Consider the following 57,671-nt stretch of genomic DNA (forward strand, 5'->3'; position numbering starts at 1 on the left):
TAGAGCAAAGGACTGAAAATCCTTGTGTCCCTGGTTCGATTCCTGGAGGCACCACTATAATTTTCTCAATCTAATTGTGAATTTTATTTTGTTACTTAAATAAGCATTCAACGGTGCCTTAGCTCAGTTGGTAGAGCAAAGGACTGAAAATCCTTGTGTCCCTGGTTCGATTCCTGGAGGCACCACCGAAAAAACCCGAACATTTGTTCGGGTTTTTTGTTTTTACAACATAAAAAACTCATTGTTTTAGCAATGATTTTTTAAGTTTTATTTTAATCTGAATTGCATTTCTACGGGTAAATGATCTGAGGCTTGCTCAAAATCATTCAATACTTTTCCACTTACATATTCAATAGAGTTTTCTGTATAAAAAATATAATCTATTCGCTCGAAAGGGTTTTTACTATTAAATGTGTTTGAAGGATTTACAGCGTTAAAAGCAGCGTTTCCTATTCCGCTCATTTTAAATATTTTTTGAACTGCTGCATTCTCATCTCTCGCGCTTGAATTAAAATCACCCAATAATATTGTTGGGTATTTATCCTTATATTGATTAAAAAGTTCTAAAACATACTCAAACTGACGCACTCGTGTTGACTTATCAAAAGCCTCTAAATGAATATTTATTAACACCACTTCTTTTCCTTCTAGAACAACTTTTACAACTTGCGCCAATCTTTCTAGATACAAAGCATCTCTATAAAAAGGATTGTCTGGTACACGTTCTAAAACAATGCGCTCGTACTCTTTTAATTTATATTTACTGATAATTGATTGACCCGAGATTACTTTTCCGAAATGCATGCTTGGTGGCCAATACGGAAAAGGCACATAGCGCTCATCCCAATTTACACCTCTTGCCGCATAATTATATCCTAAATTCATAAACGCTTCTTCCTGATCTACGTTATAAGATCTTGAAGCCTTATAATCAATTTCCTGAAAAGCAATAATATCCGGATTTACTTTTTTAAGTTCACTTTCTACCTTTTGCTGATTTTTCTGAAACAACTCTTTTGGTTTTGCTACCGGTAAATTATTTGTCATTCCACTTAAATAACCAACATTATAAGTTACAATACTATATGTTGAATCATTTTTTACAACAACGGGGTTTTCTTTTTCTATTAATTTAGTATACTCTTTTTCATCAATTGATGGTGATGATGCCCAGAAAAAAAAGAGCACAAAGCCTACAAACATTAATAAAAGCAGCTTCAATAAAAATCTGACTGTATTTTTCATAAAAATTAAAGAAATGTTAAAGTTACTTTCAAATTTAAACTTTTTTAAAGAAGCATAGTCATAGATGTATAAATAATTAAAAAACTTAAATTTTTTAAATATGAAAAAATTAGTAACAGTATTGGTTTTAGCAATTGGGTTTACATTAACAACTCAAGCTCAAAAAGGAAAAAGAAATAATTTAGCGCAATTAACTGTGCAACAACAAACTGAGTTAGCAGTTAAGAAAATGACATTAAAGTTGGATTTAACAGCTTCTCAGCAGCGAGATATTGCTCCTTTATTAACTGAAAAGATTGCAAAACGTAAAGAAATGCATCAGAAAAGAAAGGCAATGAAGGAAAGTGGTAAAAAAAGAGCTAAACTATCTGCCGATGAACGTTTTGAAAAACAAAACAAAATGCTTGATTCCAAAATTGCTTTTAAAGCTGAAATGAAACGTATTTTAAACAAACAACAATACGAACGTTTCGAAAAAATGAGCGCAAAGAAAAAGCATAAAGCTAAAAAGAAAATGAAGCACAGAAAAGGTTTAAAAAAAGAACATAGTGATAACCAAGAAAAATAGTATTGATTGATAGTAGGTTAGTTTTGATTAAAAGCTCAGTTTTGGAAACAAAACTGAGCTTTTTTTATGAATTTTTGTGAGGTTTGCGTTAGGGATTGAAGTGACATCCTTTTTTGAGGCACGAAAAAAAGATACAACGTAAAGCCCGACCTTTAGGTAACGCCCAACGACTACTCCTTAAACCAACTTGAATATTTTACGTAATTATTAGCAATTCTATCAATTTCTCCTGAAATTAATTCTTTAGAAACATCTTTAATTTTTTTGGCTGGCACACCGGCATAAACGCTTCCGCTTTTTACAATCGTATTTTTAGAAACCACTGCTCCGGCTGCTATTATCGAGTTCGACTCCACAATGCAATCATCCATAATTATACTTCCCATACCTATTAAAACATTGTCGTGAATGGTACAACCGTGCACGATTGCATTATGCCCAACAGAAACATTATTACCAATTGTTGTAGGCGATTTTTGATAGGTTGCGTGGATTATTGCGCCATCTTGAATATTTACTTTATTACCCATTTTTATATAGTGTACATCGCCTCTTATTACGGCGTTAAACCAAACACTGCACTCTTTTCCCATTTGCACATCGCCTACAATCGTGGCGTTTTCTGCTATGTAACAATCTTCAGGTATTTGAGGAGATTTACCATTTACTGCTTTTATAATTTTCATTCTTTTTTATTTAAAATATGATAATAAATTTGCTTTTTTTGATGCGGATACCATTACTTCTTTTCCATTAGATAAAAGTACGCTTCCGCCCTTACCTTTTTTATATTTTACAATTTCGTTTACGTTTACCAAATACGATTTATGCACACGTGCAAAACCACTTTCCTTTAAAAGATCATCAAAGTGTTTTAAGGTTTTACTAACTACTTTTTTGGTGTTTTCGAAATAGATTTCGGTATAATTATCGTCTGCCTTGCAAAACAAAATATCTGTAACTGAAATAACTTCAAAACCATCTTGTTGCGGAATCGTTATCTTATTTAAATTAGCAATGCTTTTAGTCGTTAAAACCGTATTTTCTAACGTTTGTTCTTTTGTTTTAATTTCTTCAACTAAGTTTACCGCTTTAATCAATTCATCTATCGAAATAGGTTTTAATAAATAATACGTTGCTTGATTATTTAATGCTTCTATTGCATAATGATCGTAGGCAGTTACAAAAATTGTTTCGAAGGTTTGATTTTCTATTTTTTCTAATAAGTCAAATCCGTTTCCGTAAGGCATTTCTACATCTAAAAACACCAAATCTAATTCGTGTTCTTCTATTAATGTTTGTCCGTCTTTTATATTATCCGCTTCTCCTAATAACTGAATATTTGGGCAATATTTTGTTATATAATTCCGCAAAATATCTCTACCAATAGCTTCATCTTCAATAATGACTGCTTTTAACTTCATCTTTAATTTTTCTTTAAAATCAGTTCGACTTTTGTTCCGCTACCATCTTCAAAAACATTCGAAACTGTAACATCAATTTTATCTTTGTACATACTATTTAAAATAGCAATTCTGTTTTCGATAGTACTTATTCCTTTCGATTTTTGCTTTAGCTGATGTTTTGTTTTCATTTCCATCGATCTCTTTCTACCAACTCCGTCATCTTGCACTGTTATTAAAATCGTATTCGCTGTTTGCTGACGCATAGAAATCTTTAAATCCCCCTTTTCTTTTTTATAACGGAGTCCGTGCCAAATAGCGTTTTCGATATAAGGTTGCAATAACATTGGCGGAATAGAAAAGTTTTCTTTTTTGATTTTTTCATCAACAAACATTTTATAATCAAACTTTTCTTTAAATCGATTATGCTCTAATTTCACATACAATTCTAACAGTTCTATTTCTTTTGCTAACGGAATAAAATCTTCATCAGAATTTTCTAAAACCGAACGCATTAATACTGAAAATTCAGATAAATAACGATTCGCACTTCTCTCATCATTTACAGCTATAAAATTATTAACCGAGTTTAGTGCGTTGAATATAAAGTGCGGATTCATTTGAGATCGCATCGATTTTAATGCCAATAAATTATTCGCTAATTTTTGTTGCTTATTGGTTCGAAACATAAAATACGCCAACAAACTCATTAAAAAGAAACCTCCAATTAATGAATAAATAATCAGTTTTTGCTGTTTATTACTTTCTTGTATTAATTGCTGATCTTTATATGCCAAGCTAATTTTACTATCGCTTAATTGCTTGTCTTTTTCTAGACTTCGGATTCGGTTTTGATTGTTTGCAATTTTTTTTCCGAACCTTTTTACTTGTTGAATTTCTTGTTCTTTTTTTGAATATAAAGTATCCACCAACTTCACATAATCTTGATAACTCTCTAACGCTTTTGTATAATCTCCTACAGTTGCATACACTTCTGATAGTTTACGCGTTGCATCTTTTTCGATAATTAAATCTTCTTTACTATTGGCGTCTTTTATACTTTTCTTTAAAAAAGGAATAGCTTCGTTATAAGATTCTTTTTGAATATAAGCGTTTCCTATTTTGTAATTTATTTTTTGAGAGGTAATAGAATCTACCAACGATTCTTTTTCTTCTGTTTCTATAACAATATCATCTGCGGCTACTAAACTTTGCTTTCGTAATTGAATTTCATCATCATACCTTCGGGATTCATTATAAAAATCAGCTACTTTTTGCTGTTCTTTTAAAGCTCTTTTTTTATTTTCTTTGGATGCTAATTTTAAAGAGTTCTGAAAATAACCATCTGCTTTCTTTGTTTTACCCTGAGCGGCAAAAACTTCTGCCAACTTAGAGTTTAAATCTGTTATTTTAGGTGTTACATAATCGTTTTTTGCAATTTTTAAAGCTTTGGTATAATTAGTAGTAGCTTTAGCATAATTTTTCTTTGCCATAAACACATCACCCAAACCTTCATAGCCTTTTAACTTTTCGTAATTGGTTAATTCGTCTTGTAAACTTTCTTGATAATTCTTTTCACTATCATCAAATTTATTAACTAAAAACTGTGTTTTAGCTAATAACAACCGAACACTTGCTTTGTTATTTTCTTTTAAAGACACGCTATAATTCTCAACTGCTAAATCATATTGTTTCCAGTAAAAATAAACATCACCTAACTCTTTATAAGTAGTTGCTTTTCGGCTTTTAGAAGATGAATTTAAAAGCATTTTCTCTACAGCTGTTAAACTTTTATCTATATCTTTTTTCTTGTAAAAATTTACAGAATCTAAATATTTCGGATATAGGTCTACTATTTTTCGACTATAAGGATTTCTTTTTGATTTTTTCTTCTCATTAAAATCTTCAACCAACACCTTAACATCTTCATTATCTATAATTGTATAATAAACAGTTTCGAAACCAACATGTGACACTTCTAATTCACTTCCCTTTTTAGCTTCTACAAGATACCTGCCTTTTGTATTTGAAAACTTAAAAACACGTCCGTTTATCGTAACTCTCGCATCTTTAATTTGCGCTCTCGTATTTTTATCTACCACCTGAACTTCTACTATAAACTCCTGTTCGCTTTCTTTAATTTCTTGAGAAAAAACAGAAGATAACGTAAATAAAAATCCTATAAATACTATTTTAAAAAATCTATTCATCTTTTATATATTACTGTAAACATACACACAAAAACTGAGTTCAAAAAATGAGGCTCCTTAAATAACAGCATAGAAAAACACTAAATAATTGCTTTTACTCATTTTAAAAACCACTTCACTCATTCATTTTACAAACATACTCATTCGCTGTTTTTTAAGAAGGAAGTTGCTTGTAGATTTGACAGTGTAAAACGACAAGCTACTATTTTTTATACCTGTTGTTTTGAAATTAAATAAACAATTTAAAACATAAAATCATGAAAAATTACATCTTAAAAACAATCTGCTTTTTTACTTTTTTTATATCAATAGCAAGTTATGCTGTTAATCCTAAGAAAAACATCAAAAAACAAACAACCAAAGTTGCTTTACTACTAGATACAAGTAGTAGTATGGACGGACTAATAAACCAAGCAAAAGCACAATTATGGGAAATTATAAACGAATTATCGCATGCTAAATGCGAAGGAATAACTCCTATATTAGAAATCGCTTTGTATGAATATGGCAACAGCAAACTTTCTTCTAGCGAAGGTTATATTCGACAGGTTTTACAATTCACAAGTGATTTAGATGATATATCTGAGCATTTATTTTCTTTAACTACCAATGGTGGTAGCGAGTTTTGCGGACAAGTAATTCAGACTTCTTTAAATGAATTAGAATGGGGAAACAATAAACGTGATTTAAAAATGATTTTTATCGCAGGAAACGAACCTTTTACACAAGGAAAATTAAATTATAAAGATGCCATTACCAGCGCTAAAGAGAATGACATTACGGTGAATACTATTTTTTGCGGTGATTACAACCAAGGTGTTTCTGGCATGTGGCAAGACGGAGCAGTTTACGGTGGTGGAGATTATATGACTATTAATCATACAAAGAATATTGTACACATTGTAACACCATACGATAACGATATTATTATTTTAAATAAGCGATTAAATAAAACGTACATCCATTATGGTAGTGCTGGGTATTCTAAATACACAAATCAGGCTAAACAAGATGCTAATGCCGAAACTTTAGATGAAGTTGTTGTTGTAAAACGTGCCGTTAGTAAAAGTTCTAAATTATATAATAATGCCGAATGGGATTTGGTTGATGCTTCTGAAGAAAAAGAAATGGATTATAGTAAATTAAAGAAAAAGCAATTGCCAAAAAACCTACAAGAAAAATCAGCTAAAGAAATAAAAAATTATGTTGATAGTAAACGTAAAGAACGTAATGATATTCAACAAGAAATTCAGTTATTAGATAAAAAAAGAAAACAATATGTTGCTAAAAAACAACGAGAAAAGAACACTAAAAACGAATTGGAAAGTGTAATGATTAAAGCAATAAAAAAACAAGCTAAAAAGAAAAAATACTCTTGGTAAACGCCAACAAAATAAAAAAGCATCATTCTTAGCAAAGCGCTAAAAATGATGCTTTTTTTATTATAATAACACAAAGATTTATTTCACTAATAAGTCTTGCCCAATACTAATTTCATTCGTATTTAGTTCATTAATTTTTTTCAACTCACTTACCGATAAATCATATCTTCTTGATATCGAATACAAAGTATCACCTTTTTTTACTTTATGATAACCGTTTTCTATTCTCGTTTTGGTTATAGTAGTATTCTTAAGCTTAATTCTGTCGTATTTTGTTAAATTATATTTTTTAATAATCGATATTAATTTTTGTGGATACCGTTTATCTGTCGCATAACCTGCTTTTCTTAATCCGTAAGCCCAACCTTTATAATTAGTGTGCCCTAATTTAAATAAACTTGCATAACGACTTCTTGTGATTAAAAACTGCGAATGATCTTCGTATGATGTTTGCGGGTATTTATATTTTCTAAAACACTCTCCTTTTTCATCATCATCATGAGTTACACTTTTTCCTTGCCAACCTTTATGGCATTTTATACCAAAATGATTATTAGATCTAATTGCCAAAGCACTTCTTCCACTACCCGATTCTAAAACTCCCTGCGCTAAGGTAATACTGGCAGGAATATTGTGCTCATACATTTTCTTTACTGCAATTGGTGCAAATTTTTCAATGTATGCAACTGTGTGATTAGAGCTTGTTTTTAAAGGTTTATTTACTTGCTCTAGCTGAGGTATTACAGGATATACTTCTTCTCTTTCTTGCAACACCACTTTTTTTCGGTTTTTAGTAACCATATTTTTGTTAGAACCACAACTCACTAAAAAAAGAGTACTTATTGCTATGTATAAAACTGATTTTATTTTCATTAAATTTTTATTAATGCTTGATTTTTATTTTTCAACTTCTGATTAAATCCTGTAATTCCCTGTAAACCTCCTGTATGAATTGCTACAATTTTACTATTTTCTGGAAACTCATTTTTTTTAATCATTTCTATAATTCCGAACAGCATTTTACTCGTGTAAATAGGATCTAACTGAACTTTTGTTAGCTCATTAAACTCGTTTATAAAACGAATTAAATCTGTATTATATTTTCCATAACCTCCAAAATGATATTCGGTTTGTAAACTCCAATTAACTTTATTTATTGTTAATTGTTCAATTTCTTTTTGTAGGAAATCACCTTTTAATGCAGGAAAACCAATTACTTCTTGATGCTTTTTTGCTGCATTTATCAATCCAGAAATTGTTCCTCCAGTTCCAATTGCAGCACAAATATAATCGAAATTCTTATCTTCTTCTGTTAAGATCTCTTCACATCCTTTAATTGCCAGCTCATTTGTTCCGCCTTCAGGAATTAAATAAAAATCACCAAACTCATTTTTTAAGTCATTTACAAATTCTTCGGATGTTTTATTTCGATATGCTTCTCTCGAAACAAACTTAAAATGCATTCCGTTTTTATAGGCTTCTTTTAAGGTTGAATTTCCTGCCAACGTTTTTTCGAGGTTCTTACCCAATTCATCTCCGCGAATTATCCCGATAGTTTTAAAACCTGATAAATTCCCGGCTATTGCCGTTGCTACAATATGATTAGAAAAAGCGCCTCCAAAAGTTAACAACACTTTTTTATGTTGATTTTTTGCAGCCTCAATATTATATTTCAATTTACGAAACTTATTTCCTGAAACAAATGGATGTATTTTATCTTCTCGTTTTATAAACAACGCCACTTTTTTCTCTTCTAAAATAGGAAGAAAAATTTGTTGATTTTCAGTTTTAAAAACCTGATTAAATAAAAGATTATTAATATCGTTCAATACAGAAATTTTAATGGTGTAAAAATAAGAGAAAGGTTTATTAATAAACAACTAATTTAAAGTTGATTTCACAACAGAAAAACACATTATAGTTAATAATATCTCTAAACTCTTTTCAAAAATTAGTTGCTTTAGCTGTATACAAAATAAGTTATTTTGAGCTCTATAATAATTTTAAATAGTAACAGCGGTTTTGTTTAAAAAACAAAACCGCTGTTACTATTAGAATAAAAAATGAATAAACTGCTAAAAATCAGAAATCTGTTCTTCTATTTTTTCCCAATCAGTCATTAATTTTTCTAAACTTGCTTTTTTTGCTTTATATTTCTCAAAGAAATTAGGACGAGCAGAAACTTCATCATAATTATTTGCTAATTCTAAATCTATTTTTTCAATATCTTTTTCTAAATCAGCAATATCTCTTTCTGTTTTAGAAAGTTTATTCTTCAATTTTTTTAACTCTTTTTCTTGCTCTCTAGATAACTCTTGTGCTTCTTTTTTGGCTGTTGGTTTTTCAACTTTAACAACTGTTCTTTTTTCAGCTTCTCTAAGGTTTTCCATTTTATGCTGATCTAAGAAATAATCAATATCTCCTAAATACTCTTTAATAACCTTGTCTTTAAATCCGTAAACAGTTGATGTTAATCCTTGTAAGAAATCTCTATCATGAGAAACTACAATTAAAGTTCCGTCAAAGTTTTTTAAAGCTGTTTTTAATACTGTTTTAGAGGCGATATCTAAGTGGTTTGTTGGCTCATCCATTATTAACACGTTAAAAGGTGATAATAATAATTTACATAAAGCTAAACGGTTACGTTCTCCACCCGATAATACTTTTGCTTTTTTGTCTACAGCATCTCCACCGAATAAAAACGACCCTAACATATCTCTAACACGCATTCGGTTTGTATCCGAAGCAGCATCTTCCATGATTTCTAAAACTGTTTTCTCCGGCGGTAATTCTTCTGATTGATTTTGTGCGAAATATCCTATTTCTACATTATGTCCTAGTTTTAGATTTCCTATAAACGGAATTTCACCAACCATCATTTTTGCTAAAGTAGATTTCCCTTGTCCGTTTTGACCAACAAAAGCAATTTTACTGTTACGCTCAATCATTAAATCTACATCCTCTAAAACATGCTTATCTCCGTAACTTTTACTTAAACCATCAGCTTCAACAATAATTTTACCTGGTTCTTTAGAAATATTAAAACGAACATTCATTGCCGCATTATCATCTCCATCAACCTCAATAAGTTCTACTTTATCTAGCTGCTTCATTAACGATTGCGCCATCGAAGCTTTACTTGCTTTCGCTTTAAACTTATTGATTAAGTGTTGTTTTTGCTTAATTTCTTTCTCTTGATTTTTCTGCGCTTGTAATTGTTTTTCTTTAATTTCGGCTCTTAAAACCAAAAATTCAGAATAGGGTTTTTTATAGTCATAAATCTGCCCTAAAGAAATTTCAATCGTACGATTGGTTACATTATCTAAAAACATCTTATCATGCGAAACCAATACAATAGCGCCAGAATATGATTTTAAAAAGTTCTCTAACCAAATAATTGATTCGATATCTAAATGATTTGTTGGCTCATCTAAAAGCAGAATATCATTATCTTGCAATAACAATTTTGCCAATTCTATACGCATTCTCCATCCACCAGAAAAAGTATTGGTTAACTTATCAAAATCTTCACGCTGAAAACCTAAACCTTGTAAAATTTTCTCGGTATCTCCTTGATAATTATATCCTCCTAAAAGCTCATATCGCTCTGTAAGATCCGTTAAATCGATAATTAGCTGACTATACTCTTCACTTTCATAATCGGTTCTTGTAGCTAGCTGATTGTTAATATCATCTAACTTTAACTCAATTTCTTTAATTTCTTCAAACGCTTGGTATGCTTCTTCTAAAATGGTTCTTCCTTCTACAAAATCAATATCCTGACGTAAAAACCCCATTCGAATATCTTTATCAAAAGCCATCGTACCACCACTGGTTTCTATGTCTTTAGAAAGTACTTTTAAAAGTGTAGATTTCCCGGCTCCATTCTTACCAATCAATCCGATTCTATCACCTTTATTTAATTTAAAAGTAATTCCAGAAAACAAATCAGTTCCCATAAAAGAGACTGATAAATTGTGTACGTTTAACATATTTTTTGCGTAATTTTGAAAAGCGCAAAGCTACTTAAATTATGATTAGAAAAGGAACAAAGTTATACAGTGTTTTAAAAGGTAAATGTCCACGTTGTAACGAAGGGGAGTTCTTTAAGTATAACATTACAATTAACCCTAAAAAAATAACACAATTGCATGATAACTGCCCGAGTTGCAATTTAAAATATATGATGGAACCTTCTTTTTTCTTTGGTGCCATGTATGTAAACTACGGCCTATCAGTTGCCTTATTTGTAGCTGTTTTTATTATTTCTAAAATGATTTTTGGGCTAACAATACTGCAAAGCTTTATCTCTATCATTATAGTTTCTTTATTATTGATACCTTTTACATTACGTTTATCTAGAATTATTTGGATAAATATGTTTATTAGTTACAATAAAAAAGCAAAAGAATTACAGTCTGAAAGGTAATTAATCAACAAATCTTTTAATATCTGTTTCTTTATCTAACTCTTCTGCGCTTTCTAAGTGATTAAATAAGTTCTTAGCGATTGTTGGACCAATCATAACACCTCGTGTTCCCAAACCATTTAAAACAACTAATTGGTTATGTTTTGGATGAACACCTATCATTGGTCTTCTATCACTTACAGTTGGTCTAATTCCTGCTGTATGATCTTTTATGGTATAAGGCACTGTAATTATTTTCTTTAATTTTTCTTCTAATTCATGCCTAGCTTCTGCTGTCGGATCACATGTTTTATCTGTCCAATTAAAAGTAGCGCCAACTTTATAGTTATCATTGCCTATTGGCATTACAAAGAAACCTGATTTTAACAAAAAATCAATTTTTAAGGTTGGTGCATGTATTACTATCGATTCTCCTTTTACCTCACTTAACGGTAAGTAATTAAAAAACGGGTTCTTTTTTATTCCAAATCCCTCACAAAAAACAATTTTATTTGCATTGATATGCTGATATTGAACCTTTCCTTTTGACGTATCTAACTGATTATATTCAAAGGACTGCTCAATCAATCTATTTGATTTTTTTATATAATCTCTATATGAATTAACGAGTGTTTCTGTGTCTATTCTCCCTGTTCCTGTTAATTCTCCAAAACCAAAATCACCTACAACACCTTCTATTTTATCTTTCTTAACTGTTGGGTTCATATAATGTGATAGCGTTGGTTTATCCATAGCTGCAAACCAATTATTCTCATCTCCAATACTAGAGAAAGCTTTTTTAATCGCGAATTTGTAATCTAATTTTACTTTTAACTTATGCTCTAAATCTTTATAGAATGGTAAAGCCGTTTGTATCATATTATGAGCGTTCCAAGCTGCATTAAAACGTTTTAATATAACAGGATTATATACTCCACCAGCTACTAAAGAAGAAGTTTGCGAATTATCTTCAAAAATCACAAATGATTTATTAGCTTTCTGTAATTCTTCTGCAAAAGCGATTCCTGCCAAGCCTAAACCAACAATAATATAATCTACATCAATATTCATACTTCAAAAATACTATTTATTACCACAAAAAAGAGCTTGCAATGCAAGCTCTTTTTAAATTTTATAAGAAGTATGAAATTAGTAATTCCACATATCCATTTCACGGTCACGAATACTTTCTTTAACTCTATCCGCTTCTAATAATTGAAATAAAGAATTACCTCTAACATAATCTTTAATAGATCTGTCTCCGTAAATATTCTCTTCTTTCATTATTGTAGAAGTAAATCTTCTAGCGTTTAACAAGTTGTCATACGATAATGGATGTGCTGAGTTTTTTGGATTGAAAACTTTAGAATCATGTAATGTTTCTCTAGCATCAGGGAAAAACACCCAGAATAATTCATATACATTTTCTCTATCATCAATTTCCTCAACACCTAATACTTGTACATCTGGTCCCATAGGAGCTAATGCAAGCATACGATACTTTAACTCTCCTCCTCGTTTATCGAAATACCAAAGACCTTTAATTAAGTATCCTTTAATATCAGCAGATTGTATTGAATAAGGATCCATATTTCCGTAACCATCGTCACGTTCCATATAGGTTTTATCTTTAATTTCATTGATACCAATTTTCATGGTGAAATAAGAATCATTATATACTTCAGTGATTTCCCCGTTACTAATACCTTTTAATAAGGTATCAAATAATGAACGTCTCGTTAAACCAGCACTTGTAGTATCAATTGGGTAATAATAAGGTAAATTAATTTTTTGATTTAAATCTACATATTCCCACACCACTTTAGACCATAACACATCTCTATCGCTTATATAGCCATAAGGAAGTGGTTTGTCATCTTCTGAAGCAATTTGGGCTTCAGATTTAAATCCAATCTCTTCAACCTTTTGAGAATTTAAGAGGTTAGCTTGTGCACTTGCAAAACCTGTTGTTGCAAGAGCAAATAAAACCATATAAAAACGCTTCCAATTCATACTTTAAATTTTTACTTATTAATTAGTAATCTCAATACTTACAGGTAATACTTTCTTAATCTTGTAGTTAGAACCTGAAACTGATGCTTTAATATCATAAATAGTAATTACATCATTTCTTCTAGCTTTAGCCAGTGCCTGTTTTGCTCTAGCTGTTAAAGTCCTACCGTTAACTGGAATAGTTAACTGCCCTGGAACTTTAATTTTAAAACTAGATACATTTAATTTTAAATCGAATAAGAAATCTGGCAAACCAGCTGCAACGCTAATTCTAGCAACACTTGCTTTAGGCATTTTTACTGTACCATACTGACCTCTTACCATACCTACCGCTGGTGGTATGTCTTTAATTCTGTATTTCTTAGGAGTACTAATTTTCCCTCCTCCTGGTAATGTTGCAGAAACTCTAATAGTTACTTCTGTTCCTTTACCTGGGTTCATAACATATTTATCTCCTTTAACTCTTCTTAAACCTGGTGCAGATGCAGAAACTTTATTTCCTGAAACTCCTGGTACCGATATTGTTAATGGATTAGATAACCCACGGTATACAACATTCATTTTATCAGCAGAAACAACTGCTTCATTTGGCTTAGGAATTACTGAATAACCTCCTAAAATAGGAATGGTTACTAAAGAATCGTTTTCCATAAACTGAAACTCTCCTTTTAATTCCTTATCACCTACAGAACCTGCTGGCCCATCTAAGATAACTTGACCTGCTTGAATTTTATCAGCTGGCATTTCTTCACCGTTAACGATAACTTTTTCTGCCGTTAAGTTAGGATCATTTTTTCCTAAAACAATTCTACCTGATAATTTTTCACCAGGGTAGTAAGCGTTTTTATCAAAAATAACCATGGCATCATAGTTTGTCATTGATACTGCACTTTCTAACTCACCTTGTAACAATGCTGTTAAAGCATCAGCTTCAGTAGTTTTAATATCTGCCTGAATCTGTGTTAATTTGGTTAATGATGCTATTAAAGGAAAACCTTCATAGTTATACTTTAACCAATTTTTTGTTACTCCTTGCGTTTTCACATCATCAGTTTTAAAGCGAGCTGCAACTACGCTAGATAATTCAGACTCACCTAAAACAACTAAAGATTGCTCTCTAAACTGATTCATTTTATCTACAAATTCTTTTCCTTTTGCGGTGATTTTTCCACCTGCGAAAAAGTATTGATCTAAGAAACCAGACTTATCCATAGATTCATAAGCTTTCTTATCCTCTATCTCTGTAGTCATTTGAGTTTTCAAATCTCCTATATAGACAAAAAACTCATCAGCCATAGCTCTAAGCTTATCTGTTTTCTCTTTAGCTTCACCATATTGCTTTGCTTGTTCAGCTGCTTTAAGTGCTAAAAGATCGTACGATGCTTTATTTTTCTCGGTTGCTCTAATATTAGATTCCGATAATTTCTCATTCATTAATCCAAATGCTGATAGAACTTCTTTACTCATGTTCATTGCTAACATTGCAATAAATACAAGGTACATTAAGTTTACCATCCTTTGCCTTGGTGACTGTTTTCCTCCTGCCATCTTTAATTAGTTTGTTTAGTTAATAAAAAAATTAGATAAACTAATTAATTATTTAGTTGACATTGCAGTTAACATTCCACCATATACTCCGTTTAAAGAAGATAAGTTAGTTGCTAATGATTGCATTTGTTCTTGTAAACGTTGAGAATTTTCAACTAAAGCAGAATTTAAATCAGCTTGTTTACCTGCATTTTCTACCTGTGTAGTATACAACCCGTTTAAAGATTCTAATTTTGCAGCTGCCATAGACATTTGCTCATTATATTGATTCGTAGAAGATACTGTTTTAGAAGTAGCTGTTAATCCTTCTGCTGCTCCTTGGAAGTTTTTAATACTATCTCCTAAACTAGAAATTAAAGTTGCATCTAATTTTGCTTCTTTTAAAATACCATCTAATTTTTGAGACAACATACTTTGTGCTTCTTCAGGAGAAGACTCTTTACCTTTCTTACCTAAAGATTGTCCATCTGATAATTCTGGATAAACTTTTGTCCAATCTAATTCGTCTTCAACAGGCTCAAATGCAGAAATAGCAAAAACTAATGCTTCTACAACAAGACCTAAGGTAAGAATCATACCTCCTGTAATTGGACCAAATGAAAAGTGCTGAATTTTACATAAAGCTCCTATAATTACTACAGCTGCTCCCAGACCGTAGACCATGTTAAAAATTTTCTTAGTTGATTTTGATTGTGACATAATTTTTTGATTTTTTTTTTGGGGATTATTATATTTATTGTTGTTTGATTACTTGCTCTTATTTGTACCTAAATAATCTTGTACAGTTCTAAAACCGATATAACTTCTAGCAGTATCAGCATATTCCCAATCACGAGAACTTACTTCTAAAAAGTATGCCACATCTTTCCAAGAACCACCACGAATAATTTTTCTTCGATTTTCTTTAATCTCTACATTAGGGTTCATTGTTGACCCCATGTAATAAGACATTTGATTATATGCTGTGTTTGTCCATTCGGCAACATTACCAGCCATATTATACAATCCATATTCATTCGGATTAAAAGAAACAGCTTCTACAGTATATAAAGCTCCATCTGCAGCATAATCTCCTCTAACGGGTTTAAAGTTAGCTAAAAAACAACCTCTATCACTTGTTGTACTTGGCCCACCCCAAGGGTATTTACCATAGTTTAATCCACCACGAGCAGCATATTCCCATTCTGCTTCAGTTGGTAATCTAAAAGAAGGAACTAATCCTAATTTCTTTCTAGAACGTTGAAAGTTATTTTTTGTTTGTGTTCTCCAGTGACAAAATGCTTTTGCTTGGTTCCAAGTTACACCAACTACAGGATAATTTTCATAAGCTTTGTGAGCAAAATATTCTTGGTGCATTGGATCGTTGTATGAATAATTAAAATCTTTAATCCACACTGTAGTGTCCGGGTATACATTAATAACTTCATCTTTCATGAAGTCTTTTCTATTTTTACCTGTTTTAGCAGCTTGTTCGTTATCGAACCAGTAATATCTATAGTTTAATAGTTTTGTGTTAAATGTTCTTATTCCGTTTAAAGCTTCATCTTTTTTAAGGTATAAAGAATCCATCACTTCTACATAATCAACATCAGGATATTCTTGCTGTTCCCATATAAGTTCTTCTTGCCAATTTAATGGCTTTAAAGAATCCATTCCTTCTCCTAATTCATAATAGTTTTCACGCATATATTTTGCATATGGTGATTCGTTAATGGTATCCGCAGAAGCAAATGCATATAATTGAATCCCTTCTGCATTTTTACCTGCGTTAGCAGGGTCTATGTCTCCTCCTGATGCAAATTCAGCTTGGTACGCTAACTTTGTTCTTGTGATAGAATCTCTTACCCAAAACACAAATTGCTTGTATTCACTATTAGTAATTTCAGACTCATCCATATAAAAAGGCTGCACTGTAACTGTTTTAGTTGGTGCATTCATAGCTCCCAACGGGTCTTCATCTTGCTTACCCATCGTAAAAGAACCTCCAGGGATCTTAGCCATTCCGAAAGGTTTTTCTGCAAACCATTTTCTTTTCGACTTCTCTCCCACTAACTCTCCTCTGTCTCCACTTGAACCACAAGCGTAAATCAGAGATACTAACAATGCAAATATTACTATTTTTTTCATATTATTCCTTTCTTATAAAAGAGGTCGTAAACCTATTATTTTTTTTATTAAAAAACAATTACGTGTTATAATTTTTTCAAAAACAAATATAAATAGGTTTTAAACAAGCTTTTGCTGTGCTTTAAACCATCTATCAGGCATCTTTCTTTTTAACGCCTGCTCGTAATCTTTATAGTTACATGGTATTAACGCATGTCTTTTGTGTTTATTATTCGAAATTAAATTTATTTCCATCCACCAACGACCACTTTTATCACTTTTATAAAAGTTTATAGGATCATCATCACTTAAAAGTACCGTGAATTTTTGATAATTTTCTTTTGTTACAAACGGATAATCTTTTGCTCTGGCATTAACTCCTTCAATAAAATACCAAATCATTTGAGCAATTAAGCTTGCTGTTTGATTGTTTGAATCTAACCTATGATTATACTCATAAATTCCAAATGAAGTTACTTTATCACTAATCCCTGCATATCTTGCGATTGCACAGATTTCTTCTCCATAAAAACCGTTTGGTGATGCGTTATTATTTGCTGGCGCTTCACTTTGACGAACGCAGCCAATATCTACACTAACAATATCTGCATCTCTCATTATAGGCTCCACTAAAGTTACATCTTTTACTTCACCTAACCTAAAAGCATCAAAATATAATTTATCAAGTAGTTGTATTTCGTCTTGTGAATTAAAATACGTTTGATAGCCTATGTTACTATAGTTAAACAAATTATTTGGCTGCTCCATAATCACTTTACTTAAAAATGATTTAGAAGATAACTCCTCATCTATAGAACCAATATCAAATCGACTATCTACAGACACTAAGTTTACGGTTTGTTCTAAAGAATCGTAAGATCTATAGTTTGCGTACGTTATATCTTGACTCCCACCAATTAATATCGGGATTATATTTTTCTTTAATAAAGCTTCTATAGATGATGCTACGGCAAAACAAGTATCTTTTGGCGTGCTACCTTGTTCTATATTTCCTAAATCGGCTATTTTAGTATGCCAATTACCAGGAAATAATTCATATAGTTTTTCACGAATATATTGTAACTCCTCTCCACAACCTTCATTCTCATTAGCTCCTCTACCATCTTTAACACCTATGACAGCAATATTGACACCCGATAAATCAGGAAATCCATTTTCTAAAGTGTAGGCCTCAATTTTATGCCCTAAAGATGCTGCTGATTGCGACATTAGATGTGCAACCACGGTACTTTTAATAGGTGTAAAAAAATTAAAACTCATCTTTTTTGGGGACTAGGGAATTGGCAATATACTAAACTTTATTTCTTTTTCGCTACTTTCTTTTTAACGACCTTCTTTTTCGCAGTTTTCTTTTTAGGTGTTTTAGCCTCTATTAACTTAACTGCTTCTTCTTTCTTCATCTTCTCGATCTCTGTAGTTTTCGGTAATTCAACTTTAATTTTACCTTTAATCACATTAAAACGACCCCAACGAGCTTTTTCTACTCGAATACCAACATCTTCCCAGTTATGAAGAACTTTATCTATTTCCTTTTGCTTTTTAACCTCAATCAACTCAATAATATCTTCATCTGAAAGATTATCGAAATCGTATTTTTTACTTACGTTGATAAAAATTGAGTTCCATTTTAGGAATGGACCAAAACGACCTACTCCTTTTTGAACTGGTAAATCTTCGTAATGATAAATTGGCGCATCTGCTTTTTGCTTTGCAACAATCAATTCTTCAGCTCTTGGCAAATCTACTTCCATCGGATTTTCGCCTTTATCTAAAGACACGAACATTGCGCCGAATTTAATATACGGTCCAAAACGACCATTAGAAACAATTACTTCTTCATCCTGAAAAGCTCCTAAGTTTTTCGGAAGCAAAAACAATTCTAATGCCTCTTCCATGGTTATTGTACCAAGGTTTTGATCTTTGTTTAAACTTGCAAATTGCTTCTCTTCATCTTCGGGAGCTCCAATTTGTGCTATTGGCCCAAACTTACCTAAACGTACTAAAACTGTTTTTCCTGATTCTGGATGCTTTCCTAAAATACGCTCTCCACTTTCTCTTTCTGCATTTTCCTTAACATCTTCTACGTTTTCATGAAATTTAGTATAGAAACCTTTTATCATTTCTATCCAGTCTTCATCTCCTTCTGAAATATCATCAAAAGAATTTTCAACTCTTGCTGTAAATCCGAAGTCAAGAATATTTGAAAAATTTGCAACTAAGAAATCATTCACAATATTTCCTATATCTGTAGGTACTAATTTGTTTTTATTTGAACCTGTTTTTTCCGTCAACATTTCACTTTCTACAGTTCCGTTAGACAAAATCATTTGTTCGTAATTTCTCTCTACCCCTTCATTATCACCTTTTTCTACATAACCTCTTCGTTGAACGGTAGAAATTGTTGGTGCATATGTTGATGGTCTACCAATACCTAACTCTTCTAATTGTTTTACTAAAGATGCCTCTGTAAAACGGTAAGGTGCGCTTGTAAAACGCTGTGTTGCGTTTATATATATATATTCTAAGCTTTCACCTGTCTTTAAATTTGGTAGCATTCCTGCCTGCTCTTCTTCTTCGTTATCTGTTCCTTCTAAATATACTTTTAAGAAACCATCAAACTTTATCATTTCACCGTTTGCAGTGAATATCTTTTTATTTCCTGAGTTCTCTATTTTAACATTGGTGCGCTCTAATTGTGCATCACTCATTTGAGAAGCCAATGTTCTTTTCCATATTAAGTCATACAACCTTGTTTGATCGTACTCACTATTTATAGAGTGTTTTTTCATCTCAGTAGGACGAATTGCTTCATGGGCTTCTTGAGCTCCTTTTGCCTTCGACTTAAAGACACGTTGCTTACTATATTCCTTTCCGTAATAGTTACTAATTTCTTCTTCAGCAGCATTTCTTGCGTCTACAGATAAGTTTACACTATCTGTTCTCATATAAGTAATTAAACCGGCTTCATATAAACGCTGTGCTACTTGCATTGTTTTCGCTACAGGAAAACCTAATTTTCTAGAAGCTTCTTGCTGTAGTGTTGATGTTGTAAATGGTGCTGCTGGAGATTTTTTTGCTGGTTTTTTAGTTAAATCAGCAATAGAGAAGTCTGCTTTTGCGCAAGACTTCAAGAAATCTTCTGCTGATTTTTTTGAATCGAAATTCTTCGGAATTGTAGCCTTAAAAGTTTTACCTTCTGTGTTAGAAAACTGAGCAACTACTTTATAATGAGTTTCTGATTTAAAATCAAGAATACTTCGTTCTCTTTCTACAATTAAACGAACTGCTACAGATTGTACCCTCCCTGCAGACAAACCTCCTTTTACTTTACGCCATAAAACAGGCGATAATTCATACCCAACAAGCCTATCTAAAACTCTACGCGCTTGTTGTGCGTTTACCATATTATAGTCTATATCTCTTGGATTTTCGACTGCTTTTAAAATGGCATTTTTTGTTATCTCGTGAAAAACAATACGTTTTGTATTGTCATCATTTAATTTTAATTGTTCTTTTAAATGCCAAGCAATTGCTTCACCCTCTCGATCCTCATCACTCGCTAACCAAACAGTTTCTGCTTTTTTTGCTAAAGCTTTTAACTTCTTAACAACGGGCTTCTTATCATCAGAAACAATGTATTTCGGACTAAAATCGCCATCAACATCAATTCCTAATTCTTTCGATGGTAAATCTGCGATATGACCATAGCTAGATTCTACTTGAAAATCTTTACCTAAAAATTTCTCAATTGTTTTTGCCTTTGCAGGTGACTCAACTATAACTAAATTCTTTGCCATATCTCTTTTCAATTATCTCTTTTTACATCAGATATATAATGATGCTTGGAATTTGCAAAAGTAGAATGTTTTTTTTAAAAAAAAACTTTTTGTTGCACTTAAGGTTTAAAATCGATTCTAAATTAACAATAAATTTCTGCCAATTTGTCATAATTTTTATATTTTGGTTGTATCTTTGCCTCCATTTTTAATATGAATATGGAGCACACTGAGAAGGTTATAGATGAAAAAGTACAAGGGCAAGCTCTTGTTACTGAGACGAAAAAAGAGAACACTAAAAAATTATTTATAGAGAGTTACGGTTGTCAAATGAACATGAACGACAGCGAAATTGTAGCTTCTATTTTAGCAGAACAAGGTTTTAACACCACACAAGTTCTAGAAGAAGCCGATTTAGTTTTAGTAAATACATGTTCTATTAGAGAGAAAGCCGAAACTACAATTCGTAAACGTTTACAAAAATACAACGCTGTTAAAAAAACAAATCCGACGATGAAAGTTGGTGTTCTTGGTTGTATGGCCGAACGTTTAAAAGAAAAATTTTTAGAAGAAGAAAAAATCGTTGATTTGGTTGTAGGACCAGATGCATATAGAGATTTACCAAACCTATTAGAGGAGATTGATGCTGGTAGAGATGCTATAAACGTAATTTTATCTAAAGAAGAAACTTATGGTGATGTTGCTCCGGTTCGTTTAAATTCTAACGGGGTTTCTGCCTTTGTATCTATTACTCGTGGTTGCGATAATATGTGTACTTTTTGTGTGGTTCCGTTTACACGTGGTCGCGAAAGAAGTAGAGATCCTAAAAGTGTTTTAGAGGAAATTAAATCGATGCATGATCAAAACTTTAAAGAAATTACTTTACTTGGTCAAAATGTAGATAGCTATTTATGGTATGGTGGTGGATTGAAAAAAGATTTTACTAAAGCTTCTGAAATAGCACAAGCTACTGCTGTAGATTTTGCTCAGTTACTAGACATGTGTGCTACTGAGTTTCCTAAAATGAGGTTCCGTTTTGCAACCTCAAATCCGCAAGACATGAGTTTAGACGTAATTCACACCATGGCAAAACATAAAAACATTTGTAAATACCTTCACCTACCTGTGCAAAGTGGAAGTAATGCAATGTTAAAAGCCATGAACCGTCAACACACTCGTGAAGAATACAAAGAATTGGTTGACAATATCTTTAAAATAATTCCAGAAATGTCTTTATCACAAGATATGATTGTTGGTTTTTGTGGTGAAACAGAAGAAGATCATCAAGATACTTTGGATTTAATGAGGTATGTAAAATACGACTTCGGTTTTATGTTTGCTTACTCTGAACGACCTGGAACATTGGCTGCCAAGAAAATGCCAGATGATGTACCATTTGCCACCAAGAAAAGACGTTTACAAGAAATTATCGATTTACAGCAAGAACACGCTTTATATAGAACACAACAACATTTAGGAAAAACTGAAGAATTCTTAATTGAAGGAACTTCTAAAAAGAACCCGAATGAATGGAAAGCTAGAAATACGCAGAACACCGTATGTGTTTTTCCTAAAGAAAATTATAAATTAGGTGAGTTTGTTATGATAAAAATAGAAGATTGTACTTCGGCTACCTTAAAAGGAACTGTGCTTGGGTATTCAGATAATAATTAATTTTTAGAAAAGAGCTGCAAGAGAAAACATCAACCCTTTTCTCTTATTCTTTTTTCTCTATTCTAAAGAAAAAATATGGAAAACCTACAAGCAATAAAACAACGATTTGGTATTATCGGTAACGATACACAATTAAACCGTGCTATAGAAAAATCTATCCGTGTAGCCCCAACTGATATTTCAGTTTTAGTTACTGGAGAAAGTGGCGTAGGTAAAGAAAGTATTCCTAGAATAATTCACCAATTATCACACAGAAAACACGCTAAATACATTGCTGTTAACTGTGGAGCAATTCCTGAAGGAACGATTGACAGTGAACTTTTCGGTCATGAAAAGGGCGCTTTTACAGGAGCCACTGCTGCTCGTAAAGGGTATTTTGAAGTTGCGGATGGCGGAACCATTTTTTTAGATGAAGTAGGTGAATTACCATTAACAACACAAGTACGTTTATTACGTGTTTTAGAAAATGGTGAGTTTATAAAAGTAGGATCATCACAAGTACAAAAAACTGACGTTCGTATTGTTGCAGCTACCAATGTAAACATGCAACAAGCTATTTCAAAAGAAAAATTTAGAGAAGATTTATATTATCGTTTAAGTACCATTGAAATCGACTTACCTGCTTTACGCGACCGTAATGAAGATATTCACTTGCTTTTTAGAAAATTTGCTTCTGATTTTGCTCAAAAGTACCGAATGCCAACAATTCGCTTAGATGATAATGCTACAAAAGTATTGTTAAACTATCGTTTTCCTGGTAACATTCGTCAGTTAAGAAACTTAGCCGAACAAATTTCTGTTGTAGAAGAAAGTCGTTTAATTACTGCCGAAAAACTAGTGCAATACCTTCCAAAGAACAATGGAAACCTTCCTGCAGTAATCGGTAAACAATCTAGCAATTCTGATTTTGCGAACGAACGAGACATCATGTATAAAATCTTGTTTGATATGCGTAACGACATTAACGATCTAAAAAAATTAACTTTAGATTTAATGCAAAACGGAGACGCTGAACAAGTGAAAGAAGAAAATCACGGATTAATAGAACGTATTTATCAAGAAACAGAAAAACCAGAAGATCATAACTTCGAGGTTGTTAAAATTCCGCAATCATCATCTACTCAAAATAATTACGAGTATGCTGAAACAATTGAGGAAGACGAAAACTTATCATTACAAGAAAAAGAAATTGAAATGATTCGAAAATCGTTAGAAAAAAACAGCAACAAACGTAAGTTAGCTGCAAAAGAATTAGGTATTTCTGAACGAACTTTATACCGAAAAATAAAACAATACGATTTATAAAATATTCGTTAAAATTATACTCTTTGAATTGTTTACTTTTGATTTTATGAAAAAACTTTTTTACAATATTCTTTTTATTACCACATCAATTATATTAATAAGTTGTGGCGCCTATTCATTTACCGGAGGAAATACCGGTAATGCTAAAACCATTCAGATTGATTTCTTTCCGAATCAGGCTCCTTTAATAGAACCAACGTTAAGTCAGGAATTTACACAAAATCTTCGCGATTTATTTACACGTCAAACAAATTTAACCTTAGTTAACTCTAACGGAGACTTGCATTTTTCTGGAGAAATAACCGATTATCGAATTACACCGATGAGTGCTACCGCAAATCAAACTGCAGCACAAAATCGATTAACAATTTCTGTAAATGTTATCTATGAAAACAAGTTAGAAGAAAAAGATAATTTCGAAAAACGTTTTTCTTTTTACTACGATTACGGAGCTACACAACAACTGTCTGGCGGTGTATTAGATACTGCTTTAAAAGAAATTTTAGAAAGAATCACACAAGATATTTTCAATGCATCTGTTGCTAAGTGGTAAATAATTGGATAAAAAAAAATACATACATGTTCTAAAGAAGCCAAGTGCTATTTCGCAAGAAATTAGTACTGAGCTTAAAAATGTTATCCAACAATATCCTTATTTTCAATCAGCAAGAACTTTAGAGTTAAAAACTTTAAAAAATAAAGACAGTTTTAAATACAATAACGAATTAAAAATAACAGCAGCTTACACCACAGATCGTAGTGTTTTATTTGATTTTATCACCTCTAAGTCTTTTAAAGAAATTTCGAATCTGAAAGAGAAAAAAGCGAGTTTAAAAGAAATCCTTCTTCCTAATAAAAAAGAAACTACAAATATTGAGAAAGATTTAGCTATAGGTAAACCTTTAGCTTTTACTAAAAGTGAATCATTTTCATTTAATCAATGGCTACAACTCTCTTCTAAAAATGTAATAACAAGAGATGCTATTTCAAGCAAAAAAGAGGTTATTACCCCTATAAACCTAGAAAAAAACGCAATTATTGATCGTTTTATTGAGAAATCACCTAAAATATCTCGTCCAAGTAAAACAAACCCATCGGAGATTAAAACCACTTTAAGTAAGCAAAATTCTCAATTAGCAACCGAAACACTAGCCAAGGTTTATCTAGAACAAAAAAAATATGAAAGCGCAATACAAGCTTATAAAATATTAAGTTTGAAATATCCAGAAAAAAGTGGTTTCTTTGCAGACCAAATTAAGAGAATACAAATTTTACAAAAAAATAAATAATGACTACGTATACTTTACTTTTAGTTTTAATATTGATTGTTGCAATAGCATTAATCTTAATCGTAATGGTTCAAAACCCTAAAGGTGGCGGATTATCTTCTTCTTTTGGAGGTGGTGGTGCTCAGAACATTGGTGGAGTACAAAACACTAATAGTTTTTTAGACAGAACTACATGGACTTTAGCAATTACAATGTTTGCTTTAATTTTACTAGCTAACTTCGCTATTCCTAGAGGAAATTCAGCAGATGCTCCTCAATTAGATAGTACTTTAGAAAATGTAGAAACTACAGCTCCTGTTGCAGCTCCTACAACAAACGATACTACAAAAGATAGTGTAAACTAATCTTAACAACATATAATATCAAATGCCAACGTAATGACACGTTGGCATTTTTTTTGCACATATTTTTCGTTGATTTAGAAAAAGTGGCATATAATTTTTAATGGCATAATTTCTGACTATTTTTAACCAATAATAACAACTACTTAATCATAACTTATATAAAAATGGGATTAAATATTAAACCTTTAGCAGATAGAGTTCTTATAGAACCAGCTGCTGCAGAAACCAAGACAGCATCAGGACTTATTATTCCTGATAACGCCAAGGAAAAACCACAAAAAGGTACTGTTGTTGCCATAGGAAATGGAACCAAAGATGAACCTTTAACGGTAAAAATTGGTGATACTGTTTTATACGGAAAGTATGCAGGTACAGAATTAAAACATGAAGGAAGTGATTATTTAATTATGAGAGAAAGCGACATTTTCGCTATCATATAATTTATTCACTCACCTAATAATTAATAAAAAATAGATCATAAAATGGCAAAAGATATAAAATTTGATGTAGACGCTCGTGACGGTTTAAAACGTGGAGTAGATGCATTAGCAAATGCAGTAAAAGTAACTCTAGGTCCTAAAGGAAGAAATGTAATTATTTCTAAATCTTTCGGTGCACCACATGTAACTAAAGATGGTGTTACTGTTGCAAAAGAAATTGAGTTAGAAGATTCTTTAGAGAATATGGGAGCTCAAATGGTAAAAGAAGTTGCTTCTAAAACTAACGATTTAGCTGGTGATGGAACTACAACCGCAACCGTATTAGCACAAGCTATTGTTAAAGAAGGTTTAAAAAACGTTGCTGCAGGTGCAAATCCTATGGATTTAAAACGTGGTATTGACAAAGCTGTTACTGCAATTACTGAGGATTTAGCAAAGCAATCTCAAGAAGTTGGTAACTCATCAGAAAAAATACAACAAGTTGCTTCAATCTCGGCAAACAACGATAAAGTTATTGGTGATTTAATCGCTACCGCTTTCGGTAAAGTTGGTAAAGAAGGTGTTATTACTGTTGAAGAAGCTAAAGGAATGGAGACTTATGTTGACGTTGTGGAAGGAATGCAATTCGACCGTGGATATTTATCTCCATACTTTGTAACTGATGCTGATAAAATGGTGGCTACTTTAGAGAATCCTTACATCTTATTATTTGATAAAAAGATCTCTAACTTACAAGAAATTCTACCAATATTAGAACCTGTTTCTCAATCTGGAAGACCTTTATTAATTATTGCTGAAGATGTTGACGGACAAGCATTGGCTACTTTAGTTGTTAATAAATTACGTGGTGGTTTAAAAATTGCTGCTGTAAAAGCTCCTGGATTTGGTGATCGTAGAAAAGCAATGTTAGAAGATATTTCTATATTAACTGGTGGAACTGTTATTTCTGAAGAAAGAGGTTTTTCTTTAGAAAACGCTACTTTAGATCTATTAGGAACTGCTGAAACAGTAACTATCGATAAAGACAATACTACTATTGTTAACGGTGCCGGTAATGAAGAGCTAATTAAAGGTCGTGTAAACCAAATTAAAGCACAAATTGAAACTACTACTTCTGATTACGATCGTGAGAAATTACAAGAGCGCTTAGCGAAGTTAGCTGGTGGAGTTGCTGTTTTATATGTTGGAGCTGCTTCTGAAGTAGAAATGAAAGAAAAGAAAGATCGTGTCGATGATGCTTTACATGCAACTCGTGCTGCTGTAGAAGAAGGTATTGTTGCTGGTGGTGGTGTTGCTTTAGTACGTGCTAAAAAAGTACTAGAATCATTAGTTACTGAAAACTTAGACGAAACTACAGGTGTACAAATCGTTAATAAAGCTATTGAAGCGCCTTTAAGAACAATTGTTGAAAACGCTGGTGGCGAAGGATCTGTTGTTATTAATAAAGTGCTAGAGGGTAAAAAAGATTTTGGTTACGATGCTAAAGCTGAAGTATATGTTGATATGCTAGAAGCTGGAATTATTGATCCTAAAAAAGTTACTCGTGTAGCGTTAGAAAATGCAGCTTCTGTTGCTGGTATGATTTTAACGACCGAATGTGCTTTAATAGATATTAAAGAAGATGCTCCTGCAATGCCTCCAATGGGTGGTGGGATGCCAGGAATGATGTAGTAGCGAGTCGCCACAGACAATTATAAAAAAGCCTCGAAGCGTTAATGCTTCGAGGTTTTTTCTTTTTTATATTTTTTTTATGATTATTGAGACTTAATATTTAAAGGCTCTCATTTTTCATTAAATAAGAGTACCTATAACTTTATAAAAAAACCTCGAGAAACTTCTCGAGGTTTTTTTTATTTAAGATAACAACTTCTATTCTAGTAAATTAAGTGAACTTCTTTTAAAAAAAAACAATTAAATTAAGAAATAATTAACTTTTCGGTACAATACTTGTTAAATATTCATTAATTATATAAAAAAATATTGATATGAAAACAAAAACCCTAAAAATCTATATAAAAAAACATAACTAAGAACCAACTTCCAACAAAACCATTAAACACAATTTTGATGGGTTTACTTAAAAAAAATCAAAACAAAAATTGCTAAAAAACATGAAAAAAATTACAATACTAATACTACTATTAAGTTCGTTTAATATTCTTAGTCAGAATATTCATAAAATTGATTCAGCTTATGTAAGCTACTTTGAAAACACGAGAGAAACACCTTATTTACATTTAAATAAAACCTCTTTTTTAAAAGGCGAAGAAATATGGTTTCAAGCCTATGTAATAGAACAAAACTCCAAAAAATTACACAAAACGACCTCAAACCTCTATGTTTCAATATTTAATGATCAAAAACAAATAAAAGATCAGTTTCTAATTCATATTAAAAAGGGAATAGGAAAAGGTAGCATTACTTTAGATTCAACATTTACAGAAGGAAATTACTATATAAAAGCATCTACTAATTGGATGAAAAACTTTAAGGAAAGTAATTCATATAATCAAAAAATTAAAATTATTTCATCCTCTAAAAAAGATAAAAAATTAATTAATGAAGAAAATTTTTACGAATTTAAAATATTCCCTGAAGGCGGGCATGTTCTTGAAAATACTATTAATAATCTTGGTATATTAATTAAAGATAAAAATGGTAATGGTATAAAAATTAAGAGCGGAAACATTAAGAATAAGTCAAAAAAAATAATTACTACTTTTAAAACAAATTCATTTGGTTTAGGTAATGTTAATTTCTTTTTTAAGAAAAATGAAAGTTATGAATTTGAAGCTATGCTTGAAAACGGAATAATTATAAAAGCTGCACCTCCAGAATCTAAAAAAAATGGATTAAACTTAAGAGTTGTTAACTCTAACCCTAAATTTTTATCAATTAACTTAAAAACAAATAAAAATAGCGTTCCTAAACTTATTCAGTCTGATGTTACTGTTTTTATTCACAACACAAATAAATACAAGAAATTCAAGATAAAAATTAATGAAAAAAGTCATAAATATGCTTTACTTATTAATAAAAACGAATTACCATTTGGTCTTAATACAATAACTGTATTTAACAACAACAAACCTATACTAGAAAGATTAATTTTTATTAATAATGAATCTTTATTTTCTAAAATAGAAACAAAAAACACCACTATTAATTCAGACTCTTTAGAGATAAATTTAAAAAACACTACAAATGAAACAACCCATTTAAGCACATCTTTTTTACCATTAATTACAAAAGCTTATGCCCCACAAAACAGTATTGTTACTAGTACATTTTTTAAACCTTTTATTAAAGGTGACATTCAAAATTATAAATATTACTTAACTAATATTAATCAAAAAAAACTTAGAGACCTCGATTTACTGTTAATCACACAAGGATGGACAAAATATAACTGGAATGATATTTTTAATAACACCCCTAAAACAAAATTTAATTTCGAAAACGGAATTAACATTATTTTGAAATCAAATACAAAAAGTAACAACCCTGTTTTAATGTATTCTCCAGAAAATAAAATTGTAAGAGAAATTAAATCTCTTAAAACACCTTATGTTTTAAAAAATACTTTTATTAAAAAGAATAGCGTTATCAAATTCGGTATAAAAAGTCAAGACAATATTTTTGAAACTACTCCTATTTTATCTTACTCTAAAAACTCTTTAAAAGAGTCTTTAAATTACAATTACAAGACCGAAAACTCTGAATTAGACTATTCTTCATTTAAATATTTACCTAATGATTTTGAATTCTTAAACGAAGTTATGGTTAAGGCTAATAAAAGAAAAACCAATAGTAATGTTTATTTAGCAAACTCATTATTTAACAGTTTTAAAATGAAAGATATTATGATTGGATCGGGAGAAACGGTAATGGATTTCATCACTTATAAAACTGGAAAAAGGCTAAATACCATTAATGACATAGCGGGAACTCTCACTACTAAAACAGAGGAAAACATCAGCAAAGGGCAAATAGTAGAAAAGAGCTCAAGAACTAGACACTTAGAAGCTCGTGCCAAAGAAAGAGCAAACGCAATGCCTGGAAGCTTATTAGATTTAGCAGTAATAATAAATGGTAATAACAGGAGTCATGATCCTTCAATACTTGAAGGAATGCTCTTAGAAGATGTAGAAGAAATTTCATTTGGTAACAGCTCTCCTAGTGCTGCTACCGAAGTACATATTAAAACACTTACTCCTTTGCAGCTTAAAACTAAGAAAACAAAAATGAGTACCGTAAAATTACCTTATGGCTTTAGTAATGACAAAGAATATTACAACCCGAAATACCCTTCTTATTCTAACAAAACATATCAGCATTTTGGCGCTGTATATTGGAAATCAAACATAAAAATACCAGCTAATTCTAGTATCAGTTTTAAGATACCTAAAAATCAACAAAAGAAAATAAAAATGTTTATCGAAGGAATGTCTGAAAAAGGAAAAGTAATCTCTGAAGAAATAATATTAAAATAATTTTACACTATGTAGAACGTAGGATTTTAAATCTTACGTTCTACAACATAATCAATCATTTGTTGTAGTGAGCTTTTGTATGCTGATTCCGGAAAGTTATTTAATATTGCTAATGCCTTATTTTTATAACTATGCATTTTAGTTGTTGCATACTCTAAGCCGCCATTCGTGTTTACAAAAGTTATAACTTCTTTTACACGTTTTTTATTAGTGTTATGCTTTTTTACAGAGTTTATCAACCAAGATTTTTCTTTTTTAGAACAGTTGTTTAAAGTGTAAATTAAAGGAAGGGTCATCTTCTGCTCCTTTATATCAATACCTGTAGGTTTTCCTATTTTATCTTCAGTATAATCAAATAAATCATCTTTAATTTGAAAAGCAATTCCAATATACTCTCCAAACTTTCGCATTTGCTGCACAACATCATTACTTGCTCCTACTGATGCCGCTCCAATACCACAACAAGCAGCAATTAAAGTTGCTGTTTTCTGTCTGATAATTTCAAAATAAATTTCCTCGGTAATATTTAGTTTTCGTGCTTTTTCTATCTGTAGTAATTCACCTTCACTCATTTCACGCACTGCGATAGAAATCAGTTTAAGAATATCAAAATCTTCATTATCAATAGACAATAACAATCCTTTTGACAATAAAAAATCACCTACTAAAACAGCTATTTTATTTTTCCAAAGTGCATTTACAGAGAAGAATCCACGGCGACGATTACTATCATCCACCACATCATCATGTACCAAAGTTGCAGTATGAATTAATTCTACTACTGAAGCTCCTCGATAAGTTCGTTCGTCAAAACCACCATCAGAAACCATTTTGGCTACTAAAAAAACAAACATCGGTCGCATTTGTTTTCCTTTTCGACGAACAATATAATACGTAATTCTATTTAATAAGGGAACTTTTGATAACATCGAATCTTTGAACTTAGTTTCAAAGAGTTCCATTTCATTTTTAATAGGAAGTTTAATTTGTTCTACTGGCTTCATTGTTTATCAAAAGTAAGATTTTTTTTAGTTTTCAATAGCTCTAATTCTTTTTAATCTAGCCCAAGCTAATTTATGCCTTCTTTTGTAAAAAGACATAGTTCCTCTGTCTAATCCGTAATAAAATAAACAAATTCCCGAAGGCGGGTTTCCACTTGGCAAAAACTCAAAAGTATTAAACGCAATTTTTGGCCAAGACCAAGTATTTAATGAGGTTCCTATAAGTTCTGCATACACAACTACAACATACATTGTTAAATAAAACAATTTTTCTTTAGGATACTTTCGTAATGAATAGAAAACCAGAAGTGTCATAACAAAGCCAAAGACATCTTTTTTAAATACTAAAAAAACGAATGCATATACAGCTATGAAGATGGTTAGAAAAAGGTTTATTTTTTTTGCATTTAATTTTACTTTAGATTTTTTTGAAAAGTTATATACTCCTAAAAACACTAACGCATGTCCAAAAGGAATATAATGTGGTACATTATACAACCTGTATGAATACATCCCTAAAATTAATGAAAAAAAGTATTCTCCAATTACGCCAATAAATAATGCATAAATAAGTTGTTCTCTAGTTCTTGATGTGCCTTTATAATAACAATAAATAAAAACTAAAATTACACAGACAGTATTAATCCATTGAGAGTGTTCAAAATAATTTTTTGAAAAATAACCACTATCAAAAAACAGCCCTAAGAAAAGGATAAAAAGAATCCAGCCTAAAGACTGGAACGTTTGACCTAATAGGGTTTTTGAATTCATTACGATTTATTAGCTAATTGTCCACAAGCTGCATCGATATCTTTTCCGCGAGAGCGACGAACGTTTACGGTAATATCATGCATTTCTAAGTTCGATATATAATTGTTGATTGCTTCTGGGCTAGCTTGTTGAAACTCTCCATCGTCAATAGGATTATATTCTATTAAATTAACCTTACAAGGAACGTATTTGCAAAACTGAATTAAGGCATTAATATCCTCTCTTTTATCGTTAATTCCTCCCCAAACTACATATTCGTACGTAATCATTCTCTCGGTTTTCTCGTACCAATACTCTAACGCTTCTTTTAAGTCTTTTAAAGGAAAAGTAGCATTAAACGGCATGATAGACGTACGAACTTCATCAATAGCTGAATGCAATGAAACAGCTAAGTTAAACTTCACCTCATCATCTGCCATTTTTTTAATTATTTTAGGAACGCCTGATGTAGAAACTGTAATACGTTTAGGAGACATTCCTAAACCTTCTGGAGACGTAATTTTATCGATTGATTTAATTACATTATTGTAATTCATCAATGGCTCTCCCATTCCCATAAAAACAATATTAGATAGTTTTCTATCATAATACAATAGGCTTTCTTTGTTAATGGCTGCTACTTGATCGTAAATTTCATCTGGATTTAAGTTTCGCATTCTTTTTAAACGCGATGTTGCGCAGAAACGACAATCTAAACTACAACCAACTTGGCTAGAAACACAAGCAGTTGTTCGTGTTTTTGTTGGTATTAAAACAGATTCGACCACTAAACCATCGTGTAAACGAACTGCATTTTTTACAGTACCGTCTTTACTACGTTGCATATTATCAACCTGAATATGGTTGATAACAAAATTTTCGTCTAGCATTTTACGAGTGTCTTTCGATAAATTGGTCATATCATCAAACGAATGTGCCGATTTGCTCCATAACCATTCATATATCTGATTACCCCGAAATGCTTTATCTCCGTTTGCTACAAAAAAATCACGTAATTGTTCTTTTGATAATGCGCGTATGTCTTTTTTCTTAACTTCCATTGGGTGCAAAAATACATAAAACCTCACAAGTAATCTTGTGAGGTTTTATAATTCATTTAAATCTATACTATTATAAAATCAACATCGCATCTCCGTACGAGTGAAATTTATATTTTTCTTTAATTGCTTCTTGGTATGCTTCCATCATAAAATCGTGTCCTGCAAAGGCAGAAACAGTCATCATTAATGTTGATTTTGGTGTATGAAAGTTTGTAATCATACAGTTTGCAACACTAAAATCAAATGGAGGAAAAATAAATTTATTTGTCCAACCGTCAAATTCCTTTAACTTACGCTTAGATGTAATTGCAGATTCTGTTGCTCTCATTACAGTTGTACCAACAGCACAAACTCTTTTCTTTTTATCTAAAGCACTGTTAACCATATCTGCAGTGGCTTGCGTTACATTAATCTTTTCAGAGTCCATTTTATGCTTCGATAAATCTTCTACCTCAACAGGATTAAAAGTACCTAAACCTACATGTAACGTAGTTTCTGCAAAATCTACTCCTTTAATTTCTAAACGCTTCATTAAATGTTTAGAAAAATGTAAACCTGCTGCTGGTGCTGCCACAGCTCCTTCATGCTTTGCGTAGATTGTTTGGTAACGATCTTCATCTGTCGCCTCTACCTCACGCTTTATATATTTAGGCAATGGTGTTTCCCCTAACTTTACTAATTTTTCTCTAAACTCTTCGTAAGGTCCGTCGTATAAGAAACGTAAAGTTCTACCTCTTGATGTTGTATTATCAATAACCTCAGCTACTAAACTTTCGTCATCACCAAAAAACAATTTGTTTCCGATTCTTATTTTTCTTGCTGGATCTACTAATACATCCCACAAACGGTTTTCAGCATTTAACTCACGTAATAAAAACACTTCAATACGAGCTCCAGTTTTTTCTTTATTCCCGTACATACGAGCAGGAAAAACCTTTGTATTGTTTAGCATCATTACATCTCCTTCATCAAAATAATTGATTAAATCTTTAAATAATTTATGTTCAATTTTTTGAGTATCTCTGTGTAACACCATTAAACGTGCTTCATCTCTATGCTCTGATGGATATTCTGCTAATAATTCATCTGGTAATTCAAAACTAAAATTCGATAACTTCATAAATCTTTTTTTCGTATGTGCAAATATACGATTTGGACATAGGCCTTGTCAAGTGATTCTCCTTTTATTTTCCTTTAATCGTTTCTATTCCTACTTGTTGCATATCTTTCCAAAAATTACGATACGATTTCGTTACCACTTCGGCTTCTAAAATAACAATTGATATCTTTAATGCTAACGGTGCAAATGCCATTGCCATTCTATGATCGTTATAAGTAGCAATCTCAATATTTTTTTTAATTTCTTCGGATGTTTTTAAGTGCAAACTTTCGTTGGTTACAGATATATCTCCACCTAACTTCGTTAATTCTTCTTTTAAAGCCTCTAGCCTATCGGTTTCTTTTATTTTTAAGGTGTGTAAGCCCGATAAATCACAAGCAACACCTAATCCAAAACAAGTTACTGCAATTGTTTGAGCAATATCTGGCGCATTTTTCAAATTCTCCGTTAAAATGGCTGTATTATGTAGTGCTTCTTTCGTTAAAACAATGGTATTTTCTTGAAACGTAGTTACAACTCCAAAATGATTATAAATTCTTGCTAAGCAATTATCTCCTTGTAAACTATCTTTTTTATAGGCTGATAATTTTACAGACGATCCTATTTCACTCAATGCAATTAACGAATAAAAATAAGAAGCTGAACTCCAATCTGACTCTACTACGATATCTTGAGTAGACACTTCAATTTGACTCTTAATAGTAATAATATTCCCTTCAAAACTTGCAGAAACACCTATTTGATGCAACAAGGTTAATGTCATTTTTATATACGGAACAGAAGTAATATTTCCTTTCAATTCAATTGTTAATCCGTTTTTTAAACTCGGTGCAATTAACATTAAAGCAGAAATATACTGACTACTTACATTGCCATCAATAGCAACTTTAGCTATCAATAATTCTTTCCCTGTAATTTTTATTGGTGGATAGCCGTCTTTTTCTAAATACTCAATATCAGCTCCTAAATCGCGCAGCGCATCTACCAAAATTTTGATTGGTCGATTATGCATTCTCTCGGATCCTTGTAAAACTTTCACAGCATCTTTTTTACTTGCAAAAAAAGCAGTTAAAAAACGCATTGCAGTACCTGCATGACCAATATCTGCAATTTCATTTTCTGACGACAACGCTTCTTGTAAATGATGTGTATCATCAGAATCTGATAAATTATGAATTGTAATATTCGGATATAATTGTTGTAAAATTAATAACCTGTTAGATTCACTTTTTGAACCCGAAATAGTTATTTCGGTATTAATTTTAGTACCTTTTTTTGTTGCTAATTGTAAGTTCATTTATTTAGACTTCCTTATTTTATATCGATTGAAAATGACTTTTGATATTGAATTTAACATTCATACTATTTATTTTCCCAAGCATTATTCCAGCCTTTTCTTACAGCATGAAAAATTCTAAAAAAGAAACCAAAAACGAAAGCTTGAATTAAAATTCTTCTCCAATCGAAAGCTATTCCTTCAAATAGCAAACTTGCTATAAAATTGGTAACAGCAAACATTAAAAACAATACAGGAACGTAAATTAACACATATTTAATTAATGATACTTTGTGAATCAATTCCGTTTCTTCGTTAATATTTTTATTTAATTTATCTTCTAGTTTTTCAAAACTCATTATCTATTTTGTTCTTTTATTTACCACATATATGGCATAAAAAATACTAACAGTTACTTTGGTTAACCAAAAACGTTTCCATTTTCCTTCTGAAAAATTAATAGTAAGTACAGTTTCAAAATCCGCAGAAAACAAAGCGCCTCCACTATTTACTAATAATGAAAATATTGCGACAACAACTAAAAAAGGAATACCCACTTTAAGTACATTAATCCAAAAAGATCCTTTTTGTATATTTTTAATAAGACTCATCTATTTTAATTTTTCGTTGTTGTGATGACGATCGTGATCACGTTTTGTTTTTATATCTAATTTTTTATCGAAAGCTTCCTGAAGGTTTATGCCTGTTTGATTTGCCAAACACAAAACTACAAACATCACATCTGCTAACTCTTCTCCTAAATCTTTATTTTTATCGCTATCTTTTTCACTTTGTTCTCCGTAACGGCGCGCAATAATTCTTGCTACTTCTCCTACTTCTTCTGTTAATTGTGCCATGTTTGTTAATTCATTAAAATAACGAACTCCATGATTTTTAATCCAATTATCAACTTCTTTTTGAGCGTCTTGTATATTCATTTTTACTTCAGAGTTTAAAATTCAAATATAAATATTTCTTTTGGGCTAATTAATTCGCCAAGGCGGATTTTTTCTATTCTTTCCTGCTTTAACTTAATTTAATCCTTCTAACTTTTCTTTTTTAACAACGCTGCTTAACATCAACAAGAAAAACAACCCTATTACCGACATAAAAGTAATAATCCACCATGTTTTATCAAATCCCAAAGCAGCTACTAATTGCATTCCTGAATTATGTCCAAAAATATGTGCCAAAGAAAAAGCAATACTATAATATGCCATATATTCTCCTTGATTTCCCTTTTTTGCACGCTCCATTACAAAAGCATTAGAAAACGGGAAAGCAATCATTTCGCCAATAGTCATAAATAACATTCCTATTACTAAAATACCAATCCAACCTGTTAAGTTTAGTACTAAAAAACTTATCCCTGTTAAAAATAAACCCACAAACATTAAGCGTTCTTTTGAATACTTACTTTCTTCTAACCACTTAATTAATGGCATTTCCAATAAAAAGATTAAAAAACCATTCATTCCCATTAACAAACCAATCTCTAACTCAGATAAATCATGAACGTTTTCATAATACAATGGCATTGTTGAAAAGTATTGTAAAAACACAAATCCGAAGATAAACATCGCTACAAAAAACACCCAAAAAGCCTTGTCAGAAAATACCGAAACCGGATTATCAACTTTCACCTCGTCTAAAACTTTTGCCTTTTTAGGATTCAACACTTTTATAAGTAATAACGTTGCTAGAATACACGTAATACCATCAACCCAAAACAAACCACTATAACTTAAAGTAGTAATTATAATTCCGCCAACTGCTGGCCCAGCAGAAAAACCTAAGTTAATTGCCAAACGGATTAAAGTTACCGAACGTGTTTTATTTTCTGGCTTACTGTAAGCACTTAAAGCTACAAACATTGCGGGCCTAAAAGCATCAGCTACTAACATCACCAAAAAGATACCAATACAAAAACCGTAAAATGTAGTTACAAACTGCAAGGCTAAAAACATTAAACCGGTTAAAAACAAACTTGTTTTCATTACTTTGTACGAACCTATTTTATCAGTTAGCTTTCCTCCTAACCAAGATCCTAATACAGAACCTAAACCAAAACAACTCATAATCCAAGCTACATCTTTTAGTGTGAAGTCTAAATCTTTGGTTAAATACAATGATAAAAACGGAATTACCATCGTACCTGCTCTATTTATTAGTGTAATTAGAGCAAGCCACCAAACTTCGGTTGAAAGCCCTTTAAACGTCTCTAAATAATTAAAATATAGTTTTTTCATACTGTTTGGTTTAGTAGTTATTGGTGCTCTTAAAAACAAAAAAATCCGACTGTGAAGTCGGACTTTTTATAATTGATATATTTTATATTTGAATAATCATAATACATAAGTAGCCCGACATGTTCCGTATCTCACGGTCCATTTACATTGCTTATATGTATTAAAAATTGCCATTTTAGTATTAATTGAAACGTAAAACTATAAAAAAAAGAAATAGGTTTTACAAAATACTATTTTAAAACCTTATTTCATATCGATTCTAAATAAATTACTCTTAATTACTTGTTCGTTTCAAAGTAGTTCTCGACTCCACTCGAACTGACAACTATTATAAATTTATTCTTATTGAATTTTATACAAAATAGGTTTACTTGGAGTTGCATCATTTTCAAAAGGGGCAATCATTAAATTTAAAAAATATGCTCCGTCTTTTATTGATTCTTTTACATAGATAAATTCTGTAATAGTTGCATCAAAACGAATTTCATTTGCGGTATTCCAAAAAGCATTGTGCGCTAATAATTTACCTTCATCTTTTTCTTTATCTACCGAAGGTAAATCTATTAATAAATGCTTCACTCCTATTTCTTTTAAATAAGCAGCGGCTGCTTCTAATAAGTAAGGCGGGTTTGTATTTGAATAACGAGTGCTTGTTTTTTTATCAGAATTTGGGAATGTTCTAATAACAATGGCTTCTCTTACTTTATTTTTTAAAATTGCTTGTAATTGTTCTTTTGTAATTACAAAATCTCCATCCTCTAACTCCTTTGGTGTAACTGTAATAACCTCAGCTAAAAAAAAGAATTTATTTAGGTTTTTATTTACTGAATGTACTTTTTCTGTAATATGCCCAACACACTCGGTATGTGTTATGTGCGCATGCGGATTAAAAGAAATATTGTTAAAATTAACATCTGCTCCTTTAGAAACACTACCTATCCAATCACCTTCTTTTACTGGCTTAATTTCTGGTTCACCAACATACCATGCATTTATATTTTCTTTTAAAACATCTATTGAAATAGAAATATCTAAAGGTTTTGATAAATCTATTTTATGTTTTTCTGAATTGTAAATTATCTCTGCAATCATGTTTTTATTATTTAATTATAAATAATTCTGAAGCTAAACCGTCTGCCAAAAACTTTCCTTTTGGTGTTGTTTTTAATACCCTTTCGTCATTACGAGGAGATAACGACGAAGTAATCTGATTAAAACCTAAAGATTGCTCCGTTTCTCTCGCAATGACGAGTAAACCTTCATCTATAAACTTTTTTGACGAGATTAATAATTGCTCTTTAAAATCTTCATCAATTTTATTTAACGATACGCCCCAAATAGTTCGTAAGCCTGTCATTAAATATTCGTTAAACTGATCTTCTTTTGATAATTCTTCTACTTCATTCGGAAGATTACCTTGCTGAAGTTCCTTTATATATTTTGCATTGTTGGCAACATTCCAACTACGATGCGTTTTACTAAACGAATGCGCAGACGGACCGATACCAATATATTTTTTACCCAACCAATAACTTGTGTTGTGTTTCGAAAAGTAATCCGCTTTTCCGAAATTTGAAATTTCGTAATGTATAAATCCGTTTTTAGCTGTTTCTGCTACTAAAATATCAAAATGTTCTTTTGCTACCGTTTCATCAGGTGCTGGATATTTCCCATTTTTAACAAAGCTATCCAACACTGTTTTTGGCTCAACTGTTAATGCGTAGCTTGAGATATGATTTACGCCAAAACCGAACGCTATTTGTAAATTCTCTTTCCATCGTTCGTTACTCATATTCGGAACACCGTAAATTAAATCGACAGTAATATTATCAAAATGGCGGGTCGCCATAGATAAACATTCTTTTGCCTCTTTAGCCTTATGCGCACGATTCATACTTTTTAAATCTTCTTCAAAAAAAGATTGCACGCCAATACTTAATCTGTTTATAGGTGATTCTGCTAATTCTAAAATTTTTTCTTCGGATAAATCATCCGGATTGGCCTCTAAAGTAATCTCAGGGTTTTCAATTACCTTATAATTCTGATGAATTGCTTTTAATAAGGTTTCTATTTCTTCTTTCGATAATAACGACGGAGTTCCGCCACCAAAATAAATAGTTTCTATCGTTTCGTTTGCTAATTCTTCTTTTCTGATTTCAAGCTCTTTTACCATAAACGAAACTAGTTCGTCTTTCTTTTGTAAAGAAGTAGAGAAATGAAAATCGCAATAAAAACATGCTTGCTTGCAAAACGGTATATGTATATAAATTCCTGCCAAATTAAATTACTTTTTAACTCGTTTTTCGTTTTGCTTCACAAAACTTGCCCAACCAGTATAATTTTTACCACCTACAACCCTTCCTGAATTATAATGATGACAAACCGCTGCGGCTAAACCATCAGTTGCATCTAAATTTTTAGGTAAGGTCTTTAAATTCAATAAGGATTTTAGCATTAAAGCAACTTGCTCTTTACTAGATTTTCCGTTACCTGTAATTGCCATTTTAATTTTTAGTGGTGCATATTCTGTTACTGGTATTTCACGTGACAATGCTGCTGCCATCGCAACTCCTTGTGCGCGTCCAAGCTTTAACATCGATTGTACATTTTTACCAAAAAAAGGTGCTTCTAAAGCTACTTCATCAGGTTTATACGTATCTATCAATTCAATTGTACGTTCAAAAATTAATTTTAGTTTTAAATAATGATCATCGTATTTTTTTAAAATCAATTCATTCATTTGAACGAATTCCATTTTTTTTCCCACCACTTTTATAATTCCGAATCCCATGATAGAAGTTCCGGGGTCAATTCCTAAAATAATTTTCTCTGTCTTCAAATTTTAATTTCTATAAAGCTAAACTAATCAATTAAATAATGATTTTATTAAGTATGGTATAATTCATAAAACTACTAATTTTTCAATAGTTAAAAACCTAAACACATATTTTTACCTATGCTGTTTACTCTTGTCATTCCCGAGAAATCGGTTTTCTATCAATTCCACTTTCCAATTTCGATTCCATTTTTTTAGTTGTTTCTCTCTTGATATCGCTTCTTCTATGTTTTGAAACATTTCAAAATACATCAGTTTATTTACATTATATTTTTGTGTAAAACCTTTTTTAGCACCATCTTTATGTTCAAATACTCTTCGTTGTAAATCATTTGTTACACCAATATATAAAGTACCTCTTATCTTACTTGCTAAAATATAGACATAATATTGATGATTTGTTTTCATTTATTTACACGCTATAGATTCCCGATTTCTCGGGAATGATAAATAAAAAATGTTTTTAGTGCTATTAATTACTAAGATAGTATTTAAAAAAAACTATCAATATTAATTTACCCCAAGAATTCTATTAAACAGGAATATTTATATAATGATCAACATTAAAAAACAGCATTAAAACTTCTTTAATAGATTACTAAACTTCTAAAGAAGTAAACTTAAATGTATTTCCGTCAAACAATCCTTTATCAGATAGTTTTAACGCTGGTATTACCAACAATGCCATAAAAGATAAACTCATATATGGTGCTCGTAATTTACTTCCCATTTGTTTTGCCATTGCATCTAATTCTGCATACGCTTTACCTATTTCTTCTGCGGGTTTATCAGACATGATTCCCGCTACAGGTAATGAAACTATTTTTTCTTCGGATGCCGTTACTGCACAAACTCCACCTTTATTAGCTATCAATAAATTTACAGCCTTACAAATAGCTTCATCTGAAACACCAACTGCTATAATGTTATGAGAATCGTGCCCAACTGAACTAGCTATTGCTCCTTCTTTTAATCCGAAGTTTTTTATAAATGCGATTGATGGCTCAGCATTTTTATAACGATTTACAACCGTCATTTTTAATACATCAGTTTCTGTGTTAGAAACTAAATTACCCTCTTTTATCAAAGCATCAGCTTCAACTTCATTCGTTACTAGTTCACCATCTAAAGCTTCAATAACTCTAATTTTTGTTGCGGTAGATTTAAATTCAAAATCAACTACTTCCTTTTTATCTGTATTAAAATTATTCAACACTTCGAAAGGAACTGACTTTACAAACGACTTTCCGTTTTCAGCAATCAACTCTCCGTTAATATAGGTTTGTAAAACATTAAAACTCTTTAAATCTTTAACTACAATAAAATCCGCATCATCCCCTTGTTCTAACAAACCAACATCTAAATTATAGTGTTTTACAGGATTTATACAAGCTGCCTGTAAAACTTTAAAAACATCAATGCCTTTTGCTACCGCACGCTCACATAACTCATTCAAATGACCTACTAATAAATCATCTGGATGTTTATCATCAGAGCAAAACATCATATTTTCGAAATGCTCAGGTAATAAATCAATCAATGCTTCGAAATTTTTCGCAGCACTTCCTTCACGAATAATTACTTTCATTCCTTTCTGAAGCTTCTCTAAAGCTTCATCATAACTAAAACATTCGTGGTCGGTAGAAATTCCTGCCGATATATATTTTGTAACATCATCACCTCTTAAACCTGGCGCATGACCGTCAATAGGTTTATTATTATTTTTTGCATGCTGAATCTTTTTTAAAACCTCTTCATCATCAAACAAAACCCCAGGATAATTCATCATTTCTGCTAAATATTTGATATCAGGATTTTCTAGCATCAATTTAATATCCTCAGAATCGATAATTGCGCCTGCACTTTCAAAAGATGTTGCGGGTACACAACTTGGTGCACCAAAATTAAATTTTAACGGAACTTTCTTTCCGTTTTCAATCATAAAATCGACTCCTTTTACCCCTAAAACATTTGCTATTTCATGCGGATCAGAAACAGTGGCAACCGTACCATGAACAACTGCTATTTTAGCAAATTCTGAAGGTACTAACATTGAACTCTCAATATGAATATGTGCATCTACAAAACCAGGAATAATATAATTCTCTACAGCGTTATTTTTTTCCCTTACTGCTGTTATTTTTCCGTTTTCAACCTCAACTTCTCCTTTGTAGATTCGTTTGTTTTGTATGTCAACTATATTTCCTTGTACAATCATGCTATTAGTTTTAAAGCTACAAAAATAGGTAGTATTTGCGCATAAAAAAAGCATCCTTTCGGATGCTTTTAATTATTTATTTTTTAACATTTGGTGGTCCTCCTGCTAAAATTTCAGCGTTTGCATTTTCTTCAAACTTCTTAAAGTTTTCTCTAAATGAATCTGCTAATTTGTGTGCTGTTTTATAATACTCTTCATCATTATCCCAAGCTTTTCTTTGGCTTAACATTTCAGAAGGCACTCCTGGACATTGTCTTGGTTGTGCTAAACCAAATACTGAATGTGTGTGGTAATTTTCTTCGTTTACATCTCCTAAAGCTCCGCTTAATGCTGCATTAATCATAGCACGCGTGTACTTTAATTTCATTCTGTGACCAATACCGTAAGGACCTGCTGTCCATCCAGTATTTACCAACCAAACATTTACATCTGACTCCTTCATTTTTTCGCTTAACATTTCTGCATAACGAGTTGGGTGTAACGGCATAAATGGTGCGCCGAAACAAGCTGAAAAACTTGGTAATGGCTCTGTAACACCTGCTTCTGTACCTGCAACTTTAGCTGTATAACCAGAAATAAAGTGATATGCTGCTTGACCTGGTGTTAACCTAGATATTGGAGGCAATACTCCGAAAGCATCTGCAGTTAAGAAAAATATATTTTTAGGATTTTTTCCTGTTGATGGCGTTTGAATATTTTCGATATGATGTATCGGATAACTTACACGTGTATTTTGTGTAATTGACGTGTCATGAAAATCTACATTTCCTTCAGCATCCATTACAACGTTTTCTAAGATCGCTCCTCTTTTAATCGCTGCGTGAATTTCTGGCTCTTTATCTTTAGATAAGTCGATTACTTTTGCGTAACAACCACCTTCAAAATTAAAAACAGTGTTTTCAGAAGTCCAACCATGTTCGTCATCACCAATCAAACTACGTTTTGGATCTGTAGATAAAGTTGTTTTCCCTGTACCTGACAATCCAAAGAAAATAGCTGTATCACCTTTTTCACCAACGTTTGCAGAGCAGTGCATTGGTAACGTATTTTTAAATACCGGTAAGATAAAGTTTAATGCAGAAAAAATTCCTTTTTTAATTTCACCAGTATAACCGGTTCCACCTATTAAAGCAACCTTTCTTTCGAAGTTTAAAATAGCAAAATTGTGTTGACGAGTTCCATCAACTGCTGGATCTGCCATAAAACCTGGTGCATTAATTACAGTCCACTCAGGAGAAAAATCTTTTAATTCTTCCTCAGTTGGACGTAAAAACATGTTGTGAGCAAACATGTTACTCCAAGGATATTCGTTTACAACTCTAATATTTAGCTTATAATCCTCATCTGCACATGCATAGCTATCACGCACAAAAACCTCTTTATTAGAAAGGTAGTTCGTTACTTTATCGTAAAGTTTATCGAATTTTGCAGAATCGAAAGGTATGTTTATATCTCCCCACCAAATTTCATCTTTTGTAATATCGTCTTTAACGATAAAACGATCCATTGGTGAACGACCTGTAAACTCTCCTGTTTTAACTGCTAATGCACCAAAACTAGTATTTACACCTTGTTCTTTTTTTATAGTAGTATCTTGTAATTCGTCTGAAGTTAATTGATAACGAATCGTAGCGTCCTTAATACCTAAGTTATCTAATGATATCGTTTTCTTATCAATATTTGTCATCTTAAATTAATTTAGTTGTGTTTAATTTCTCACAAAAATAGAACTTTTTGATTAAAATCATTCCTCATTGAAAAGTTTTATCAACTATTATTGATTAATAACTTTTTTTTAAGAAATGAAAAACCATCAAAGACCAACCTATAATTAGCATAACTCCTCCTAACGGAGTTACAAACCAAATTGATTTTGCAGGCACCTCTAACAAGTGTATTGCGTAAATTGAGCCTGAAAAAAGCAATATTCCACCAATTACAAATAAACTAATAGCGTTTTTCTGTTTCAATGTAAACTCCTTAAACGTATTTATAAACAGTAATAATAAAACATGAATAAACTGATATCTTACTGCTGTTTCAAAGCTTTGTATTGCTTCTTCGCTTAATGTTGCTTTTAATGCGTGCGCACCAAAAGCTCCTAAAATTACTGCGATGCCTCCTAATACGGATGCTATTGTTAAATTTTTATACATTTACGTTCTTTTTGTTTAAAATTAAACTTTTTTAGCGATATTGTGCTTTTAAATTTTTAAGACAACAAAAGTACATTATAAATGAGAAAAATATTAATTATTGGCGCTGGTAGATCTTGTTCATCTCTTATAAAATATTTATTAGATAAATCTGCACAAGAAAACCTACATATAACTATTGGTGATGTTTCTATAGAAAATGCTAAAAACCAAATTAACAACCATAAAAATGCAACGGCTGTTGTATTAGATGTTTTTAATGCAGCACAACGTGTTGATGCTATTAAAAATGCCGACATCGTTATCTCGATGCTTCCTGCTCGTTTTCATATCGAAGTAGCAAAAGATTGTGTTACTCACAACAAACATATGGTTACAGCTTCGTATGTTTCTGATGAAATGAAAGCTTTAGATACTGAAGTTAAAGAAAAGGGATTAGTGTTTATGAATGAGATCGGTTTAGATCCAGGGATTGATCATATGAGCGCAATGCAAATAATTGATAAAATTCATGATGAAGGTGCAAAAATGCTACTTTTCGAATCTTTTACTGGTGGATTAGTTGCCCCTGAAAGTGACACTAATTTATGGAATTATAAATTTACATGGAACCCAAGAAATGTTGTATTAGCAGGGCAAGGAGGTGCCGCAATGTTTATTCAAGAAAACACCTATAAATACATACCATATCACAAACTTTTTAGAAGAACCGAATTTTTAAACATTGATGGTTACGGGAAATTTGAAGGCTATGCAAACCGAGATTCTTTAAAATACAGAAGTATTTATAATTTAGAAAACGTACCAACAATGTATAGAGGTACGATTAGAAAAGTTGGTTTTTCTAGAGCTTGGAATGTATTTGTTCAGCTAGGTATGACAGATGATTCTTACACTATTGAAGACTCTAAGAACTTAAGCTACCGCGATTTTACTAATTTGTTTTTAGCGTATTCTCCTACGGATTCTGTTGAATTAAAATTCCGTTCTTATCTAAAAATAGATCAAGATGATATCATGTGGGATAAATTTTTAGAGTTAGATATTTTTAATGCTGATAAAAAAGTAAGTCTTTCAAACGCAACTCCTGCCCAGATATTACAGGAAATATTATCAGAAAAATGGACGCTTGAAGCTGCCGATAAAGATATGATTGTAATGCACCATAAATTTGGTTATGAACTTAACAATGAAAGATATCAAATAGAAAGTAGTATGGTTATTAAAGGTGATGATCAAACTTATACAGCAATGGCAAAGACTGTTGGTTTACCTGTTGCAATGGCTACTTTACGTATTTTAAATGAAGACATTACAACTCCTGGGGTTCAGTTACCTATTACAAAAGAAGTATATGCGCCTATTTTAAAGGAACTAGAGGACTACGGAATTACTTTTGTAGAGAAAAAAGTGCCCTATCTAGGCTACAACCCAGAAACTATAAAGGGATAAATTAAACTTGATACTGTATTTATTTTCTAATAACTTAGCTAACTATTACTATTGATATGGCGAATTAAAATTCGCCATATCATTAAAGCCTTTAATATTATTTGAAAATGAAAAACAAAGTAAAAAAACCAATTCATAAAAGAAAACGTTACATAATTCCTGCAACCTTAATTGTATTATTGATAAGTTTTAGACTCTATTTACCAACATTAGTTAAAAACTATGTCAATGAAAATTTAGCAGAAATACCTGGTTTTTACGGTCAGGTTAAAGAAATCGATATTTCTTTATATCGCGGCGCTTATGTTATTCATGGATTGTATTTAAATAAAGTAAACGCCAAAACACAAGTACCTTTTTTAAAATTCCTAAAAACTGATATTTCTGTAGAGTGGAAATCTTTATTTGAAGGAGAAATTGTAGCAGAAATAATAATGGATAATGCAGAAATTATCTATGTATTCGAAGATCAAGAAACAACTCCTGAAGAAGGAATAGCAGACGTAGATGATTGGACTAAAGTTTTAACAGATTTAGTTCCTTTAAAAATAAATCGTTTTGAGATGCACAACGGAAAGTTTGCCTTTGTACAATTATCCGCAGACCCAAACATTGATTTATCAATTAGTAAAGTTGAACTTACTGCTAAAAACTTACGCAATGTTGCCGAAAAAGGAAGAACGTTACCATCGACCATAAATATTACAGGAGTTTCATTTGGTGGCGGAGATCTAAAACTTGATGGAAAAATGAATATTATAAAAGAGATACCAGATATGGATATCGCTTTTTCTCTTAAAAATGCAGATGCTAAAGCATTAAATGATTTTACAAATTTTTATGCCGGCATAGACTTTGAAAGTGGTAAAGCAGAACTATATAGTGAAATAGCAATCGCAGACGGATATTTAAAAGGGTACATGAAGCCACTTCTTACAAATAGCAAGTTTATAGGCAAAGAAGATGGTTTTTTAGAAACACTATGGGAAGGTTTTGTTGTCTTTTTTAAAACCATATTAAAAAACCACAGCACAGATACAATTGCTACAGAAATTCCGATTGAAGGTGACTTAAATAATGTTAAAGCCGGAATTTTCCCCACTATTGGAGGTATCTTCAAGAATGCTTGGATTAACGCCTTTAAAGGAGAAACTGATGGATCTATAGAATTTAAAGACGCTTTTAAAGAAGATAAAGAGCCTTCTTCAAAAGAAAAAAATGAAAATGAAAAATAATCTTTATAAGCTACACTTTACAGAAAGTAATTAAGGATTACTCTACTAAGAATTAGAAAAAAGACATCAATATATAAATGTCTTTTCATTTAACATCAAAAAATTAAGTAATAAATATAACTTGATTTTTAAATATATTAAAGTTAGTTTTGCACCCCCTGATTTTCATTAATTAAAACAATATCAAATCCTTAACACCATTTAATTAAATTTTTAAAATCAATAATGAAAAAATCAACACTTTTCTTAATCACTATTTTTGCTTTAATTTTTCAACCTAAAACAACAACTGCACAAAACAATTTTAAAACTCCTTATGGTAACAATAAAGAAGTTGGTAAATATGTTAAAATAAATGGCGCTAAAATTTATTATGAACAATACGGAAAAGGAGAACCGTTATTAATAATACATAGTTGTGGTACCGATATTAAAGCGATGGAATATCAAATTGATTATTTTAAAGACAAATACAGAGTAATTGCTGCTGATAGTAGAGGACAAGGAAAATCAGAATTAAAAACAAAGACTTTAACATATCTTAAAATGGCAAAAGATTTAGAAGGTCTTGCCAAGCATTTAAACTTAACTTCTATAAACATTCTTGGCTGGAGTGATGGTGGAATTATTGGTTTAAAAATGGGGATTAGAAACAAAGTGAAAATTAACAAAATTGTTACTATGGGGCCGAATTTAAGATTCGATAAAACTGCCGTTAACGACTGGGCTATTCAGCAAGTTAAAGACATGCATGCTGAAACCTTAAAAATGATAAAAAAGGGCGACACTTCTAAAAACTGGAAAAAAGAATTACTATTAGATGAATTACTTTTAAATCAACCTGATATTAGTCACGCTGATTTACAAAAAATAACGGCACCTGTATTGATAACAATCGGTGATAGAGATATTATTAAAAATCAACACGCTGTTGAGATTTTTAATAACATTAAAAAATCTCAATTATGTATTGTTCCAGGTGCAAACCACGGAATACCTCGTAATAGTGCAAAAAATTTTAATGAAATAGCTGAGAAATTTCTAACAAACGATTTTGATTACAGCGATAAAAACTAATTGTAAAAATTACATTTTTAAATAAAAATCTTTTGTAAGATTAATATAGGCATCAGTATACTGGTGCCTTTCTTTTTCTATAACTAAATTTTCTTTTATTATCTCTTTTTGCTCAAAAGAGAAAGACAGTAAACTTCTTTTTACTTCGGTATTTTCGTTACCTTTTACATAGCAAACTTTACTTAAAAACAAGTTACAAGTATTCGCAAGTTTCAAAAAATTCTCTTCTTCTTTAAAAGGAATAACAACAGAAAAAACACCTTGCTTAGATAAAATTTTAGAAACCCCAGTTAGCAATTCTTCAAAAGTTAGAGATGAAGTAAAGCGGGCTTTATTACGAGCTTCGTTTTCAGTCTCAAAATCATCCGTATAAAACGGCGGATTAGAAACAATAACATCGTACTGCTCTTCCTCTTCTTCCATTTCTTCTACAAAATGATTGAAAGAGGCGTTATAACAAAACAAACGATCTCCCCAATCTGATTGCTCAAAGTTCTCTACTGTTTGTTCATAAGCATTCTCATCGATTTCGACAGCATCAATAGTCATTGCATCACTTCGTTGTGCTAACATTAATGCAATAACACCTGTGCCTGATCCGATATCTAAAATAGCATCTGGATATTCTCCTAAAGAACACCAAGCACCTAGTAAAACGGCATCTGTACCAATTTTCATGGCTGTTTTATCTTGATTTACTGTAAATTCTTTAAATTTAAATGGTTTCATTTAGAAAAATCTTCCGATTATTTTATCTGCATTAAAAAACAAGTACAATACAACAGCTAACACTAGCATTAAGTACAATCCTTTTTTTGGTTTTGTTTCTTTATTATTACCAAAACGTCTTTTAAATTTCATTTTTATTATATTTTATAATGAACAATAGTTTTACCAATATACTCTGCTCCTAAAATGAGCAAAATAATTTTAATTTGTAGGTTTTGTTGCTCGCAACATTTCTCTTTTTCCTGGAGGCCCAGGCAAACGCACCACTGTAAACCCTACCGCTTGCATTGCTCTACGCACACTTCCTTTTGCTGAATAAGTAACTAAAATTCCGTTTTCTTTTAAAGCTTCAAACATACGTTTAAAGATATCTTCTGTCCATAAATCTGGTTGATGTTCTGCTCCGAATGCATCAAAATATACTAAATCAAAAGCTTCTTCATCTTCTATATCTTTAAAAAACTGCTGACGCTTTGTTAAATAAAAGTCTTTCGTAATTTCATGTTTATCTTCCCAAGATAGCGAATGCATTTTATCGAAAACCGCTTGTTTACTTGTTACCTTTAACTCAGCAACATAATTTAGCTTTGCAACTTCGCCACTTACTACTGGGTAGGCTTCTACACCTACATAATTAACTGTTTTATCACTTTCTAAAAAAGTGATAAAACAGTTTAAACCTGTACCAAAACCTATTTCTAAAATAGAGATTTCTGATTTATTTTGCAGCGCCAATCCGCTTTTTATAAAAACATGATATGCTTCTTGTATTGCACCATGTTTAGAATGATAATGTTCGTTCCAGTCTGGTAAATGGATCGTTGTAGATCCATCTGAGGTAATTATAATTTCTCGTTTAATAATAAAATATTTATTTCATTAATACTCCGTGCGCTAAAAAAGCATATTCTTTTTTAGGTGTTGTTATTTTTTCTATTTCTTCTTTTGTCTTACCTGCATCTTCTGCATAATGACGTAATTCTTCAACAGGTGTTTCTTTTACGAACGCTTTTCCTTCAACAATAACCTCACTTCCTTGGCTATCTAAAGGCATAAAAAAACCATAATCTTTAAATTTTACCATTGTTTTTTTATCCGCCGCAGGCAAAACCATCCAACATCCTTTTTTTGTACACACCTCATCTATTTTAGAAACAAACTTTACATTTATAGTGTCTCCTATTTTTAAAGCATCAAACTTTGCAGACATTTGTGCTTCTGAAAGCGTATTGGCACTTTCTATTTTTTCACCAAACGATGCATATCCAGTTTTAACGGTTTCATTTTCTTTTACTCCTTGTTTCTTTTCTGCTTTACAAGCTATTAATAAGAAACTTAAAAACAGGCAATAAGTTAGTATTCTTTTCATTATCAAAAGATTAAAATTAATTTATAGCAAATATAATTATAATTAGTGAAGTGGTTACTTTTAACAAATCTTTATGTTCTTGTTTTAGTATCTTTGCAGCACTGCAAAAACAGGTTTTTATGAACATAGATATTCAGCAAATAGCACAAACAAAAATAGCTTCAGTAGATTTTAACAACTTAACTTTTGGTCGCACATTTTCGGACCACATGTTTGTTTGTGATTTTTCTGATGGAGAATGGAAAAACCCTACAATAAAGCCTTATGGCCCAATGTTGTTTGAACCATCGGCTAGAGTATTTCATTATGGACAAGCTGTTTTTGAAGGTATGAAAGCTTTTAAGGATGATAATGACGATGTTTTTTTGTTTAGACCTGAAGATAATTTTGATAGAATAAATGCTTCTGCAAATCGTTTAGCAATGCCATCTGTACCTAAAGAGGTGTTTTTAGAAGGATTAAACGCTCTTTTAAAGTTAGATAAAGAATGGATAAAAAAAGGATTAGGTAACTCTCTTTATATACGTCCATTTATAATTGCTACCGAAGGTGCTATCGCAGCTTCACCTGCCGACGAATATAAATTTATAATTATATGTTCGCCTGCTCAATCATACTATGCTGGTGAAGTTAGAGTTTTATTTGCCGAAGAGTATAGCCGATCTGCAAATGGTGGTGTTGGTTTCGCTAAAGCTGCAGGTAACTATGCTGCACAGTTTTACCCTACACAATTGGCAAATAAAGAAGGTTTTCAACAAATAATTTGGACAGATGCTGATACGCACGAGTATTTAGAGGAAGCTGGTACCATGAATATCTTTTTTAGAGTTGGTGATACGTTAATTACAACACCTACTAATGATCGTATTTTAGACGGAATTACTCGTAAATCTATCATACAGCTAGCTGAAGACAATAATATTGAAGTAGAGGTTCGTAGAGTATCTGTAGCTGAAATTAAAGAAGCTGCTCGCTTAGGTGAATTAAAAGAAATTTTTGGTTCAGGAACTGCAGCTGTTATAAACCCTATAAAAGGATTTAAACACCAAGAAGATGTGTTTGAACTACCTAATATTAATGATTCTTATGCTACTCTTTTTAAAGAAAAGCTTGTAAACATACAATATAATAAAGCCGAAGACAAACACAATTGGAGAGTTAAGATTTAAGGTTCATCAAAAAAAAACTATCTTAGTAATTCAGAATCAGATTTTTAAAAAATTATATGGGAGGAATTAAAAATATTATACCAGCTTTATTATCTATTATTGTAGGTTTTGTTTTGTCTTTTTTTGTTTTAAATACTTATTTCAATACAACTGAAAAAGTAGATAAACCAGAAACAGTTACCGAAACAATAGAAGAGCCTAAAGAAGAAGCTATTATAGTAGAGGATGAAAATGAAGGTGAAGTAATTGAAGATGAATCAACTATAGATACTGAGAGTGAAGACGAGGCTGCTATTGATATCGAAACTGAAAATAAAGATAAAGCGCCAACAGAAATCGAAACAGAAGATGAAGTTGTAGAAACAGATAGTGCTACAGAAGATGAAAGCACGCCTTTAGAAACTATAAATATAGATGATATTCAGAACAGTTTTGACAACTGGAATAGTTACAACAAAAGAAACATCGACTTAATGTCAACCTTTAATCCTCTTGATAATATGGGAGCTATTATGGATAAAGGAATGTTTTTAACACTGTTAAGAACAGGTGGCTATATTGCTGTTAAATCTGAAAAGGAAGGGAAGATTCAATATCAATTAACAAATATTGAAGGAGATGATCAGGAAAAAATAAAAAAATCAATTGTAAGTAAAGCTACAATTGCGCATCAGTATTTTAAAATGGAAGGTAAAAAACTTCCTAGTTATGATTTTGTTGATTTAAAAGGTAAATCTCATAACAAAGCAGATACTAAAGGAAAAATAGTTGTTTTAAAATGTTGGTTTATTACCTGTAAAGTTTGTGTTGAAGAGTTTCCTCAGCTAAACAATTTGGTAGATAAATATAAAGACGACAATATTGAGTTTATTAGTTTAGCTTTTGATGAAAAAGATAAATTAATTGAATTCCTAAAAACAAAACCTTTTAAATATGTTACTGTACCAAATCAAAAAAAGTACATGGCTAAGAAATTAAAAGTAAAACAATACCCAACACACCTTATTGTAGGTGCTAACGGTGTTATTATTAAAATGGTTAACAATGTAAAAACCTTAACGTCAGAATTAGAACGTATTTTAGGTAAGTAACGGACTATATAATATTGCAAAAAAAAAGTTCCTCATTTAAAAATGAGGAACTTTTTTATTATTCTAAAATCTCTTTTATATTTGGTTTAAAGTAATTTGGACCTTTTAAAACTTTACCATCTTCACGATAAATAGGATTACCATCTTCATCCAACTTACTCATATTACTTCGCTGAATTTCATTAAAAACTTCTTCTATTTTATCTTGCATTCCGTGTTCTATAATCGTTCCGCATAAAATATATAGCATATCTCCCAAAGCATCAGCAACCTCAACTAAATCATTGTTTTTAGCAGCTTCTAAATACTCTTCATTCTCTTCTTTCATCAACTCAAATCGCAACTGTTTTCTATCGTCTGTAATAGCAACCGTTGGTTTATTTTGAATATTTAATTTAAACGCTGAATGAAATTCATGCACTGCTTTTATTTTGTTCTTCATTTTAAATAATTTTAGTTCATTTATATTTTAATTACACTCGAATAATTAGTTTAATTTTCTCCATTATAAAATCATTCTTTAACTTTGCTAAAAATATAATTTCATGTTTAATCTTATCGCTGTAAAAATGTTTACCCCTGGTAGAATTGTTTTTGCTAGTATATTTGTTATCGCTTTTATTATTTTAATGTTTTACAGCTACAAAAAAGATGCAAAAAACAATAAAAAATATTACAAAAATTCCGCTATATATGTAACCATAGGTATTTTGAGTTTAATTGCTCTTTTATTTTTTGCTAAATTTCTGATTAAAGGTTAATCCATTTTTTCTACCTCGCTTAATTTATCATGATTTAAGATTGTAAAACCTTCTTCATCAAAATAAGAGGAAGATGCATATTTTACATCTATTTCTAAATTAGAAAAATTGTATGACGTTGCTTGATACACATTTTGCCCAAAAGATTCTTCGTAATATTTAAGTAAAATATACACTTGCCCGTCCATTTTTTTTATTTGCTCTTTTGTATATTTAGATAACGGGCTTTCTTTACCTATCTCATGTACAACCGTCCAAATAGTTGGCAAATACATTATACTATCTCTTTCTAGTTTTAATTGATAAAATTCTCGTTTATAAACCCCTTTATTATCTTCTTCATTTAAAACCAAAGTGACTTTAATTTCAGGCTCAATCATTACCGTTTTTCGATTATTCATTAACCGAAACATTAATGCCTTGTGCTCTTTAAAATTTCTTAATACTAAATTATCACTAAAACGAATAGCTGCTTTTGGTTTAGAAAACCGGCCATACAAGAGTCCCGTTATAAAAGAAAAGGATAACAAACCTAACATTGCCTCAAAAGAAGCTACTATATTAGATGCTATTCCTTGCGGAGCAATTCCACCATAACCAACTGTTGTTAACGTTTGTGCACTAAAAAAGAATCCGTTTAAAAAATCATACAGAAAAAACTCATTTGGCTGTGTAATTTCTTCAATACCTATTAAAGTATATACGAGACCAAAAAATACATTTAAAAAAGTGTACCCTAAAAAAACTAAAAAGAAAAACTTTCCCCAAGACATTTCAACAAAGTAGGTATATAAATCATCTATATTAACGTTTTTGTTTACATGAATTACATTAGAACTTCCGTCTTTATTAATAAGACCTCTACTGTTTTCTTGGGAATTATAACCCAATCCTGGATCTTTAATTTTTCTTGCCATTACATTATTTTACTTTGTAAAAATACAAAAACCGATTCTTTATTAAAGAATCGGTTTTTCATGAATTAATTAAACTAATTACTTAGTTTTTTACTGATAAAAAATTATAATTCTTAGCATAAAATTTCATTTGCTCTTCAAAAGTTTTTGGTTGTGTAACTTTTACATTTGTAATATTACCTTCTTCATCTACTTCTGTTATTAAAACAGGGTTTACAAATCCGCTATAAGCTGCGTCAGGAAATTTCTCATTTCTCTGTTTCACTTCCTTATGAATATCTTTATTTACCTTAACACCATAGCCTTCTACTAATGCTTTGGCTGCTTCAAAATCTCCTTCCGATTTAATTCTTTGTGCTTCTTTTAATAAACGACCAAAAATTTCACGAAGTTTCATATAATCATTTACAACAAAGTATATTTTACCGTCTTTAGTAACCTTTTCAATTACATTATCTTTCTTTCCTTGCTCAAAAGACCAAGCTGAAACCCATTGACGATTTACCATATGATCTTCCTCAATATCATCACCTAAATTAATACGAATTAATTGAGTCATTAACCCATTTCTAATATACCCGTCATAAGCTGCTTTACCTACTTTTTCCCAATCGCTTACCAAACCTAATTCTTGCAATTTAGGATCCATTAAGTAATACAAGCCAACTAAATCTGCTCTACCCTCTTCCATTGTAGATGCATAGTTTTTTAATGTTTCTTTTGGTTGTCCAACTCCTTCATTTATCTGACCCGAAGCATGACCAATTACCTCATGTAAAGCAGTGTGTAACTTATCTGCTAATTTTCCGTGTTCAAGTTCTAATTTCACTTCCTCTTCACTATACGCAAACTCTTTTAATCTACCAGAACCACCAGCATTGTTATAAGCGCCAATAATATTCCCTAATGAAACTGATTTAGAACCGTGCTCTTGGCGAATCCAATTATTATTTGGTAAATTCACTCCAATTGGTGTACTTGGCGATGCATCACCAGCTTCACCTGCAACATTTACTGTTTTATAAGAAACTCCTACTACGTTTTTCTTTTTATGATTTTCATCTAACGGAGAATTATCTTCAAACCATTGCGCGTTGTCAGATAAAACTTTCATCTTTTTAGACATGTCAAAATCTTTAATTTGCACAACTGTTTCGTAAGAACCTCTATATCCTTTAGGATCATTATACACTTCTATAAAGCCGTTTATCCAATCAATATTTCCTTCTGTTGACGTAGCCCAAGAAATACAATATTTATCCCAAACATCTAAACTTCCTGTTTTGTAGTATTCTATCAACAACCCTAAAGTTTCTGCTTGCTTTTCGTTTTCTGCAACACCTTGAGCCTTCTCTAACCAATACACAATTTTATCGATCGCAGTTCCATACATTCCGCCCGATTTCCATACTTTTTCTACTAATTTTCCGTTTTCACGAACTAATTTAGAGTTTAATCCAGCTTCTATCGGTTGTCCTTTTGGTCCTTTATATGCTGTTTTATAAAAAGTTTCAACATCTTTACTTGTAATATCTGGTCCGTAAAAATTAATTGCTGACGCTAACACATTATCAACTCCTGCCTTTTTATTTACTTTTTTAGCATCTTTTTCATTAAAAATAACTTCTAATGCTTCTGCAGATAAAGTAACATTCACTTCTTTTAATAAACCAACTAAATAATCTTTAGAAAAAGTAGGCTTAATTTTATCGTTAGAATAATGGTGATGAATTCCGTTTGAAAACCAAACACGCTTTAAATAAGTGGTAAATTTTTTAAAGTCTTCCGAGCTTTTATCTCCTTTATAATTAGTGTTTACGTTTTCTAAAGCAGTTCTAATCTCTAAGTTATGACGGTAGTTTTGATCCCACATAATATCACGACCCGATAAACCAGCTTGCGTTAAATAGTACACTAACTTTTTTTCTTTTAAGGTTAATTCCTCAAACCCCGGAATTTGATATCTTAAAACTTTTATATCCGCAAATTGCTCAACCTCATGGTTAAACTTCGCTTCCGTTTTTACCTCTTCTTTTGTTTCTTTAGCTTCTTTTTTATTTTCCACTCCACAAGAAACCAATAAGCTAACTGCAGTTGCAGTATAAAGCATTTTTCTTAATTTCATTTTTATAGTTTTAAATTGATTTTTCAGTTGATAAATGTACAAATTTTAAATTTCGTTATGTCTAAAACAATCGGTTGTATGATCGTTCACCATACCAGTAGCTTGCATATAAGCATACATAACCGTAGAGCCTACAAACTTGAATCCGCGTTTTTTTAAATCTTTTGATATTTTATCTGACAATGCTGATGTTGCAGGTACATCTTCTCGCTTATCGAAAGTATTTTTAATTGGCTTGCCATCAACAAATCCCCAAATATATTTCGAGAAAGAACCAAATTCTTTTTGGACTTCTATAAAAAGCTGCGCATTAGAAATTGCCGATTTAATTTTTAATTTATTTCTTATAATTCCAACATTTTGCAACAATTCGTTATACTTATCTTCATTATAAACTGTAATTTTCTTATAATCAAAATCATCAAATGCTAATCTAAAATTTTCTCTTTTCTTTAAAATGGTAATCCAACTTAAACCTGCCTGAAAGGTTTCTAAAATCAAAAACTCAAATAAGGCTTTATCATCGTAAACGGGAACGCCCCACTCTTTGTCGTGATACGCTATATATAACGGATCATCACTCACCCAAAAACATCTTTTCTTCATTTTCTTGTCTTTAAAGTTGAAAATTACTGTTAAACAAACTAAAAATCAATGAAAAACGGAATAATTTTTGCAACTTTATAGGTATCTAATTTACAGATTATGAAAACTTTAAAATATTTTTCGACAGTAATCATCTTAATAATTTCCTTTTATGCTTGTGGATCTTCATCTATAAAAAATAAAACTACCGTAAAAGAAGCACCTGTTGTTATTAAAAATGACAGCTTAGAGTATGAAATTACAATTAT

The 57,671-nt window shown here is 31.2% G+C and carries 55 protein-coding genes and 1 tRNA gene (1 of these 56 running past the window's edge); 18 read left to right on the plus strand and 38 right to left on the minus strand.

Annotation, left to right across the window (positions count from 1 at the left end; all coding sequences use genetic code 11):
- Positions 1-112 precede the first annotated feature (112 nt).
- Positions 113-185, plus strand: a tRNA-Phe gene (locus P2G10_RS10560).
- Positions 186-267: 82 nt separating this feature from the next.
- Here the strand turns inward: P2G10_RS10560 and P2G10_RS10565 are convergent.
- Entirely contained in the window at positions 268-1,245 is a 978-nt protein-coding gene (locus P2G10_RS10565; RefSeq protein ID WP_275316528.1) for an endonuclease/exonuclease/phosphatase family protein, read from the minus strand.
- Between the two features lie 100 nt (positions 1,246-1,345).
- On the opposite strand from P2G10_RS10565, the gene P2G10_RS10570 reads away from it, so the two are divergent.
- Positions 1,346-1,813, plus strand: coding sequence for a hypothetical protein (locus P2G10_RS10570; RefSeq protein WP_275316529.1), 468 nt, complete (start codon positions 1,346-1,348; stop codon positions 1,811-1,813).
- Between the two features lie 170 nt (positions 1,814-1,983).
- On the opposite strand, the gene P2G10_RS10575 is transcribed toward P2G10_RS10570, so the two are convergent.
- From P2G10_RS10575 to P2G10_RS10585, 3 genes are read right to left on the minus strand one after another with little or no spacing between them, the layout of a single operon-like run.
- The gene (locus P2G10_RS10575) at positions 1,984-2,499 is read right to left on the minus strand and encodes a gamma carbonic anhydrase family protein (RefSeq protein WP_275316530.1); all 516 of its coding nucleotides are present in this window, start codon (positions 2,497-2,499) and stop codon (positions 1,984-1,986) included.
- A gap of 6 nt (positions 2,500-2,505) precedes the next feature.
- The gene (locus P2G10_RS10580) at positions 2,506-3,237 is read right to left on the minus strand and encodes a LytR/AlgR family response regulator transcription factor (protein ID WP_275316531.1); all 732 of its coding nucleotides are present in this window, start codon (positions 3,235-3,237) and stop codon (positions 2,506-2,508) included.
- Positions 3,238-3,239: 2 nt separating this feature from the next.
- Positions 3,240-5,426 (minus strand): tetratricopeptide repeat-containing sensor histidine kinase, encoded by a 2,187-nt coding sequence (locus P2G10_RS10585; RefSeq protein ID WP_275316533.1) that lies wholly within the window; start codon positions 5,424-5,426, stop codon positions 3,240-3,242.
- A gap of 257 nt (positions 5,427-5,683) precedes the next feature.
- On the opposite strand from P2G10_RS10585, the gene P2G10_RS10590 reads away from it, so the two are divergent.
- The gene (locus tag P2G10_RS10590; RefSeq protein ID WP_275316534.1) at positions 5,684-6,808 is read left to right on the plus strand and encodes a vWA domain-containing protein; all 1,125 of its coding nucleotides are present in this window, start codon (positions 5,684-5,686) and stop codon (positions 6,806-6,808) included.
- A gap of 78 nt (positions 6,809-6,886) precedes the next feature.
- Here the strand turns inward: P2G10_RS10590 and P2G10_RS10595 are convergent, their stop codons facing one another.
- The 3 genes from P2G10_RS10595 to P2G10_RS10605 form a co-directional block, all read right to left on the minus strand.
- Positions 6,887-7,681 carry a glucosaminidase domain-containing protein gene (locus P2G10_RS10595; protein WP_275316535.1) on the minus strand — a complete coding sequence of 265 codons (795 nt, stop codon included), beginning with the start codon at positions 7,679-7,681 and terminating at the stop codon, positions 6,887-6,889.
- Positions 7,681-8,628 carry a 1-aminocyclopropane-1-carboxylate deaminase/D-cysteine desulfhydrase gene (locus P2G10_RS10600; protein ID WP_275316581.1) on the minus strand — a complete coding sequence of 316 codons (948 nt, stop codon included), beginning with the start codon at positions 8,626-8,628 and terminating at the stop codon, positions 7,681-7,683. Before P2G10_RS10600 ends, P2G10_RS10595 begins: the two co-directional genes overlap by 1 nt.
- Before the next feature lie 255 nt (positions 8,629-8,883).
- On the minus strand, positions 8,884-10,800 hold the full coding sequence (locus P2G10_RS10605; protein ID WP_218771360.1) for an ABC-F family ATP-binding cassette domain-containing protein: 1,917 nt from the start codon (positions 10,798-10,800) through the stop codon (positions 8,884-8,886).
- Positions 10,801-10,841: 41 nt separating this feature from the next.
- On the opposite strand from P2G10_RS10605, the gene P2G10_RS10610 reads away from it, so the two are divergent.
- Positions 10,842-11,237: a DUF983 domain-containing protein gene (locus P2G10_RS10610; protein ID WP_218771361.1), complete on the plus strand. Its 396-nt coding sequence runs from the start codon at positions 10,842-10,844 to the stop codon at positions 11,235-11,237.
- Here P2G10_RS10610 and P2G10_RS10615 read toward each other — a convergent pair whose 3' ends face one another.
- The 7 genes from P2G10_RS10615 to topA all read right to left on the minus strand — a co-directional run bounded on the left by P2G10_RS10615 (position 11,238) and on the right by topA (position 20,701).
- Positions 11,238-12,287: an NAD(P)/FAD-dependent oxidoreductase gene (locus tag P2G10_RS10615; protein WP_315943871.1), complete on the minus strand. Its 1,050-nt coding sequence runs from the start codon at positions 12,285-12,287 to the stop codon at positions 11,238-11,240.
- Positions 12,288-12,365: 78 nt separating this feature from the next.
- Positions 12,366-13,229: a type IX secretion system ring subunit PorN/GldN gene (gene porN, locus P2G10_RS10620; RefSeq protein ID WP_275316537.1), complete on the minus strand. Its 864-nt coding sequence runs from the start codon at positions 13,227-13,229 to the stop codon at positions 12,366-12,368.
- 18 nt (positions 13,230-13,247) lie between these two features.
- On the minus strand, positions 13,248-14,777 hold the full coding sequence (porM, locus tag P2G10_RS10625) for a type IX secretion system motor protein PorM/GldM (protein ID WP_275316538.1): 1,530 nt from the start codon (positions 14,775-14,777) through the stop codon (positions 13,248-13,250).
- Between the two features lie 48 nt (positions 14,778-14,825).
- Positions 14,826-15,476: a type IX secretion system motor protein PorL/GldL gene (gene porL / locus P2G10_RS10630; RefSeq protein WP_218771364.1), complete on the minus strand. Its 651-nt coding sequence runs from the start codon at positions 15,474-15,476 to the stop codon at positions 14,826-14,828.
- 48 nt (positions 15,477-15,524) lie between these two features.
- Complete coding sequence (gene porK, locus P2G10_RS10635) at positions 15,525-16,904, minus strand: T9SS ring complex lipoprotein PorK/GldK (protein WP_218771365.1); 1,380 nt, start codon at positions 16,902-16,904, stop codon at positions 15,525-15,527.
- Between the two features lie 99 nt (positions 16,905-17,003).
- A complete protein-coding gene (locus P2G10_RS10640; protein WP_275316540.1) occupies positions 17,004-18,164 on the minus strand; it encodes a formimidoylglutamase in 1,161 nt (386 codons plus the stop codon).
- Positions 18,165-18,202: 38 nt separating this feature from the next.
- The gene (gene topA, locus P2G10_RS10645; RefSeq protein ID WP_275316541.1) at positions 18,203-20,701 is read right to left on the minus strand and encodes a type I DNA topoisomerase; all 2,499 of its coding nucleotides are present in this window, start codon (positions 20,699-20,701) and stop codon (positions 18,203-18,205) included.
- A gap of 198 nt (positions 20,702-20,899) precedes the next feature.
- Here topA and miaB point away from each other — a divergent pair, with 198 nt between their 5' ends.
- The 8 genes from miaB (at position 20,900) to P2G10_RS10685 (ending at position 30,225) form a co-directional block, all read left to right on the plus strand.
- A complete protein-coding gene (miaB, locus tag P2G10_RS10650; protein ID WP_218773501.1) occupies positions 20,900-22,354 on the plus strand; it encodes a tRNA (N6-isopentenyl adenosine(37)-C2)-methylthiotransferase MiaB in 1,455 nt (484 codons plus the stop codon).
- A gap of 75 nt (positions 22,355-22,429) precedes the next feature.
- The gene (locus tag P2G10_RS10655) at positions 22,430-23,659 is read left to right on the plus strand and encodes a sigma 54-interacting transcriptional regulator (RefSeq protein ID WP_218771368.1); all 1,230 of its coding nucleotides are present in this window, start codon (positions 22,430-22,432) and stop codon (positions 23,657-23,659) included.
- Between the two features lie 46 nt (positions 23,660-23,705).
- Positions 23,706-24,212 (plus strand): LptE family protein, encoded by a 507-nt coding sequence (locus tag P2G10_RS10660; RefSeq protein ID WP_218771369.1) that lies wholly within the window; start codon positions 23,706-23,708, stop codon positions 24,210-24,212.
- A 4-nt stretch (positions 24,213-24,216) separates the two neighbouring features.
- On the plus strand, positions 24,217-24,948 hold the full coding sequence (locus P2G10_RS10665) for a hypothetical protein (protein ID WP_275316543.1): 732 nt from the start codon (positions 24,217-24,219) through the stop codon (positions 24,946-24,948).
- Positions 24,948-25,292: a preprotein translocase subunit SecG gene (gene secG, locus P2G10_RS10670; RefSeq protein WP_218771371.1), complete on the plus strand. Its 345-nt coding sequence runs from the start codon at positions 24,948-24,950 to the stop codon at positions 25,290-25,292. Before P2G10_RS10665 ends, secG begins: the two co-directional genes overlap by 1 nt.
- Positions 25,293-25,456: 164 nt before the next feature.
- Positions 25,457-25,732, plus strand: coding sequence for a co-chaperone GroES (locus P2G10_RS10675; RefSeq protein WP_275316544.1), 276 nt, complete (start codon positions 25,457-25,459; stop codon positions 25,730-25,732).
- A 42-nt stretch (positions 25,733-25,774) separates the two neighbouring features.
- Positions 25,775-27,403 carry a chaperonin GroEL gene (groL, locus tag P2G10_RS10680; RefSeq protein ID WP_218771373.1) on the plus strand — a complete coding sequence of 543 codons (1,629 nt, stop codon included), beginning with the start codon at positions 25,775-25,777 and terminating at the stop codon, positions 27,401-27,403.
- A 440-nt stretch (positions 27,404-27,843) separates the two neighbouring features.
- Positions 27,844-30,225: a hypothetical protein gene (locus tag P2G10_RS10685; protein ID WP_275316546.1), complete on the plus strand. Its 2,382-nt coding sequence runs from the start codon at positions 27,844-27,846 to the stop codon at positions 30,223-30,225.
- 26 nt (positions 30,226-30,251) lie between these two features.
- On the opposite strand, the gene P2G10_RS10690 is transcribed toward P2G10_RS10685, so the two are convergent.
- From P2G10_RS10690 to P2G10_RS10765, 16 genes are all read right to left on the minus strand, one after another.
- Positions 30,252-31,229 (minus strand): polyprenyl synthetase family protein, encoded by a 978-nt coding sequence (locus P2G10_RS10690; protein ID WP_275316548.1) that lies wholly within the window; start codon positions 31,227-31,229, stop codon positions 30,252-30,254.
- A 24-nt stretch (positions 31,230-31,253) separates the two neighbouring features.
- Positions 31,254-31,997, minus strand: coding sequence for a hypothetical protein (locus P2G10_RS10695; RefSeq protein WP_275316549.1), 744 nt, complete (start codon positions 31,995-31,997; stop codon positions 31,254-31,256).
- Positions 31,997-33,037 carry a dual-specificity RNA methyltransferase RlmN gene (gene rlmN / locus P2G10_RS10700; RefSeq protein ID WP_218771377.1) on the minus strand — a complete coding sequence of 347 codons (1,041 nt, stop codon included), beginning with the start codon at positions 33,035-33,037 and terminating at the stop codon, positions 31,997-31,999. The genes P2G10_RS10695 and rlmN overlap by 1 nt, the downstream gene beginning before the upstream one ends.
- A 70-nt stretch (positions 33,038-33,107) precedes the next feature.
- Positions 33,108-34,157, minus strand: a complete 1,050-nt coding sequence (queA, locus tag P2G10_RS10705; RefSeq protein ID WP_218771378.1) for a tRNA preQ1(34) S-adenosylmethionine ribosyltransferase-isomerase QueA — start codon at positions 34,155-34,157, stop codon at positions 33,108-33,110.
- Positions 34,158-34,221: 64 nt separating this feature from the next.
- Positions 34,222-35,454: a 3-phosphoshikimate 1-carboxyvinyltransferase gene (locus tag P2G10_RS10710; protein WP_275316551.1), complete on the minus strand. Its 1,233-nt coding sequence runs from the start codon at positions 35,452-35,454 to the stop codon at positions 34,222-34,224.
- A gap of 65 nt (positions 35,455-35,519) precedes the next feature.
- Positions 35,520-35,792 carry a hypothetical protein gene (locus P2G10_RS10715; RefSeq protein WP_275316552.1) on the minus strand — a complete coding sequence of 91 codons (273 nt, stop codon included), beginning with the start codon at positions 35,790-35,792 and terminating at the stop codon, positions 35,520-35,522.
- A 3-nt stretch (positions 35,793-35,795) separates the two neighbouring features.
- A complete protein-coding gene (locus P2G10_RS10720; protein ID WP_218771381.1) occupies positions 35,796-36,044 on the minus strand; it encodes a hypothetical protein in 249 nt (82 codons plus the stop codon).
- On the minus strand, positions 36,045-36,371 hold the full coding sequence (locus P2G10_RS10725; protein ID WP_275316554.1) for a nucleotide pyrophosphohydrolase: 327 nt from the start codon (positions 36,369-36,371) through the stop codon (positions 36,045-36,047).
- A gap of 93 nt (positions 36,372-36,464) precedes the next feature.
- A complete protein-coding gene (locus P2G10_RS10730) occupies positions 36,465-37,682 on the minus strand; it encodes an MDR family MFS transporter (RefSeq protein ID WP_275316555.1) in 1,218 nt (405 codons plus the stop codon).
- Between the two features lie 342 nt (positions 37,683-38,024).
- Positions 38,025-38,774, minus strand: a complete 750-nt coding sequence (locus P2G10_RS10735; RefSeq protein ID WP_275316556.1) for a cyclase family protein — start codon at positions 38,772-38,774, stop codon at positions 38,025-38,027.
- 7 nt (positions 38,775-38,781) lie between these two features.
- Complete coding sequence (gene hemW, locus P2G10_RS10740; protein WP_275316557.1) at positions 38,782-39,960, minus strand: radical SAM family heme chaperone HemW; 1,179 nt, start codon at positions 39,958-39,960, stop codon at positions 38,782-38,784.
- Positions 39,961-39,966: 6 nt separating this feature from the next.
- Positions 39,967-40,521: a crossover junction endodeoxyribonuclease RuvC gene (gene ruvC, locus P2G10_RS10745; protein WP_260586291.1), complete on the minus strand. Its 555-nt coding sequence runs from the start codon at positions 40,519-40,521 to the stop codon at positions 39,967-39,969.
- 111 nt (positions 40,522-40,632) lie between these two features.
- Positions 40,633-40,926, minus strand: a complete 294-nt coding sequence (locus P2G10_RS10750) for a GIY-YIG nuclease family protein (RefSeq protein ID WP_275316559.1) — start codon at positions 40,924-40,926, stop codon at positions 40,633-40,635.
- Between the two features lie 190 nt (positions 40,927-41,116).
- Positions 41,117-42,736, minus strand: coding sequence for an adenine deaminase (gene ade, locus P2G10_RS10755; protein ID WP_275316560.1), 1,620 nt, complete (start codon positions 42,734-42,736; stop codon positions 41,117-41,119).
- Positions 42,737-42,812: 76 nt separating this feature from the next.
- Complete coding sequence (gene pckA / locus P2G10_RS10760; RefSeq protein ID WP_275316562.1) at positions 42,813-44,423, minus strand: phosphoenolpyruvate carboxykinase (ATP); 1,611 nt, start codon at positions 44,421-44,423, stop codon at positions 42,813-42,815.
- Between the two features lie 94 nt (positions 44,424-44,517).
- On the minus strand, positions 44,518-44,892 hold the full coding sequence (locus tag P2G10_RS10765; RefSeq protein WP_275316563.1) for a DUF423 domain-containing protein: 375 nt from the start codon (positions 44,890-44,892) through the stop codon (positions 44,518-44,520).
- An 81-nt stretch (positions 44,893-44,973) separates the two neighbouring features.
- Between P2G10_RS10765 and P2G10_RS10770 the strand changes: the two genes are divergently transcribed.
- The 3 genes from P2G10_RS10770 to P2G10_RS10780 all read left to right on the plus strand — a co-directional run bounded on the left by P2G10_RS10770 (position 44,974) and on the right by P2G10_RS10780 (position 48,656).
- On the plus strand, positions 44,974-46,344 hold the full coding sequence (locus P2G10_RS10770; protein ID WP_275316564.1) for a saccharopine dehydrogenase family protein: 1,371 nt from the start codon (positions 44,974-44,976) through the stop codon (positions 46,342-46,344).
- Between the two features lie 107 nt (positions 46,345-46,451).
- Positions 46,452-47,579: a DUF748 domain-containing protein gene (locus P2G10_RS10775; RefSeq protein WP_275316566.1), complete on the plus strand. Its 1,128-nt coding sequence runs from the start codon at positions 46,452-46,454 to the stop codon at positions 47,577-47,579.
- 225 nt (positions 47,580-47,804) lie between these two features.
- The gene (locus tag P2G10_RS10780; protein WP_275316567.1) at positions 47,805-48,656 is read left to right on the plus strand and encodes an alpha/beta fold hydrolase; all 852 of its coding nucleotides are present in this window, start codon (positions 47,805-47,807) and stop codon (positions 48,654-48,656) included.
- Positions 48,657-48,665: 9 nt separating this feature from the next.
- Here P2G10_RS10780 and P2G10_RS10785 read toward each other — a convergent pair whose 3' ends face one another.
- From P2G10_RS10785 to P2G10_RS10800, 4 genes are all read right to left on the minus strand, one after another.
- Entirely contained in the window at positions 48,666-49,385 is a 720-nt protein-coding gene (locus P2G10_RS10785) for a tRNA1(Val) (adenine(37)-N6)-methyltransferase (RefSeq protein WP_275316568.1), read from the minus strand.
- Entirely contained in the window at positions 49,386-49,517 is a 132-nt protein-coding gene (locus tag P2G10_RS10790) for a hypothetical protein (protein ID WP_275316569.1), read from the minus strand.
- Between the two features lie 69 nt (positions 49,518-49,586).
- On the minus strand, positions 49,587-50,246 hold the full coding sequence (mnmC2, locus tag P2G10_RS10795) for a tRNA (5-methylaminomethyl-2-thiouridine)(34)-methyltransferase MnmC2 (protein ID WP_275316583.1): 660 nt from the start codon (positions 50,244-50,246) through the stop codon (positions 49,587-49,589).
- Between the two features lie 10 nt (positions 50,247-50,256).
- Entirely contained in the window at positions 50,257-50,754 is a 498-nt protein-coding gene (locus tag P2G10_RS10800; protein ID WP_275316570.1) for a DUF4920 domain-containing protein, read from the minus strand.
- Positions 50,755-50,873: 119 nt separating this feature from the next.
- On the opposite strand from P2G10_RS10800, the gene P2G10_RS10805 reads away from it, so the two are divergent.
- Both P2G10_RS10805 and P2G10_RS10810 read left to right on the plus strand, forming a co-directional pair.
- Positions 50,874-51,923: a branched-chain amino acid aminotransferase gene (locus tag P2G10_RS10805; RefSeq protein WP_275316571.1), complete on the plus strand. Its 1,050-nt coding sequence runs from the start codon at positions 50,874-50,876 to the stop codon at positions 51,921-51,923.
- Positions 51,924-51,979: 56 nt separating this feature from the next.
- Entirely contained in the window at positions 51,980-53,014 is a 1,035-nt protein-coding gene (locus P2G10_RS10810) for a TlpA family protein disulfide reductase (RefSeq protein ID WP_275316572.1), read from the plus strand.
- 58 nt (positions 53,015-53,072) lie between these two features.
- On the opposite strand, the gene P2G10_RS10815 is transcribed toward P2G10_RS10810, so the two are convergent.
- From P2G10_RS10815 to P2G10_RS10830, 4 genes are all read right to left on the minus strand, one after another.
- On the minus strand, positions 53,073-53,456 hold the full coding sequence (locus P2G10_RS10815) for a nucleoside triphosphate pyrophosphohydrolase family protein (protein WP_275316573.1): 384 nt from the start codon (positions 53,454-53,456) through the stop codon (positions 53,073-53,075).
- Between the two features lie 315 nt (positions 53,457-53,771).
- Positions 53,772-54,692, minus strand: a complete 921-nt coding sequence (locus P2G10_RS10820) for an ion channel (RefSeq protein ID WP_275316574.1) — start codon at positions 54,690-54,692, stop codon at positions 53,772-53,774.
- Between the two features lie 82 nt (positions 54,693-54,774).
- Positions 54,775-56,817 carry a dipeptidyl-peptidase 3 family protein gene (locus P2G10_RS10825; RefSeq protein ID WP_275316575.1) on the minus strand — a complete coding sequence of 681 codons (2,043 nt, stop codon included), beginning with the start codon at positions 56,815-56,817 and terminating at the stop codon, positions 54,775-54,777.
- Positions 56,818-56,862: 45 nt separating this feature from the next.
- Entirely contained in the window at positions 56,863-57,423 is a 561-nt protein-coding gene (locus P2G10_RS10830; protein WP_275316576.1) for a DNA-3-methyladenine glycosylase I, read from the minus strand.
- Between the two features lie 99 nt (positions 57,424-57,522).
- Here P2G10_RS10830 and P2G10_RS10835 point away from each other — a divergent pair, with 99 nt between their 5' ends.
- On the plus strand, positions 57,523-57,671 hold the start of the coding sequence (locus P2G10_RS10835) for a DUF6146 family protein (RefSeq protein ID WP_275316577.1). Its footprint extends 259 nt past the window's final position; only the first 149 of its 408 coding nucleotides appear in the window; its start codon is at positions 57,523-57,525; its stop codon lies beyond the right edge, outside the window.

Origin of the sequence: Tenacibaculum bernardetii, from assembly GCF_029125915.1 — a bacterium.
GTDB classification, from domain to species: Bacteria; Bacteroidota; Bacteroidia; order Flavobacteriales; family Flavobacteriaceae; genus Polaribacter; species Polaribacter bernardetii.

Coding starts and splice junctions, on each gene's coding strand:
- P2G10_RS10565 (WP_275316528.1), bottom strand. CDS start 1,245: ATGAAAAATACAGTCAGATTTTTATTGAAGCTGCTTTTATTAATGTTT.
- P2G10_RS10570 (WP_275316529.1), top strand. CDS start 1,346: ATGAAAAAATTAGTAACAGTATTGGTTTTAGCAATTGGGTTTACATTA.
- P2G10_RS10575 (WP_275316530.1), bottom strand. CDS start 2,499: ATGAAAATTATAAAAGCAGTAAATGGTAAATCTCCTCAAATACCTGAA.
- P2G10_RS10580 (WP_275316531.1), bottom strand. CDS start 3,237: ATGAAGTTAAAAGCAGTCATTATTGAAGATGAAGCTATTGGTAGAGAT.
- P2G10_RS10585 (WP_275316533.1), bottom strand. CDS start 5,426: ATGAATAGATTTTTTAAAATAGTATTTATAGGATTTTTATTTACGTTA.
- P2G10_RS10590 (WP_275316534.1), top strand. CDS start 5,684: ATGAAAAATTACATCTTAAAAACAATCTGCTTTTTTACTTTTTTTATA.
- P2G10_RS10595 (WP_275316535.1), bottom strand. CDS start 7,681: ATGAAAATAAAATCAGTTTTATACATAGCAATAAGTACTCTTTTTTTA.
- P2G10_RS10605 (WP_218771360.1), bottom strand. CDS start 10,800: ATGTTAAACGTACACAATTTATCAGTCTCTTTTATGGGAACTGATTTG.
- P2G10_RS10610 (WP_218771361.1), top strand. CDS start 10,842: ATGATTAGAAAAGGAACAAAGTTATACAGTGTTTTAAAAGGTAAATGT.
- P2G10_RS10615 (WP_315943871.1), bottom strand. CDS start 12,287: ATGAATATTGATGTAGATTATATTATTGTTGGTTTAGGCTTGGCAGGA.
- porN (WP_275316537.1), bottom strand. CDS start 13,229: ATGAATTGGAAGCGTTTTTATATGGTTTTATTTGCTCTTGCAACAACA.
- porM (WP_275316538.1), bottom strand. CDS start 14,777: ATGGCAGGAGGAAAACAGTCACCAAGGCAAAGGATGGTAAACTTAATG.
- porL (WP_218771364.1), bottom strand. CDS start 15,476: ATGTCACAATCAAAATCAACTAAGAAAATTTTTAACATGGTCTACGGT.
- porK (WP_218771365.1), bottom strand. CDS start 16,904: ATGAAAAAAATAGTAATATTTGCATTGTTAGTATCTCTGATTTACGCT.
- P2G10_RS10640 (WP_275316540.1), bottom strand. CDS start 18,164: ATGAGTTTTAATTTTTTTACACCTATTAAAAGTACCGTGGTTGCACAT.
- topA (WP_275316541.1), bottom strand. CDS start 20,701: ATGGCAAAGAATTTAGTTATAGTTGAGTCACCTGCAAAGGCAAAAACA.
- miaB (WP_218773501.1), top strand. CDS start 20,900: ATGGAGCACACTGAGAAGGTTATAGATGAAAAAGTACAAGGGCAAGCT.
- P2G10_RS10655 (WP_218771368.1), top strand. CDS start 22,430: ATGGAAAACCTACAAGCAATAAAACAACGATTTGGTATTATCGGTAAC.
- P2G10_RS10660 (WP_218771369.1), top strand. CDS start 23,706: ATGAAAAAACTTTTTTACAATATTCTTTTTATTACCACATCAATTATA.
- secG (WP_218771371.1), top strand. CDS start 24,948: ATGACTACGTATACTTTACTTTTAGTTTTAATATTGATTGTTGCAATA.
- P2G10_RS10675 (WP_275316544.1), top strand. CDS start 25,457: ATGGGATTAAATATTAAACCTTTAGCAGATAGAGTTCTTATAGAACCA.
- groL (WP_218771373.1), top strand. CDS start 25,775: ATGGCAAAAGATATAAAATTTGATGTAGACGCTCGTGACGGTTTAAAA.
- P2G10_RS10685 (WP_275316546.1), top strand. CDS start 27,844: ATGAAAAAAATTACAATACTAATACTACTATTAAGTTCGTTTAATATT.
- P2G10_RS10690 (WP_275316548.1), bottom strand. CDS start 31,229: ATGAAGCCAGTAGAACAAATTAAACTTCCTATTAAAAATGAAATGGAA.
- P2G10_RS10695 (WP_275316549.1), bottom strand. CDS start 31,997: ATGAATTCAAAAACCCTATTAGGTCAAACGTTCCAGTCTTTAGGCTGG.
- rlmN (WP_218771377.1), bottom strand. CDS start 33,037: ATGGAAGTTAAGAAAAAAGACATACGCGCATTATCAAAAGAACAATTA.
- queA (WP_218771378.1), bottom strand. CDS start 34,157: ATGAAGTTATCGAATTTTAGTTTTGAATTACCAGATGAATTATTAGCA.
- P2G10_RS10710 (WP_275316551.1), bottom strand. CDS start 35,454: ATGAACTTACAATTAGCAACAAAAAAAGGTACTAAAATTAATACCGAA.
- P2G10_RS10715 (WP_275316552.1), bottom strand. CDS start 35,792: ATGAGTTTTGAAAAACTAGAAGATAAATTAAATAAAAATATTAACGAA.
- P2G10_RS10720 (WP_218771381.1), bottom strand. CDS start 36,044: ATGAGTCTTATTAAAAATATACAAAAAGGATCTTTTTGGATTAATGTA.
- P2G10_RS10725 (WP_275316554.1), bottom strand. CDS start 36,371: ATGAATATACAAGACGCTCAAAAAGAAGTTGATAATTGGATTAAAAAT.
- P2G10_RS10730 (WP_275316555.1), bottom strand. CDS start 37,682: ATGAAAAAACTATATTTTAATTATTTAGAGACGTTTAAAGGGCTTTCA.
- P2G10_RS10735 (WP_275316556.1), bottom strand. CDS start 38,774: ATGATTGCAGAGATAATTTACAATTCAGAAAAACATAAAATAGATTTA.
- P2G10_RS10750 (WP_275316559.1), bottom strand. CDS start 40,926: ATGAAAACAAATCATCAATATTATGTCTATATTTTAGCAAGTAAGATA.
- ade (WP_275316560.1), bottom strand. CDS start 42,736: ATGATTGTACAAGGAAATATAGTTGACATACAAAACAAACGAATCTAC.
- pckA (WP_275316562.1), bottom strand. CDS start 44,423: ATGACAAATATTGATAAGAAAACGATATCATTAGATAACTTAGGTATT.
- P2G10_RS10765 (WP_275316563.1), bottom strand. CDS start 44,892: ATGTATAAAAATTTAACAATAGCATCCGTATTAGGAGGCATCGCAGTA.
- P2G10_RS10770 (WP_275316564.1), top strand. CDS start 44,974: ATGAGAAAAATATTAATTATTGGCGCTGGTAGATCTTGTTCATCTCTT.
- P2G10_RS10775 (WP_275316566.1), top strand. CDS start 46,452: ATGAAAAACAAAGTAAAAAAACCAATTCATAAAAGAAAACGTTACATA.
- P2G10_RS10780 (WP_275316567.1), top strand. CDS start 47,805: ATGAAAAAATCAACACTTTTCTTAATCACTATTTTTGCTTTAATTTTT.
- P2G10_RS10785 (WP_275316568.1), bottom strand. CDS start 49,385: ATGAAACCATTTAAATTTAAAGAATTTACAGTAAATCAAGATAAAACA.
- P2G10_RS10790 (WP_275316569.1), bottom strand. CDS start 49,517: ATGAAATTTAAAAGACGTTTTGGTAATAATAAAGAAACAAAACCAAAA.
- P2G10_RS10800 (WP_275316570.1), bottom strand. CDS start 50,754: ATGAAAAGAATACTAACTTATTGCCTGTTTTTAAGTTTCTTATTAATA.
- P2G10_RS10805 (WP_275316571.1), top strand. CDS start 50,874: ATGAACATAGATATTCAGCAAATAGCACAAACAAAAATAGCTTCAGTA.
- P2G10_RS10810 (WP_275316572.1), top strand. CDS start 51,980: ATGGGAGGAATTAAAAATATTATACCAGCTTTATTATCTATTATTGTA.
- P2G10_RS10815 (WP_275316573.1), bottom strand. CDS start 53,456: ATGAAGAACAAAATAAAAGCAGTGCATGAATTTCATTCAGCGTTTAAA.
- P2G10_RS10820 (WP_275316574.1), bottom strand. CDS start 54,692: ATGGCAAGAAAAATTAAAGATCCAGGATTGGGTTATAATTCCCAAGAA.
- P2G10_RS10825 (WP_275316575.1), bottom strand. CDS start 56,817: ATGAAATTAAGAAAAATGCTTTATACTGCAACTGCAGTTAGCTTATTG.
- P2G10_RS10830 (WP_275316576.1), bottom strand. CDS start 57,423: ATGAAGAAAAGATGTTTTTGGGTGAGTGATGATCCGTTATATATAGCG.